The sequence below is a fragment of the Polynucleobacter sp. AM-7D1 genome (assembly GCF_018688455.1).
Classification (GTDB): domain Bacteria; phylum Pseudomonadota; class Gammaproteobacteria; order Burkholderiales; family Burkholderiaceae; genus Polynucleobacter.
The window spans coordinates 57,672-111,753 of the sequence record NZ_CP061319.1; the positions used below are offsets into that span (position 1 = coordinate 57,672).

Consider the following 54,082-nt stretch of genomic DNA (forward strand, 5'->3'; position numbering starts at 1 on the left):
TTTGCTGCTGGCCAAAAAGTGGACGTACAAGGTGTAACGATTGGTAAAGGCTATGCCGGTACTATCAAGCGCCATCACTTCGCTTCAGGTCGCGCGTCACACGGTAACTCACGTTCACATAACGTGCCAGGTTCTATCGGTATGGCGCAAGATCCAGGTCGTGTTTTCCCAGGTAAGCGCATGACAGGCCACCTTGGTGACGAAACACGCACAGTACAAAATTTAGTCATCGCACGCATTGATGCAGAACGCAATCTCATCATGGTTAAAGGCGCTATTCCAGGTGCCCCAGGCGGTAAAGTTATTGTTACTCCAGCGGTGAAGACACCGTTGAAGAAGAAATAAGGAGAGCGAATATGGAACTTAAGCTTCTCCAAGATAACGGTACTTTGGGCGCAGGCGTTCAAGCCTCACCTGAAGTATTCGAGCGCGAATATAACGAAGCATTGGTACACCAAGTTGTTGTGGCTTACCAAGCAAATGCACGTAGTGGTAATCGTGCACAAAAAGACCGTGAGCAAGTTAAGCACACAACCAAAAAACCTTGGCGTCAAAAAGGTACTGGTCGTGCACGTGCTGGTATGAGCTCTTCCCCGCTGTGGCGTGGAGGTGGTCGTATATTCCCGAATTCACCTGAAGAAAATTTCAGCCAAAAAGTAAACAAGAAAATGTACCGCGCTGGTATGAGATCAATTTTGTCTCAGTTAGCTCGCGAAGGTCGTTTGAATGTTGTTGACCAATTTAATCTTGATGCTCCAAAGACTAAAGTTTTAGCTGACAAAGTTAAAGCAATGGGCTTGGATTCAGTCTTGATCATCGTTGATCAGGTTAGCGAGAATTTGTACTTGGCATCACGCAACTTGCATAAGGTTGCTGTATGTGAGCCACAGCACGCTGATCCATTAGCTTTAGTTCAATACAAAAAAGTATTGGTAAGCAAAGCAGCGATCGCAAAAATTGAGGAGTTGCTGAAATGAGCCAAGTCCGTAAAAACGATCACAGCTTGATGAAGGTTCTGCTTGGACCGGTTATCTCTGAAAAAGCAACTATGGTTGCAGAGAAAAACGAACAAGTGGTATTCCAAGTTACACGCGACGCTAACAAGAGCGATGTGAAACAAGCGGTTGAATTGCTCTTTAAAGTGCAAGTTGACTCTGTTCAAATCGTGAATCAAAAAGGTAAGCCAAAGCGCTATGGCCGTTTTGAAGGTCGTCGTGACCACACTAAGAAGGCCTACGTTAGCTTGAAGCCAGGTCAAGAAATTAACTTTGAAGCGGAGGCGAATTAATCATGCCTTTGATGAAGACAAAACCGACCTCACCAGGTCGTCGCTCAATGGTCAAGGTGGTAAATCCTGACCTGCATAAAGGTAAACCTTTTGCAGCGTTGGTAGAGCCACAGTTCCAAAAAGCAGGACGTAACAATAATGGTCACATCACTACCCGTCATAAAGGTGGTGGTCATAAGCATCACTATCGTGTTGTTGATTTCAAACGTAACGACAAAGATGGTATTCCAGCAAAAGTTGAACGCTTGGAATACGATCCAAACCGCAGTGCAAATATTGCATTGATCGTGTTTGCTGATGGTGAGCGTCGCTATATTCTTGCTGCAAAAGGCATGACTGTTGGTCAGGCATTGATGACTGGTGCTGAAGCCCCAATCAAGTCTGGTAACAACTTGCCAATTCGTAACATTCCAGTTGGTAGCACGATTCACTGTGTAGAAATGTTGCCGGGCAAAGGTGCTCAAATCGCACGTTCTGCTGGTGGTTCTGCAGTGTTATTGGCTCGTGAAGGTGTATACGCTCAGGTGCGCTTGCGCTCTGGTGAAGTACGTCGCATTTTGATCGATTGCCGTGCCACTATTGGTGAAGTTGGTAATGAAGAGCATAGCTTGCGCGTTATCGGTAAAGCTGGTGCTAATCGCTGGCGTGGTATTCGCCCGACCGTTCGCGGTGTGGCAATGAACCCAGTAGATCACCCACACGGTGGTGGTGAAGGTAGAACTGGCGAAGGCCGTGTACCTGTCTCCCCATGGGGCACACCAACTAAAGGTTATCGTACACGTCGCAATAAGCGTACAACTTCGATGATCGTTCAACGTCGTCAAAAACGTTAAGCGATAAGGATAAATAGATATGACACGTTCAGCTAAAAAAGGCCCATTTTGCGACGCCAGCTTAGTAAAAAAAGTTGAAGTTGCACAAGCCAACAAGGACAAAAAGCCGATCAAAACTTGGTCACGCCGTTCAACAATCCTCCCAGACTTTATTGGTCTGACGATTGCTGTACATAACGGTCGTCAACACGTTCCGGTATATGTATCAGAAAACATGGTGGGTCATAAGTTAGGCGAATTTGCCTTGACCCGTACTTTCAAAGGTCACGCTGCTGACAAGAAAGTAACGAAGAAGTAAGGGGATGATGATGGAAGTTAAAGCTATTCACAAGGGCGCCCGCATTTCTGCGCAAAAGACACGTTTGGTCGCTGACCAAATCCGTGGTTTGCCAATTGCTCGCGCTATGAACATTTTGAATTTCAGCCCCAAGAAAGCTGCCTTCATTGTGAAGAAAGTTGTTGAGTCCGCAATGGCCAATGCTGAACACAATAAGGGTGCTGATATTGATGAGCTCAAGGTTTCAACAATTATTGTTGATAAGGGTACTTCCTTGAAGCGCTTCACAGCACGTGCTAAGGGTCGCGGTAATCAAATCGAAAAACAAACATGTCACATCACCGTGACCTTGAGTAACTAAGGGAAGATATGGGACAAAAGATAAACCCAACCGGATTCCGACTCTCGGTAACGAAGAACTGGACATCAAAGTGGTATGCAAACAATACTGATTTTGCGAAGATGCTCAAAGAGGACGTAGATGTCCGCATCTATCTCAAGAAGAAGTTGAAGAATGCATCAGTAAGTAAAGTCATTATTGAGCGTCCCGCAAAGAACGCACGCATCACAATTTACAGCTCACGCCCAGGTGTTGTGATCGGTAAAAAAGGTGAAGATATTGAAGTTCTCCGTCGTGAACTCCAGAAGCGTATGGGCGTTCCAGTCCATGTGAACATTGAAGAAATTCGTAAGCCTGAAGTTGATGCTCAATTGATCGCTGACTCTATTACTCAACAGTTAGAGAAGCGCATCATGTTCCGTCGTGCAATGAAGCGCGCAATGCAAAATGCAATGCGCCTTGGTGCACAAGGAATCAAGATCATGTCTTCTGGTCGTTTGAATGGTGCTGAAATTGCACGTCGCGAATGGTACCGTGAGGGTCGTGTTCCACTTCATACATTGAAGGCTGATATTGATTACGCAACTTCAGAAGCGGAAACAACATACGGCATCATCGGTGTAAAAGTTTGGGTATACAAAGGCGATACATTAGGTCGCGGTGCTGATGCTGTAGCAGTAACGGCAGAGCCAGCAGCTGAAGAGAAAAAGCCACGTCGCGCACCAGCTAAAACAACCGCACGCAAACCAGCAGCTGACAGCAAGCCTTTAGTTGCTGCTAAGCCAGCAGTAAAGCGTGCACCGAAAGCCGCTGAAGCCCCAAGTGCTGAAGCGCAGAAGTCAGGAGAGTAAGCATGCTACAACCAAAGCGTCGTAAGTATCGCAAGGAGCAAAAGGGACGTAACACTGGCGTGGCAACACGCGGTAGTTCAGTAGCCTTTGGTGACTTTGGATTGAAAGCTATTGGCCGTGGTCGTTTGACTGCACGTCAGATTGAATCTGCACGTCGCGCAATGACACGTCACATTAAGCGTGGTGGTCGTATCTGGATTCGTATTTTCCCAGACAAACCAATTTCACAAAAGCCAGCTGAAGTACGTATGGGTAACGGTAAAGGTAACCCAGAGTACTACGTAGCAGAAATTCAACCAGGCAAGATTTTGTACGAGATGGATGGTGTGGATGAAGGTTTGGCACGTGAGGCTTTCAAGCTTGCTGCTGCTAAGTTGCCATTGCAAACCACTTTCGTGATTCGCCACTTAGGTTGATCGGGATAGAGATTATGAAAAAGACAGAATTAGCATCCAAAGATCTGGTTGCCTTGAATGCAGAATTAACAGAGCTTTTGAAGACTAGCTTCAAACTCCGTATGCAAAAGGGTACTCAGCAACTCACCAACACCAGCCAATTGGGTAAAACTAAGCGTGAAATTGCTCGCGTGAAGACCTTTATTACTCAAAAAACTGCACAGAAATAAGGAAAAAGGGATATGACAGAATTATCTAAACCCTTGCGCCGCACCCTTGTGGGTCGTGTCGTTAGCGACAAAATGCAAAAAACTGTGACTGTGCTAGTTGAGCGCCAAGTAAAACATGCGCTTTATGGCAAATATGTTGGACAGTCCAAAAAATACCATGCTCATGACGAAGCTGGTCAATACAAGATGGGTGATACCGTTGAAATTGCTGAATCTAAGCCAATTTCACGTACTAAGTCTTGGGTTGTAACCCGTTTAGTTCAAGAATCAAAAGGTATTTAAAGAAATATTAGGGATTTTGGCGAACTTTCTTGCCAAATCCCTGTTTTGCGTAGTATGATAGAAGGCTTCTCTGGTTTTATTGGGAGAAGCAGTGTTTTTTCATTAATTCCGGGTTTTAACTTTCGTTAAAGCCCATAGACGGAACCAAGACTGTTTGCCTTTGGCTAACAAGTTGGGGATTAAAAAATGATTCAGACCGAAAGTAGATTACAGGTCGCCGACAACACAGGCGCCAGTGAAGTTTTGTGCATCAAGGTATTGGGCGGCTCTAAGCGTCGTTACGCCAGTATCGGTGATGTCATTAAAGTGACTGTAAAGTCCGCTGCTCCACGTGGCCGTGTAAAAAAAGGTGACATTTATAACGCCGTAGTAGTGAGAACTGCTAAGGGTGTTCGCCGTCCAGACGGCTCATTGATTAAGTTCGATGGAAACGCTGCGGTATTGCTCAACGCTAAGTTAGAGCCAATCGGCACACGTATCTTTGGACCAGTGACGCGTGAGTTGCGTACTGAGAAGTTCATGAAGATCGTTTCTCTCGCCCCCGAAGTTATTTAAGAGGCTGATATGAAAAAGATTCGTAAAGGTGATTCAGTAGTTCTGTTGACTGGCCGTGATAAGGGCAAGCAAGGAACAGTTACAGCCGTTCTCGAGAACAAACTAGTAATCGAAGGCGTAAACATTTACAAAAAGAGCGTTAAGCCAAATCCAGCAGCCGGTGTTACTGGCGGCATGATTGACAAGACGATGCCTGTTCACATTTCTAATGTGGCTGTGGTTGACGGTAACGGCAAACCATCACGTGTTGGTATCAAACTCGTGGACGGTAAAAAGCAACGTTTCCTCAAAACCACTGGCGCAACTTTAAGCGCATAAGGGGCACGGAGAAATTATGAGCACACGTTTTCAAGAACACTATCAAGCTAAAGTTGTTGCTGATTTAATCGCCAAATTTGGCTACAAGTCAGTAATGGAAGTTCCACGTATCACCAAGGTAACCCTGAATATGGGCTTGGGCGATGCAGTGAACGACAAGAAAATTATCGAAAATGCAGTTGGCGATTTGACAAAAGTAGCAGGTCAAAAGCCAGTTGTGACAAAAGCAAAAAAAGCGATTGCTGGTTTCAAAATTCGCCAAGGTTACCCAATCGGTGCCATGGTGACATTGCGTGGTGCACGCATGTATGAATTTTTAGACCGTTTCGTGACTGTTGCTTTGCCACGCGTACGTGACTTCCGCGGAATTTCCGGTAAGGCATTTGACGGTCGTGGTAACTACAACATCGGCGTTAAAGAGCAAATCATTTTCCCTGAAATCGAATACGACAAAATTGATGCCCTCCGTGGTCTCAATATCAGTATTACGACGACCGCTAAGACTGACGAAGAAGCAAAAGCTTTGTTAGCAGCGTTCAAATTCCCTTTCCGCAATTAAGAGGCTAACGTGGCAAAACTATCCCTAATTGAGCGCGAGAATAAGCGCACAAAAACTGTAGAGAAGTACGCTGTAAAGCGTGCTGAACTCAAGGCAATCATTGCTGATCAATCACGCAGCGATGAAGAGCGCTATGAAGCTCGCTTGAAGCTACAGGCACTTCCACGTAACGCAAGCCCGATTCGTCAAAGAAATCGTTGTTCATTAACCGGTCGTCCACGCGGTGTATTCAGCAAGTTTGGTTTAGCGCGTAGCAAGATTCGTGAAATCGCCTTCCGTGGCGAAATCCCCGGTTTAACCAAGGCCAGCTGGTAAGCGGCGAAAGAATTAGGAGAACTCATGAGTATCAGCGATCCAATCGCCGACATGTTGACAAGGATCCGCAATGCGCAAGCAGTGCAGAAACCCGTAGTCTTGATGCCGTCGTCAAAAGTTAAAGTAGCTATTGCAAAAGTCTTGCAGGATGAAGGTTATATCGATAGTTTTGAAATCAAAGGTGAAGCAGCTAAGCCAGTGCTACACATTGAACTCAAATACTACGCAGGCCGCCCTGTTATTGAGCGTATTGACCGTGTATCTACACCAAGTCTACGTATCTACAAAGGCCGTCACGACATTCCTGAAGTAATGAATGGCTTGGGCATTGCAATTATTTCAACCCCACAAGGCGTAATGACAGACCGCAAAGCACGTGCAAACGGCGTTGGTGGTGAAGTTATTTGCTACGTCGCGTAAGGAGAGAAATATGTCCCGCGTTGGTAAATCACCTATTCCAGTCCCTAAGGGCGCTGAAATCAGCATCAACGGTGCAAACATTACTGTTAAAGGCCCATTAGGTACTTTGACACACAACTTGCATCCTTCTGTTGGTTTGAAACAAGAAGATGGCGTATTGACAGTTGTTTTAAATAACGACACACCAGAAGCTGGTGCACAGTCAGGTACAGCACGTGCTTTAGTAAACAACATGGTTGTTGGCGTAACTACTGGCTTTGAGCGCAAGCTCAGTTTGGTAGGCGTTGGTTACCGTGCTGCTGCTCAAGGCGAATCATTGAAGTTGCAGTTAGGTTTCTCACACGACATTATTTACAACCTGCCAAAAGGTGTAAAAGCTGAGACTCCTACTCAAACTGAAATCATTATCAAAGGTTCCAACAAGCAGCAAGTTGGCCAGGTTGCAGCTGAAGTTCGCGCATACCGTTCACCAGAGCCATACAAAGGCAAAGGTGTTCGCTACGTGGATGAGGTTGTACATCTGAAAGAAACTAAGAAGAAGTAAGCGAGATTAGAAAATGAATAAAGACGAATCCAGACAAAGACGTGCTAGGCAGACTCGTATTCGCATTGCCGAAGCATTGGCAAATCGCTTAACAGTTATCCGTAGCAATTCACATATCTCTGCACAGGTATATAGCCCATGTGGAACCAAGGTTGTGGCAGCTGCCTCATCAATGGAAAAAGAATTGCGCCAAGCGATCAAAAACGGCGGCAACGCTGAAGCGGCTAAACAAATCGGCAAACTAGTTGCTGAGCGTGCTGTTAAAGCAGGCGTTGTTGATGTTGCTTTTGATCGTTCCGGTCATCGTTACCACGGCCGTATTAAGGCCTTAGCTGAAGCTGCGCGTGAAGCCGGCCTGAAGTTCTAATAGGGTTTAGGAAAAAACATGGCAAAAATGCAAACCAAGATGCAAAACGAAGAGCGTGATGATGGCCTTCGCGAGAAGATGATCGCTGTTAATCGTGTAACTAAAGTGGTTAAGGGTGGTCGTATTCTCGGCTTCGCTGCACTCACTGTAGTTGGCGATGGCGATGGTCGTATCGGCATGGGTAAAGGTAAATCAAAAGAAGTTCCAGTTGCTGTTCAAAAGGCAATGGACGAAGCACGTCGCAAGATGATCAAAGTTTCCTTACGTAAAGGTACTTTGCAACACACTGTGATTGGTAAGCATGGCGCATCACGCGTGATGATTTCTCCAGCTAAAGATGGTACTGGCGTTATTGCTGGTGGCCCAATGCGCGCAATTTTCGATGTAATGGGTGTAACTAACGTTGTTGCTAAGTCACTTGGCTCAACAAACCCTTACAACATGGTTCGTGCAACGATTGATGGTTTAAGCAAGATGAGCACTCCTTCTGAAATTGCTGCTAAGCGCGGTAAGTCAGTTGAAGAGATTCTCGGCTAAGACCAAAAGATTAGGAATCTATAAATGACAACATCTAACTCCAAAGTCAAACTGCAATTAGTGCGCAGCTTGATCGGTACACGCGAAAGCCACCGTGCAACAGTTCGTGGTTTAGGCCTCGGACGTATCAATTCTGTTTCAGAATTGGAAGACACTCCAGCTGTTCGCGGAATGATTAATAAAGTTTCTTATCTAGTTAAAGTCATTGGCTAATAACTAGCAAGTAAATAGGCGAAGAATATGCAACTCAATACACTCAAACCCGCAGAGGGATCCAAGAAAAACCGTCGTCGCGTAGGTCGCGGCATCGGCTCTGGTCTTGGTAAAACTGCTGGCCGCGGTCACAAAGGTCAAAAATCACGTTCAGGCGGATTCCACAAAGTTGGATTCGAGGGCGGACAGATGCCGATGTATCGTCGTTTGCCAAAACGTGGTTTCGTATCTTTGACACGTCGTCACGTTGGTCAAATTACTTTGAACGACTTAGCAAAAATTAACTTGCCAGAAGTTGACTTGTTAGTTTTGAGAGCGCATGGTTTTGCTGGTGAGCAAATCAATGCAGTCAAAGTAATTAAGACTGGTGAATTGTCGATTGCTGTGACCCTTAAAGGTATTACAGCAACAGCGGGTGCGAAAGCAGCTATTGAAGCAGCTGGCGGCAAATTGGTTGACTTGGTTTAATTAGTTCTTAGCAGCCGATGGCATTAGCACCTACCAACACAGCGAGTATTGCTCAATCAGGAGGCAAGTATGGCGAATTACGCCAACGCTTGATATTCCTGGTTTTGGCTTTGCTCGTCTTCCGTTTGGGAGCGCATATTCCTGTTCCAGGTATTGATCCTGACCAATTGGCTCAATTGTTCTCAGGCCAAAAAGACGGCATCTTGGGTATGTTTAACCTGTTCTCAGGTGGTGCTTTATCTCGCTTTACCGTATTTGCTTTGGGAATCATGCCGTACATTTCTGCATCGATCATCATGCAGTTAATGACGATTGTTGTACCTTCATTAGAGGCATTGAAAAAAGAAGGTCAAGCAGGTCAACGTAAGATTACTCAGTACACACGTTATGGCACTGTTGTTTTGGCAACATTCCAAGCTTTGGGAATCTCTGTTGCACTACAGGCTCAGCCAGGCTTAGTTATCAACCCAGGTTTGATGTTTGAATTGAATACCGTGGTAACTCTGGTTACTGGCACGATGTTCCTGATGTGGCTCGGTGAGCAGATCACGGAGCGCGGACTTGGTAATGGCATCTCTATTATTATTTTTGGCGGTATTGTTTCTGGCTTGCCATCTGCAATTGGTAGCTTGCTTGAATTAGTGCGTACCGGCTCCATGAATATCTTGTCAGCATTGCTGATCGTTGTGGTCTGTATTGCGGTGACTTATTTTGTAGTGTTTGTAGAGCGTGGTCAGCGCCGTATTTTGGTGAACTACGCTAAGCGTCAAGTTGGTAACAAGGTATATGGCGGTCAGTCTTCATACTTCCCATTGAAGTTGAACATGGCTGGCGTTATCCCCCCAATTTTTGCTTCATCTATTATTTTGTTCCCTGCAACGATTGCTGGCTGGTTTACTTCTGGCGAGCCAACCAATATGTTCAGCAGAGTGATTAAAGATTTGGCGGCTACATTGGCTCCAGGTCAGCCTGTTTATACAATTTTGTACGCAGCTGCAATTATTTTCTTCTGCTTTTTCTATACAGCCTTGGTATTCAATAGCCGTGAAACTGCAGATAACTTGAAGAAGAGTGGTGCCTTTGTTCCAGGTATTCGTCCTGGTGATCAGACTGGTCGTTATATCGACAAGATCTTGGTTCGTTTGACATTGGCTGGTGCAATTTATATGGTTTTGGTTTGCTTGTTACCAGAATTCTTGGTGTTGAAGTACAACGTGCCATTCTATTTTGGCGGTACTTCATTGTTGATTATTGTCGTTGTTGCAATGGATTTCATGGCTCAAGTTCAGTCATTCGTAATGCAACAACAATATGGTTCTTTGATGAAAAAAGCTAACTTTAAGATGGGCGCTTAACTGAATGTCTAAAGACGATGTAATTCAGATGGCGGGAGAAATTATTGAGAATTTGCCGAACGCAATGTTTCGCGTGAAGCTAGAGAACGGACATGTGGTTCTAGGGCACATTTCTGGAAAGATGAGGATGCATTACATCCGCATATTGCCAGGAGATAAGGTGACGGTGGAGATGACTCCTTACGACCTGACCCGCGCCAGAATCATTTTCCGAGCGAAGTAAAGATTAAGTAGTACCTATTTTTTTAGAGGTGAGTTATGAAAGTTTTAGCATCCGTTAAGTGTATTTGCAGAAATTGCAAGATCATTAAGCGCAAACGCGTTGTGCGCGTGATCTGTTCTTCAGACGCACGTCATAAGCAGCGTCAAGGCTGATCTGGTTAATTAAGAGGAAATCTCATGGCACGTATCGCTGGGGTAAACATCCCAAATCATCAACATACTGTTATCGGTTTAACAGCAATTTTTGGCATCGGCACAACTCGTGCTCGCAAAATTTGTGAAACCACAGGTGTTGCAATCGACAAAAAAGTTAAAGATCTTACTGACGGTGACTTGGAAAAGTTGCGTGATGAGGTAGGTAAATTCATCACTGAAGGTGACCTTCGTCGTGAAGTAACGATGAGCATCAAGCGTTTGATGGACTTAGGCTGCTATCGTGGCGTTCGTCATCGTAAGGGCTTGCCTGTACGTGGTCAACGTACTAAGACTAACGCGCGTACCCGCAAGGGCCCACGTAAGTCTGGCGTGCAACTCAAGAAATAATCAAGAAAGTTTATTGACATGGCAAAACAACAATCCGCTTCTGCAGCTTCACAGCGCGCACGTAAGAAGGTTAAAAAGAACGTTGCAGACGGTATTGCACACGTTCACGCTTCTTTTAATAACACCATTATTACGATCACTGATCGCCAAGGTAATGCGCTTTCATGGGCAACATCTGGTGGCCAGGGCTTCAAGGGCTCACGTAAATCAACACCTTTTGCTGCTCAGGTAGCCGCTGAAGTTGCTGGTAAGACAGCTATTGAATGCGGTATCAAGAATTTGGAAGTTCAGATCAAAGGCCCAGGCCCAGGTCGTGAATCAGCAGTGCGTGCATTGAACTCATTGGGAATCAAGATCACTGAGATTCAAGACGTAACTCCAGTTCCACACAATGGTTGCCGTCCTCCTAAGCGTCGTCGTATCTAAGCTTGGATCTTGGCATTACAACAGTTTTAGTAGTTTTTTATTAAAGCCCACCGTTCATCTGAATTAAAGGGTGAACTCACCGTCGGTCGTAAGACTGCGGCAAAGAAAGGAAAGCATCGTGGCACGTTACTTAGGGCCTAAGGCCAAATTAGCACGTCGGGAAGGTACCGACTTATTTTTAAAGAGCGCACGTCGCGCCCTGTCAGACAAGTGCAAGTTAGATACTAAGCCTGGTCAACATGGCCGTACATCTGGCTCAAGAACATCTGATTACGGTAATCAATTGCGTGAAAAGCAAAAGGTTAAGCGTATCTATGGCGTATTAGAGCGTCAATTCCGTCGTTACTTCGCAGAAGCTGAGCGTCGTAAGGGCAACACTGGTGAAACATTGCTCCAGTTGCTTGAGTCACGTTTAGACAACGTGGTGTATCGCATGGGCTTTGGTTCAACACGCGCTGAAGCACGTCAGTTAGTTTCTCATTGCGCAATTTTGCTCAATGGCAGCCCAGTAAACATTCCATCTATTCAGGTTAAGCCTGGTGATGTTGTTGCGATTCGTGAAAAAGCGAAGAAGCAAGCGCGTATTACAGAATCACTCAATTTAGTTGGGCAAATGGCAGCTGTTACTTGGGTTTCAGTTGATGCAGCCAAGCTCGAGGGAACATTTAAGCAAGTGCCTGACCGTGAAGACATTAGCGGCGAAATTAATGAAAGTTTGATCGTCGAATTGTATTCACGCTAATTAGCACTCTCAAGGAAAAAATATGCAAACAAATTTGCTCAAGCCAAAAATTATTTCTGTTGAAGCGCTTACCGCCAACCAAGCTAAGGTTGTTATGGAGCCGTTCGAGCGTGGCTATGGCCACACACTCGGAAATGCATTACGTCGTGTTTTGTTGTCCTCGATGGTTGGTTATGCACCAACTGAAGTAGCTATTGCAGGTGTGGTTCATGAGTACTCCACATTAGACGGAGTTCAAGAGGATGTAGTTAACCTTTTGTTGAACCTCAAAGGTATCGTATTTAAGTTGCAGTCGCGTGACGAAGTTACTATCAATTTGCGTAAAGAAGGTCCAGGCGTTGTTACAGCAAAAGATATCGACTTGCCACACGATGTAGAAATCATTAACCCTGATCACGTTATCGCTCACTTATCAGCTGGTGGTAAGTTGGATATGCAGATCAAGGTTGAAAAAGGTCGTGGCTATGTACCAGGCAATATGCGTCAATACCATGACGAAGCTACCAAAATCATTGGTCGCATCGTATTGGATGCCTCATTTAGCCCAGTAAGCCGTGTTAGCTATGCTGTTGAGTCTGCTCGTGTTGAGCAGCGTACCGACCTCGATCGTCTCGTTATGACTATCGAAACCAACGGTGTGTTGTCTCCTGAAGAGGCGATTCGTCAAGCCGCTACTATTTTGGTCGATCAGTTAGTTGTATTCGCAGCCCTCGAAAGCAGCGAAGTTTCTGGTGATCTCGCGCCAAGCCGCTCTTCAATGGTTGATCCAATGTTGATGCGTCCGGTTGATGATCTCGAACTCACAGTGCGCTCTGCAAACTGCTTGAAGGCTGAGAATATTTACTACATCGGTGACTTGATTCAACGTACAGAGAATGAATTGTTGAAGACGCCTAATCTAGGTCGTAAATCTTTGAATGAAATTAAAGATGTATTGGCGGCTCGTGGCTTAAGTCTTGGCATGAAACTCGAAAGCTGGCCTCCAGCTAACCTCGAGAAATAATTAGAAAGGAAGCATCATGCGTCACGGAAACGGCTTACGCAAACTAAACAGAACATCTTCACATCGCTTGGCGATGCTGCGCAACATGTCCAATTCACTCTTGGAGCACGAAGTCATTAAAACGACTTTGCCAAAAGCTAAGGAATTGCGCATGGTTGTTGAGCCTTTGATTACCTTGGGTAAAAAAGATAACTTAGCAAATCGTCGCTTAGCATTCAATCGCACACGCGATCGCGATATCGTGACCAAACTCTTCACAGAGCTTGGCCCACGTTACGCAACTCGTCCAGGTGGCTACCTTCGTATTTTGAAGTTTGGCTTCCGTCATGGTGATAATGCACCTATGGCTTTGGTTGAGTTAGTTGATCGCCCAGAAGTTGAAGAAATAGCAGTAGCTGAGGAGGCTTAAGCCTTTTAGTTAGATTAAAAGCCAGGCTCCGGTCTGGCTTTTTTCATTTATACGCTTATAAATACAGTATGACCCTAGATAAACCTACTGAATTGCTGATTGTTGTCACCACTTTTGTATCACTAGAGGATGCCAAGAAAATGGCTCACCAGTTAGTTGAAAGCCGCCTGGTTGCGTGCGTACAAATTCAAGAGGGGATCCATTCCATCTATCGATGGGAGGGCAAGATTTGCGAAGCAAATGAAATCATGCTATCAGCAAAAACAGTTACAAATAAATGGATAGATGTTTCTAATTTCATCAAAAGTCATCATCCTTATGATTTGCCCGAGGTAATAGCTTATGCCCCTGAGAAATACGAAGCCCACTATGGCAAGTGGGTAGAGTCCGAGGTAAAGTGACATTCATGAGATTGATTAGTAAATTCATTCCGGCAATAGCTGCATTCTTCTTCATTGTTGGTAATACTTTTGCAGCCCCTGAATTTCTTCCTCCTGAGAAAGCATTTCAAGCTGAGGCAACATGGGCGCTCAATACGAATGACATTGAGTTGGAAATTTTTCCAGCCAAGGGTTATTACATCTATCAAGAATCCCTGCATTTCAAGATAGGCTCCGAGCCCAATAAATTAGGGCTTGTAAAGGCATCACTGCCTGCTGGCATTGAGAAGTTTGATGAAACTTTTCAAAAGAAGATGCAGGTTTATAAGCAGGCATTTCTTCTGACATTGGACAAAAAAGCCGAAGTAGGAAAGCCTCTATATCTAGAGTTGGAATTGCAAGGATGTGCTGAAGCGGGTATTTGCTATCCGCCCATGACGCTCAAATTTTTGCTTGCAGGCCCCGGTGTAAAGGCTAGACCGATACCAGAGGTATTGGAGGGGGTAAGTAATTCGCCTAAAAAAGAATTTGGCTTGATGGATGTATGGCGTGAGCGAGATGATGTGAATGCCATTACGCGTTTTTTAGATAGCACTCCAACTGCCTATTTATTTTTGGCTTTCTTCATCCTGGGGCTGGCTTTGGCGTTTACTCCATGTGTGCTTCCAATGCTACCCATTCTGTCCAGTGTGGTGTTTGGAACTCAGGGCAAAAAATCGATTAGCAAAAGCCGGGCTAGTCTCTTGGCCGTGGCTTATGTACTTGGTATGGCCTGTGTCTACGCTTTAGCGGGAGTCTTGATGGCCGCTCTAGGCGGTAGCGTACAAAGAGCTCTGCAGAGCCCTATAGCGCTAATTGGGTTTGCATTGCTACTGCTGACACTGTCGGGGAGCTTATTTGGCCTGTATGAGCTCAGAATGCCCCAATCTTGGCAGGAAAAAGTCGACCAATTAGCAGGACGCCATAAAGGTGGGAGCTTTGTTGGTGCCTTCGCTTTGGGTGGAATTTCGACATTAGTTGCTAGCCCTTGTATTACTGCACCTTTAGCCGGAGTACTTGCTTTCATTGCCCAAACAGGATCAATGAGTCTGGGGGCCGGTTTACTGTTTGTGATGGCTTTGGGTATGGGCTTCCCACTTCTCTTTATTGCTATTGAGGCGCGCATTCTCATTCCATCAACTGGTATTTGGATGGTTTGGTTGCAAAGAACGCTCGGTGTTTTATTGGTGGCAACTGCAGCCTGGATTGCATCACCTTTGTTACAAAGCAGTAATGAAGCGGGTGGCAAGATGATGGCTAATGGCCAACGTCAACATCAGATTGGAAATGCAAGTTTTGCTGTAATTCAATCTAGTGCCCAGTTAGATCAATTCTTGGCCCAAGCAAAAGAGCAGAAGAAATTAGCGCTCCTAGATTTTTATGCAGACTGGTGCATCTCCTGCAAAGAGATGGAGGTCAATACTTTTGCTAATTCTGAAGTGAATCAAGAGTTACAGAAATTTGTTTTAGTTCAAGCTGATGTAACAAAGAACAGTCCTGAGAATCAGGAATTACTGAAGCGTTTTGGATTATTCGGGCCGCCTGGAATTTTGATATTTGATCTCAATTCAGAAGAGTTAAAAGATCAGCGTGTAATTGGCTATATGCCGCCACAACGTTTTGCTGAGCGCTTGAAAAAAGTACTAGCCAATTAACTTAACTGAGACTGAATAAGTGTTTACTTATTCAGTCTTCATCATCAAATTTATTTACTTGCTTTGAGAAGACGTGCAGCTTCGAGAGCGAAGTAAGTCAAGATACCATCTGCACCAGCACGTTTAAACGCGAGCAAAGACTCCATCATCACAGCGTCGTGATCAAGCCAGCCGTTTTGTGCAGCGGCTTTGAGCATGGCGTATTCACCGCTCACTTGATATGCGTAGGTTGGGTAATTAAATTCATCACGAACTCTGCGCACGATATCTAAGTAAGGCATACCAGGCTTGACCATCACCATATCAGCACCTTCGCTGATATCGAGAGCAACCTCCCGCAAAGCCTCATCAGTATTGGCGCAATCCATTTGATAGGTTTTTTTATCGGCTTTACCTAAATTTTTTGCTGAACCTACTGCATCACGGAACGGGCCATAAAAAGCCGAAGCGTATTTGGCTGAGTAAGCCATGATGCGAGTGTGAATGAGTTTATTTTGCTCTAGTGCTTCACGAATTTTTCCGATGCGGCCATCCATCATGTCTGATGGTGCCACGATATCAACACCAGCTTGAGCTTGAGCAATCGCTTGTTGTACCAAGATTGCCGTAGTCTCATCATTCAGAATGCGACCGTGCTCATCTAATACACCATCTTGACCATGACTTGTGTAAGGGTCAAGTGCGACATCGGTCATGATGCCTAAATTAGGAAAGCGTTGCTTGAGTTTACGTACTGTAGTCGGAATTAATCCATTGGGATTAAAAGCTTCTTTGCCATCAGGCGTTTTTAGAGATGCATCAATTACCGGAAAGAGCGCCATCACAGGAATGCCCAATGAAACGCATTCTTCGGCAACGCTATAAAGTAAATCGAGAGATACGCGATTGACTCCTGGCATGGAGCTAACAGCTTGAGACTGATTGCTACCCTCAAGCAAGAAGACGGGATAAATCAAATCGCTGGCGTGGAGATGGTTCTCTTGCATCAGGCGGCGGGACCAATCATCACGTCTCATACGGCGAGGGCGATGATTTGGAAAGTTCAATAAAGAGTTAGCTTGTGATTTCATCTTCTTGAGTCTCTGCTTCAAATAACCATTTAATAACTGTATTGTCGGCCTCTTCAAGGCCAATTCGCTTGGTGCTTGAGAATAATTGTGCCGTAAGTCGTTTTGAGTCGCCCGTTCCATCTGGAAGGGCAGGATCATACTGTTGTAATCTTTTACGTACGGCCTCTAAGGCATGCTTGCATTCACTTTTATTGAGCTTGTCGCACTTGCTGAGCAGGATATGAATTGGTTTGCCGGTTGGGACAAACCATTGGATCATTTGCTCGTCTAGATCGGTGATTCCACGCCTGGAGTCCACGATGAGAATCATCCCGACTAGCTGCTCCCGCTCCTGCAAATAATCGCTTAGAAGGCTATTCCAGTGGTATTTAGTCTCATGATTAACGGCAGCATAGCCGTATCCCGGTAAATCCACCAAATAGGCTAATAGGTCGTCCTTAGCAAAAAGGCCAAAATAGTTAATGTGCTGCGTACGTCCCGGCGTTTTACTGGCAAAAGCAAGCCGTTTTTGGTTGCAAAGTACATTAATTGCACTAGATTTACCCGCATTTGAGCGCCCAGCAAAGGCCACCTCCCGGAGTGGAGTGGCAGGCAGGCAATGGGTGTCATTGACTGTGGTCGCGAATCGGGCTTGAAAGAGTTTAGACATGTCCAGAAGCTATTGTAAAATCACGCAAAATCATGAAATATCTCATGGTGTTGGGTAAAAGGTTGTAAAAGTAGGGCCCAAACACTTTTAGGAATTTTTGCCAAGGTAAACATAATGCGTCAAACCTCTCAAATCTCCAAATTAACTAGCGTCAGCGCTAGCCTAGCCGCTGGCTTGGTTCTGGCAATGGCCAGCTTCTCCGGCGTAGTTAACGCTGCAGATGCTACCCCTGCGGCCGCCCCAATGGCCGAAGCTGCTGCTAAGCCGGTAGTTCCAGGTAAGCCAAAAGTCGATCCAGCAGCTGGCGAAGCGCTTTACTCTAACGGCGATGCTAGCCGTGGCGTGACAGCCTGCTTGACTTGCCATGGTCCTAAAGGTCAGAGTGCAACAGCTACTTGGCCTAAGTTGTCTGCTCAGCATGCCGCCTACACCACCAAGCAGTTGAAGAACTTTAAGGATGGCACACGCGCCAATCCAGTCATGATGGGAATGGTTGCCACCTTGACTGAGCAAGATATGAACAATATTTCTGCTTATTTGGCTAAACAGCCAGTATCACAGGGTGTTGCTCAAAATAAAGACACAATTGAATTAGGTCAAAGTATCTATCGTGGTGGCATCGCCGCTAAGGGCGTTCCAGCATGTGCAGCTTGCCATAGCCCAACTGGCGCCGGTATTCCAGCGCAGTATCCACGTATGGGTGGCCAATGGGCTGAGTACAACGCAGCTCAGTTGCTAGCATTCCGCGAAGGTACTCGTAAGAATAGTACGCAGATGACTACGATTGCTACTAAGCTTTCTGATCAAGAAATGAAGGCTGTTGCTGATTACATGGCGGGCTTGCATTAATTGAACATTCAGTAAAAAACAAAAACCCCGCGATTGCAGCGGGGTTTTTTATTGCCTAGAAATTTATCAGGCTCAACGAATTATTAATGAAATTTAGTTTGGCAAGATAGTTTCACCAGCAAAAAGATCAGCAACATTTTCACGCGCACGAATAAGGTATGCATTTTTTCCATCAATCATAATTTCTGCAGGCTTAGGTCTGGTGTTGTAATTTGATGCCATAACAAAGCCATATGCGCCTGCTGACAGAATAGCCAATAGATCACCTTCTTCAACAGCAAGTTCACGATCTCTTCCAAGCCAGTCACCAGATTCGCATACGGGTCCAACGATGTCATAAGTAGAGCTTGCAACTTGTTTAGTTTGCACTGGAACAATGCCGTGATACGCCTCGTAGAGAGCTGGGCGCATTAACTCTGTCATTGCTGCATCCACAATACAAAAGTTTTTCTCAGCACCTGGCTTGAGGTACTCCACTTTGGTTAAAAGCACGCCAGCATTGCCAACTAAGGATCTGCCCGGCTCCAAGACTACATCGAGATGAGCAAAGCCACGCTCTGCAACGCGATTGAGTAAGGTGTTGGTGAACTCAGTAATGTCGGGTGGGTTGTCGTCGCCGTAAGAGATGCCAAGACCGCCGCCTAAATCAAGATGATGAATTTCAATACCTTCTTTTTTCAATTGGGTTACTAACTCGAGAACCTTATCAAGCGCATCAAGGTAGGGCGCGGTTGTAGTGATTTGGGAGCCAATATGGCAGTCAATACCGACCACATCAATTTGTGAAAGCAAAGCAGCTTCATGATAAGTTTTTAGAACCTCGTGATAGGCGATACCAAATTTATTTCCTTTTAATCCAGTAGAAATATAAGGATGTGTCTGAGCATCCACATCGGGATTTACGCGTAAAGAAATTGGGGCGCGGCAATTCAGCTTAGTCGCAACACGATTAATTTGGTGGAGCTCTGCAATCGATTCCACATTGATGCATTTAACACCAGCCTCTAATGCCTGTGCAATTTCGGAGGCAGATTTGCCAACACCTGCAAATACCAAACTCTTTGGATCTGCGCCTACTGCAAGGGCACGAGCTAACTCACCGCCACTAACTAGGTCAAATCCAGAGCCTAATTTTTTAAAGCAATCAATCACTGCAAGATTGCTATTAGCCTTCATTGCATAGTGGACACGAGCACGTCTTTTGCCAGAGGAATCTAGGCACGCTTTGTCATAGGCTTGATACGCTTGGGTTAAAGCCTTCTTGCTATAGATATACAGGGGTGTACCAAACTCTTTTGCCAAATCTGACAAAGGAATTTCTTCCGCATACCAAGCGCCGTTTCGTTCTGTAAATCCAGTTAAGTCGGGGAGTGGAATCGCTTTACTTGTCATTGCTTGGCCGATGATGGGTTAGTAGCAGCAGGGCTTTGGGGTGGATATAGCTTGCCTTTGGGTTCTGGTTCAGAGGGAGGGCTAGGTGCCGGTGGCACATTTGGCAAATATAAGGGCCCTCTTACCCCACACCCAACAAGGGATATTAGAAGGCTAATGCCCAGAGTTCTTTTAAGAATCGCTATCATGAATGTCTCTAAAACGAATGATTGAATATAGCATGCAGGACTCTAATATGAAGCCAGGCAATTTAACGGTGGAAACTATCGATGACAAGCAATTTCATCAATTGGGCAGTAATTTATTGCAGTCAATAGAGGTGGCCCTAGAGGCCGCAGACGATGCGCTGGATTTAGATCTCGATGTAGAGCGCCAGGGCGGAAACGTCATCAATATTCGATTTAGGGATCGCAGCGTCATTGTGGTGAATACCCAACCTCCTTTGCACGAGATCTGGGTGGCTGCTAAATCTGGCGGTTATCACTATCGCTGGGCTGGCACCTTAGCTTCACCACAGTGGCTGGATACCAAAACTGGGCGCGAGCTATTGAGTGACTTATCAGAGTTTGCTAGCGCTCAAGCTGGGCAGGCGATCACTATTGGACTTCTCCGGAAATAAGCGGCGATAGCCCAGGAAATTAAACCGCCCCAGTTGCTGTGAGTGTCTCGATAACCTGAGCATCGGGAACGCTCTTAATTTGAGCTTTGCCGATCTTTTCTAAGACAACGTATCGGATCTGACCGCCCTCAGTCTTTTTATCTACTTGCATTAATTCCATATAACGTTGCGCACCAAACTTCGGAGGCGCAATCGGTAGATTCATAGATTGAATGATGCGAGTGAGACGATTGACCTCATCTTGAGTGATGAAGTTCAGGCGTCGTGAGAGGTCTGCTCCCATGACCATCCCGCAACCAACGGCTTCACCATGCAACCACTCGCCGTAACCCATACCGGCCTCAATCGCATGACCAAAGGTGTGTCCAAAATTGAGAGTAGCGCGAATGCCTCCTTCTCTTTCATCCGCCGAAACAACTGCCGATTTAATTTCACAAGAACGTAGGACTGCATGCGCCATTGCTGCGGTATCGCAAGATAGCAATGCTTTTGCATTTGCTTCAATCCAGCTTAAGAACTCCGCATCTGCAATAGCGCCATGCTTGACTACTTCAGCGAGGCCCGCAGAGAGCTCGCGGGCAGGCAATGTCTTCAATGTATTGAGATCGGCAATGACTGCTGCAGGCTGATGAAACGCCCCAATCATATTTTTCCCAAGTGGATGGTTAATGCCTGTCTTGCCGCCGACAGAGGAGTCCACCTGAGCTAGTAAGGTTGTTGGCACTTGAATGAAGCGGATACCTCGCATAAAGCTAGCAGCAGCAAAGCCAGTCATATCACCAATGACGCCGCCACCTAAAGCAACCAACATGGTTTGACGATCAGCGCCAAACTTCAGAAGGTCATCAAAAATTAACTGAAGATTTTTCCAGTCCTTATAAGACTCTCCATCAGGCAAGACAATGGTCCTGACTGACTTGCCGAGTTTCTCTAAGGTCTTGGTTAGACGCTCTGAATATAAAGGGGCTACCGTAGTATTGGTAACGATATAAATCGATGTCGCTTTTTCACAGGCGCTAAATAACTCTGGCTGATCTATTAAATTTGTACCGATATGAATGGGGTAGCTACGATTGCCTAGATCAACTTCTAATGTTTTCATGGGTAAATTTATGCGGAGAGTTCGAGTTGCATGATAAGAGTGTTGACTAGTTGATTGACGCTGGGCTTTCCAGTTTCAATGACATAGTCAGCGATTTCGCGATACAGGGGATCACGAATAGCGTATAGGTTTTCTAAAATCTTTTTTGCATCACCATTTTTAAGAAGTGGCCTACCTTCACCACCTTTGGTCCGATGCCATAACTCCATCGGATTGGCGTGCAGATAAATTACTGTTCCTCTTTCGCTGAGGAATTGACGATTCTCTGGCAGGAGGACGGCGCCGCCACCGGTTGCCAAAATGACATCATGTTCAGCTGTAATGTCTTTAATGGCCTGAGCCTCGCGTTTGCGAAATCCATCTTCACCTTCCATTTCAAAAATGACCGGAATTTTGACTCCACAACGATCTTCAATCACATGGTCAGCATCTAAAAAGCGGCGACCTAATTTCTTGGCCAGCAATTTACCAACAGTCGACTTCCCGGCGCCCATAAGGCCAATTAGGAAGATATTGTTTGATGAAGAGTTCACCCCTCGATTTTATTAGTGTTTGTCCAGCACAGTGGGGGTTAAGAAGACTAATAGTTCAGTTTTATCCGCTAATTTAGATTTGTGGCGAAATAAATGCCCAATCAAAGGAATATCACCTAGGAGCGGAACCTTGACCTCGTCATCGCGTTCGGTGGTTTGAAAAATGCCCCCAATGATGGCCGTGCCCCCATTTTCAACCGTGACCTCAGAGCTGAGGTTTTTGGTGTCAATGGCATAACCCTGTTCAGTTTTCATGCCAATAGTGTCTTTATTAATACCGACCAGCATGGAGATCTTTCCGTCTGGATGAATCTTGGGTAAGACCTCTAGGCGTAAATTCGCCTTGCGAAACTGCAATTTGCTCCCACTTTGAGAGCTGACTTGATAGGGAAGCTCAGTTCCTTGCTCAATTGTGGCTTTAACTTGGTCACCAGTCATGATGCGGGGGTTAGACAAAATCTTGCCTTGACCATCGGATTCCAGAGCTGAGAGCTCCATTTGCAGAAGACGGGCTGCATTCTTGGAAACCAGGGTTGCAGCCAAAGTGGCCGGGTTAAAGCCAGCTAAGCCAGTCCCTCCTAGATCGAGATTTGCGGTGGGGTTTTGGTCTGGTTGGTTGCCGACGCCATTAGCCTGATACCCCAACTTAACTCCAAGTTCGCGGGCAAAGCGCTGATCAGCCTCAACGATGCGAGCTTCAATGAGAATTTGACGGGGGCTATTAATGTGATCGCCTCCAAAAGGTAGGGCAGCATCTTCCCGTCGATACTTTTGGAAACTTTGAATTTCTGCATGAGGGCCAATCCAGTAAATATCTCCATTTCGAACAAGTCTCAAGCCTCGGCTTGCAAGAATGGAATGGAGGGCGGTTTGCCAAGGGGTGTCCTTAAGATCAACTGAAATCTTGCCCTGAATGGATTCGCTGAGTAGAAAGTTGGTATCTCCCATTTTGGCTAAAACCTCCAAAAGCTCAGTCACTTCAATTTGGCTAAATTGCAGGCTAATGCGACCATCTTTGCGGTTCCCCGATGAGGTTACTTCGGGGAGGCTTCCAAGGGCTGGATTGAAGTAAAAAGCCAGCAATAGGAGTAGCAAGTAGGCGAGGGTTTTTAGTGGGATTTTCAATAGAGTCACTCCGATTGGGTCGACTTAAAAGTGATGGATTTCCCTTTTGGGTGAGTCAAAACGGCTAGCTCTTTTTCAGCTTGGCTAAGGCGCCATTCCCCCAAGGCTGTATCCCCCTTGAGCACCATTTTTGTGGAATTCCCGGTATGGAAAAAGGCTTGTTCTGCTACCCCCATACGGGTAATGCCCAAATATCGCCAACGACGAAGATCGGCCTCATAAGGAATCACTGCAGGTTTACTTTGAAAGCTCTGAGTTGGCTGTTGTATATCTATTGAGTGAATGCTTACTTCTATTTCTTCTATTGCCTGGTATAGATCTTCTTTCTCAGATGCCCATTCGGTTTGCGAGAGTTCAAATTCTTCTTTGAGTGCCAATAGTTGGTTTTCTAGGGTTCTTATTTCAAGTTCGTTACCAGATTGATTGCCGTCAAAATAAAAAAAGAGGCATCCCCCACAGAGTAATAGGATGCCGCCAACGATCCACGGTGAAGTGAAAGTTAGGCCCTTTAGTTCAAAGGATTTAGCAGAAAAAGCAGACTTGGGAGTTTTGTTTTGGGGTGGTGTGTCGATTCTGGGAGGGGAGGGTGTTTTGCGAATGCCATGGGGGTCTGGAATGGCAGGGTCGTCTCCGAGCTCACTCAGAATATCGTCAAAAGATTGGGGGGAAATATGGCGTGGAGGCATGCCATATTGTTTGCCCTGAGAATAGTAAAAACGATCGGTATAAGCAGAATTGGCTGTCAGAAAAATCTGCTAAAAAATATTTCAAACAAGGGTTTTGGAGCTTTCGGGGAAAATGCGTAAGCACCCTATAATTTGATTCTATGGCTCTACCCCCAAAAGACAAGCCGCCCTTAAATGGGCGCTTCAACCGACAGCCTGATAGACGCCCTGGTCAGCCAAGAGCGGAGGGTTTCTCGAAGAGAAAATCTGGAAGTAATCCCCTGATTAAGGCCTTACTAATTATCACTATGCTCTTTGCGGTAGTGGTCACACTGCTACTGGGATACGCCTTCTTAATTGCGAAGCCGAATTTGCCGAAAATTTCTGCTTTAGTCGACTACAACCCTAAAACACCATTACGTATCTATACAGCTGACAAGGTCTTAATAGGTGAGTTTGGAGAGGAGCGCCGAAAGGTAATTCCTTTGGGCGAAATACCAATGACCATGCGTAATGCAGTCTTGGCTATTGAGGATGATCGCTTCTACTCTCATGGTGGCGTGGATTACGTGGGCATCTTAAGGGCTGCGCTCACTAATTTGCGCGGCAATCTTTCTCAGGGTGCATCAACCATCACGATGCAGGTTGCCCGGAATTTTTTTCTGAGTAACGAAAAAACCTTTAGTCGCAAGATTTATGAAGTTCTCCTCTCTTGGGAAATTGAGTCTCAATTAAGCAAAGATAAGATTCTTGAGATTTATATGAATCAGATTTTTTTGGGGCAAAGGGCGTATGGATTTTCTAGCGCAGCCCAGATTTATTTTGGGAAAGAATTAAGGGACATCACGATTGCAGAATCTGCGATGTTGGCAGGTTTGCCAAAAGCACCATCGGCATACAACCCAGTAAGCAATTTCCGTCGCGCAAAAATTCGCCAAGAATATATTTTGCAGCGTATGCGGGATTTGTCGTATATCACTCCCGAGCAATATCAAATTGCCATGGCCGAAGAGTTGCATATTCGGGGCCTGGGAAATGAGTTTAGTACCCGTGCTGATTTTGCTTCAGAGATGGTACGTCAATTATTGTTTACACAATACGGCGAGGCAATTTATTCCCAGGGAATAGATGTATACACCACGCTCTTGAAGGCGGATCAAGATGCCGCGTACAGAGCGGTACGGCGTGGAATTTTTGAATATGATTTACGCCATGCTTATCGTGGTCCGGAAGGTTTTATTGATTTACCAGAAGATGCGGTAAGACGTCAGCGAGCAATTGATGAGGCTTTGTTGGCATATCCCCAGTTAGATGATCTGCAGTCTGGTGTAGTGCTGGACGTCAAGCCAAAAGAAATGCAGGTCATGATTGCCACTGGGGATGTGATCACCTTAAAAGGTGAGGGTATGAAGCTGGCTACCGCTTCGCTCACTGATAGCACTCAACCAAAAAAACGTTTACGTCCCGGTGCCATTATTAGGTTGCTATCTGATGGCGGTATTTGGAAGTTGGCGCAACTACCCCAAGTTGAGGCCGCCTTTATTTCTATGAATGCTGATACGGGCGCAATCCTCTCATTAGTGGGAGGGTTTGACTTCCGTCGTAATCAATTTAATCACGTGACTCAGGCCCAACGCCAGCCAGGCTCATCATTTAAGCCATTTATTTATGCTGCCGCAATCGAAAAAGGTTTTTCTCCAAGCACCATGGTGAACGATGCGCCCTTATCTATTGGTAGCATGGAAACAGGTAGCCAAGCCTGGGAGCCAAAAAACTATGACGGTAAGTATGAGGGCATGATGCGCTTGCGCACTGCTTTAGCTAAATCAAAAAACTTGGTTTCTGTGCGCTTAATTCGTGCCATCGGCCCCTCTTATGCTCAAGAATATATTCAGCGCTTTGGGTTTGAGGCAGAGAAGCATCCGCCCTACTTAACAATGGCTTTAGGCGCAGGCTCCGTGGCACCTTTGCAAATGGCATCTGCTTATAGTGTGTTTGCTAATGGCGGCTATCGCGTAGATCCATATTTAATTAATAAGATGACGGATTCAAAGGGCACAGTTTTGTTTGAAGCTACACCTACTCATGCACACGAGAATGCCACTCGTGTACTGGATGCTCGCACAGCCTTTGTGATGGATAGCATGTTGCAAGAAGTCACGAAGACTGGAACAGCTGCAAGTGCAAGAGCAAAATTAGGTCGTAATGATATTGCTGGCAAAACAGGTACGACTAATGAGTCCCATGATGCTTGGTTTGCGGGATACAACCCAAAGGTAGTTGCAATTGCTTGGATTGGTTTTGATAAGCCAGCAAGCTTGGGTGATCGAGAGACTGGTGGCGGTCTTGCTCTGCCTATGTGGATCTCTTATATGAGTACCGCCCTAAAGGATCAGCCGCAACAAGGGCGCGAAGTGCCGGCAGGTGTGACTCAAGTTGATGGTGATTGGTTTATTCCCGAGTTCTCCAATAATGGTGGTGTGCGCGAACTGCAGTAGTTCGTTTTAGTAATGGCAAGGCAAGCGCGCACCATTATTCCTGGCCAAGCAATGCATGTCATGGTTCGTGGGAATAATCGGGAAACACTTTTCTTTAATGACGCGGATCGCCGTATCTATTTAGATTGGTTGCGAGAGGCAGCAAAGCAATTTGGTAGTGCAGTGCATGCATTCGCTTTGATGCCAAATCATGTGCATCTCTTAATGACTCCTCAAAATGAAGATTCGCTTGCAAAGACGATGCAGTCTCTAGGTAGGCGTTATGCCCAGTATTTCAATCAACAGCACCACCGTTCTGGAACAATTTGGGAGGGGCGCTATCGTTCTTCGCTAATAGACCCTGATTATTTTCTGCGCTGCCAACGTTACATTGAGCTCAATCCTGTGAGGGCTGGTTTTGAATCGAACCCTCAAGATTCAACTTGGACTAGTTTTGCCTCCCACATTGGAGGTAATGCTGAGCCTTGGTTGGTTGATCACCAGCACTTTTGGAAGCTGGGTAATACCCCGTTTGAGCGACAAATGACTTGGGCAGGGTTTGTAAAGGAAGGCGCGCCTCACTGGGAAGATCGCGAAATTACTGAGGCATTAGTGAGGTCCAAGCCTTGGGTCAGCGATACCTATGCAAAGAGCGTATTCAAAGATAATCCCGATCAAGTACTAATCCGACATCGTGGACGTCCCAAAAAATTAATACCAATAAATTCAATGACTTAAGTAATACTTAAGGTCTTTAGTATTTTACTGCTTGGCCATAAAGTTCTGACTCTGTCCCCTTTATATAAATGAATTTTACTTATTGCCTAATTTAAATGGGACAGACTCATTTTATTTCTATTGCATCAGCATGGGTATTCCCCTATATTTGATTCTCCAAAAGTAATCAGGCCCCCAGGGCAAACGGAAATACCATGACTACACAAATGAACACAGACCTTCGTCCAATCGCGCAGGGTCTTTACGATCCACAAAATGAGCATGATGCTTGCGGCGTAGGATTCGTTGCCCATATCAAAGGCAAGAAGTCACATGAGATCGTTACTCAGGGATTGAAAATTCTTGAGAACTTGGATCACCGGGGAGCCGTAGGTGCTGACCCTTTAATGGGTGATGGCGCAGGAATATTGATTCAGGTTCCCGATACTTTGTATCGCGAAGAAATGGCAAAGCAAGGTGTCGAGTTGCCGCCGTTCGGTGAGTACGGTGTTGGTATGATTTTCTTGCCTAAGGAACACGCCTCTCGTTTAGCTTGTGAGCAAGAATTAGAGCGCACTGTACGTTTAGAAGGTCAAGTCGTATTGGGTTGGAGAGATGTACCCATCGATGTGAAATTGCCGATGTCTCCAACCGTTCAAATGACAGAGCCATTTATCCGTCAAATTTTTATTGGGCGCGGACGTGACATCATGACAACGGATGCCCTGGAGCGTAAGTTGTATGTCATCCGCAAAACTGCGAGCCATGCTATTCAAGATTTACATTTAAAGCATGGCAAAGAATATTTTGTTGCATCGATGTCTGCTCGCACCATTGTTTATAAGGGTTTGTTGTTAGCAAACCAAGTGGGTGCGTACTATAAAGACTTACAAGATCCACGTACCGTATCTGCATTAGCTTTAGTGCATCAGCGCTTCTCAACCAATACTTTCCCAGCTTGGGAATTGGCTCACCCATACCGTATGATTGCGCACAACGGCGAGATTAATACTGTTAAAGGTAACGTCAACTGGGTGAACGCGCGAGAAGGTGCGATCAGCTCCCCAGTGTTGGGTGATGACCTCAAAAAATTATGGCCACTCATTTATCCAGGCCAATCTGACACAGCGTGTTTTGATAACTGCTTAGAGTTATTAGTGATGTCCGGTTATCCATTAGCACAAGCCATGATGATGATGATTCCCGAGGCATGGGAACAACATTCATTGATGGATGAAAACCGCCGTGCCTTCTATGAATATCATGCAGCAATGATGGAGCCATGGGATGGTCCAGCCGCTATGGCATTTACAGATGGCCGTCAGATTGGTGCGACCTTAGATCGCAATGGTTTGCGTCCAGCGCGTTATTACGTTACAGATGATGATTTAGTCATCATGGGTTCTGAGGCTGGCGTATTGCCAATTCCAGAGAGCAAGATTGTTCAAAAATGGCGCTTGCAACCAGGCAAGATGTTCATGATTGATATGGAGCAGGGCCGCATTATTGACGACGTTGAATTGAAAGATGCCGTCTCTAAAGCCAAGCCGTATAAGAGTTGGATTGACGCGGTGCGCGTGAAGCTAGATGAAGTTGATGCAAGCAAGGCTGACTTGGTGGATGAAAAGACCACTATTCGCCCAGCTGCAAAATTATTGGATCGTCAGCAAGCTTTTGGTTACACACAAGAAGATATCAAGTACCTCATGGCGCCTATGGCCATGAATGGTGAAGAGGCAATTGGGTCGATGGGTAACGATAGCCCGTTAGCTGTGCTATCGAACAAGAACAAACCACTCTATAACTACTTCAAGCAATTGTTTGCACAGGTGACCAATCCTCCGATTGACTCCATTCGTGAAAACATGGTGATGTCTTTGGTTTCATTCATTGGACCCAAGCCGAATTTGTTGGATACCAACAATATCAACCCACCAATGCGCTTGGAAGTGAGTCAGCCAATTTTAGATTTTGATGATATGACCAAGATTCGTCATATCGGTCATTACACCAACGGTAAGTTCCGCTCATATGAGCTAGATATTTGCTACCCAGCGTCTTGGGGTAAAGCAGGCATTGAGGCTCGCTTGGCATCTCTATGTGCTGAAGCTGCTGATGCCGTTCGTTCTGGTTACAACATCTTGATCGTGAGTGATCGTCAGGTTGATGAGCAGCATGTGGCCATTCCAGCATTGTTAGCAACTTCTGCAATTCATCAGCATCTAGTAGAAAAAGGTTTGCGTACTAGCGTTGGCCTCGTAGTGGAAACGGGTAGCGCGAGAGAAACGCATCACTTTGCTCTCCTAGCTGGTTATGGGGCTGAAGCAGTTCACCCTTACTTAGCGATGGAAACTTTGGCTGAAATGGCTAAAGGTTTATCTGGCGATTTGTCAGCTGAAAAAGCGGTAAAGAATTTTGTGAAAGCGGTTGGTAAGGGCTTGCAAAAAGTGATGTCCAAAATGGGTATCTCTACTTACATGTCTTATACCGGCTCACAGATTTTTGAAGCCATCGGTCTTAACAAGGAAGTGATTGACCATTACTTCAAAGGTACCCCATCTAACGTAGGTGGTATTGGCGTATTTGAAGTAGCTGAAGAAGCTTTGCGTATGCACCAGTCCGCATTTGGCAATGATCCAGTTTTAACTAATATGCTGGATGCTGGTGGCGAGTATGCATTCCGTATTCGTGGTGAGAACCATATGTGGACACCAGATACGATTGCCAAGTTACAGCACTCCACTCGTATTGGTATCGACAAGGGTTATCAAACTTATAAAGAGTATGCCAACATCATCAATGACCAAACCAAGCGTCAGATGACATTGCGTGGTTTGTTTGAGTTCAAGATTGATCCAGCCAAAGCAATTCCATTGGATGAAGTTGAGTCTGCAAAAGAAATCGTCAAGCGTTTTGCAACGGGCGCGATGTCCTTAGGTTCTATTTCTACTGAAGCGCATGCTACTTTGGCAATTGCTATGAATCGTATTGGTGGTAAGTCCAATACTGGTGAGGGTGGTGAAGATCCAAATCGTTATGTCAATGAGCTTAAAGGCATTCCTATTAAGAAGGGTGAAACCTTAGCCAGCATTTTGGGCGATGATGTGGTTGAAGCAAATATTCCTTTGCTCGATGGCGATTCGTTGCGCTCCAGAATCAAGCAGGTTGCCTCAGGCCGTTTCGGTGTTACTACTGAATATTTGCGTTCTGCTGATCAGATTCAGATTAAGATGGCCCAAGGTGCCAAGCCTGGAGAAGGTGGTCAATTGCCGGGCGGTAAAGTTTCTGATTACATCGGAAAATTGCGTTTCTCTGTGCCAGGGGTTGGTTTAATTTCTCCCCCTCCACACCACGATATTTACTCGATTGAAGATATTGCGCAGTTGATTCACGATCTGAAGAACGTGAACCCAGCAGCTGACGTATCTGTGAAGTTGGTTTCTGAGGTGGGTGTTGGTACGATTGCTGCCGGTGTTGCTAAAGCGAAAGCAGATCACGTCGTGATCGCTGGACATGACGGCGGTACAGGCGCATCCCCACTGTCTTCTATTAAGCATGCTGGTTCCCCATGGGAGTTGGGCTTGGCTGAAACCCAGCAAACATTAGTACTCAATGGTTTGCGTAGCCGTATTCGCGTGCAAGCTGACGGTCAAATGAAAACAGGTCGTGACGTTGTGATCGGCGCTTTATTGGGTGCTGATGAATTTGGTTTTGCGACAGCCCCATTGGTGGTTGAGGGTTGCATCATGATGCGTAAGTGTCATTTGAATACCTGCCCAGTGGGTGTTGCAACACAAGACCCTGAGTTGCGTAAGAAGTTCTCTGGTAAGCCAGAGCACGTTGTGAATTTCTTCTTCTTTATAGCAGAGGAAGTGCGCGAGATCATGGCGCAACTCGGTATTCGTAAGTTTGATGATTTGATTGGTCGCGTTGATTTCTTGGATACGCGCAAAGGTATTGAAAACTGGAAAGTACATGGGTTGGATTTCAGCAAGATTTTTGCTGAGCCTAATGTTGCTAAAGATTCTCCTCGTTATCAAATCTTGACTCAGGATCATGGTTTAGACAGCGCCTTAGATAACGTGCTTATCGAGAAGAGTGAGCCAGCTCTGCAACGTGGTGAAAAAGTTTCCTTCATTGTTCCAGTGAAGAACGTGAACCGTACTGTCGGCGCAATGCTCTCCGGAGAAATCGCTCAGCGTTATGGCCATGCTGGTTTGCCAGATGACACGATTCATATTCAATTGAATGGCACTGCTGGTCAAAGTTTCGCTGCCTTCTTGGCGCGCGGAATCACCTTGGACTTGGTTGGTGATGGTAATGACTACGTTGGTAAGGGCTTGTCTGGTGGACGTGTGATTGTGCGTGCCCCACATGAGTTCCGTGGCGATACAGCAAAAAATATCATTGTTGGAAATACTGTTCTCTACGGTGCCATTAGCGGTGAAGCATTCTTCAATGGTGTGGCTGGTGAGCGTTTTGCAGTTCGTAACTCTGGTGCCACAACGGTAGTTGAAGGAACCGGCGACCACGGTTGCGAATACATGACTGGCGGTACTGTTGTGGTCTTGGGTGCAACTGGTCGTAACTTTGCAGCAGGTATGAGCGGCGGTATTGCTTATGTTTATGACGAAGATGGCCTCTTTGACAAGCGTTGCAATACCAGCATGGCGACTTTGGAAAAAGTACTGCCGTCAGCCGAGCAGATTGCCAAGATGCCTCAATCAGAGTGGCATGCCCCTGTTGATGTGAAAGATGGTGGCGAGCGTATGACTGATGAGCAAATTCTGAAGGGCTTGATCGAGCGTCACTTCCGCCACACCGGTTCAGAGCGTGCAAAAGCACTATTAGCTGATTGGGAAAATGCTCGCGGTCGTTTTGTGAAAGTGCTGCCTACTGAGTACAAGCGTGCTTTAGGTGAGTTGTGGGAAAAAGCGCAAAACAAAACTGTTGCAGCTTAATCAATATAGATATTAAGAAAAGATACTAAGGATTCGATATGGGTAAGGTCACTGGATTTATGGAGTTTGAGCGCGTAGAGGAAACCTACGAAGCTCCCGTTAAACGCCTCCATCACTACAAAGAGTTCGTTGCCGCATTAACGGATGATGAGGCTAAAGTACAAGGCGCACGCTGTATGGATTGCGGCATTCCGTTTTGCAATAACGGATGCCCAGTAAACAACATCATCCCTGACTTCAATGATTTGGTATTTCATGATGACTGGAAGAATGCATTAGATGTATTGCAATCCACTAATAACTTCCCCGAGTTCACTGGTCGTATTTGCCCAGCACCTTGCGAAGCTGCATGCACCTTAGGTATTAATAGTGATGCGGTTGGTATTAAGTCTATTGAGCATGCCATTATTGATAAGGGCTGGGAAAATGGTTGGGTTAAGCCACAACCATCCAAAACCAAAACAGGTAAGAAGGTAGCCGTTGTTGGTGGTGGTCCTGCTGGCATGGCAACTGCACAACAATTGGCACGCGTGGGCCACGACGTTACTGTATTTGAAAAGAATGATCGTGTTGGCGGATTGTTGCGCTACGGTATTCCAGATTTCAAAATGGAAAAGTGGTTGATCGATCGTCGCGTTGAGCAAATGCAAGCTGAGGGTGTGAAGTTTGAGACAGGCGTATTTGTTGGCAAAGAGGCGATTGGTGCCGAAGTTAAAAATTACTCAACTAAAACCGTTTCACCCGATCAGCTGATGAAAGATTTTGACGCTGTTGTGATTAGCGGTGGATCTGAGCAGCCACGCGACCTGCCAGTTCCTGGTCGTGAGTTAAAGGGTGTTCATTACGCTTTGGAATTCTTGATTCCACAGAATAAAGAAAATGCAGGTGATTTCAAAAACGAGATTTCTGCAGCTGACAAGCATGTAGTAGTAATTGGTGGTGGTGATACCGGGTCTGATTGTGTTGGAACCTCTAATCGCCATGGCGCCGCCAAGATTACTCAGTTTGAATTGTTGCCACAGCCACCCGAAACTGAAAACAAACCCTTGGTATGGCCTTACTGGCCAACCAAGTTGCGCACCTCTTCATCACATGAAGAAGGCTGTGAGCGCGATTGGTCTGTTGCCACTAAGCGTTTTGAAGGCAAAGACGGCAAATTAGAGAAGCTAATCTGTGTGCGTTTGGAGTGGAAAGATGGAAAGATGGCAGAAATGCCAAACTCTGAATTTGAGATTAAGGCAGATTTAGTATTTTTAGCAATGGGCTTTGTATCACCTGCAGCCCAGGTTCTCAATGCATTTGGTGTCGAAAAAGATGCCCGCGGCAATGCAAAAGCCACAGTTGATGGTCAAAATGCTTATCAAACCAATGTTCCAAAGGTCTTTGCTGCTGGCGATATGCGTCGCGGACAATCCTTGGTGGTTTGGGCGATCCGTGAAGGTCGCCAAGCTGCTCAAGCAGTAGACGAGTATTTAATGGGGTCTTCTGTTCTGCCACGATAATATCGGGGATATGAACAGTAGCCACTCCAATTCGGTGGAAGTGAAGCAAAAAACCTCTAGCGGTGGCCAAGGCGAAGTTGTAGTTCAAATTAAGAACGTCAACTTTTCCTACGCCCCTGGTGAGCGGCAAATTTTATCTGGGCTTAATATGGAGTTCCGCCGTGGCCAAGTTGTTGCGGTGATGGGGGGCTCTGGTTGTGGCAAGACTACTATTCTGAGACTGATTGGCGGTCAATTTACAGCGCAGTCTGGTCAAGTCCTTTTTGAAGGCCATGACATTGGAAAAATGAACGGCACCGAGTTAATGGCTGCCCGTCGTCGCATGGGAATGCTCTTTCAGTTTGGCGCACTTTTTACCGATCTGAGTGTTTTTGAAAACGTCGCCTTTCCTTTGCGTGAACATACCGACTTAAGCGAAGAGTTATTGCGATCACTAGTACTCATGAAACTCAATGCGGTTGGCTTGCGTGGCGCACGCGATTTGATGCCTTCACAGATTTCTGGTGGCATGGCACGCCGCGTTGCTCTAGCAAGAGCGATTGCGCTTGATCCACCGTTGATCATGTACGACGAGCCTTTTGCAGGCTTGGATCCGATTTCCTTGGGTATTACTGCACGCTTGATTCGAGATTTGAATCAAGCGCTGGGCGCGACCAGCCTCTTGGTGACGCATGATGTTGAAGAAACATTTGAAATTGCCGATTACGTGTATTTCATTGCCAATGGTCGTATTGGTGCAGAAGGTACACCAGAAGAATTGAGTCGTTCAAACGATCCGTTTGTACGTCAATTTCTAGATGCTTCACCGGATGGTCCTGTGCCATTTCATTACCCAGGCCAAAGCCTTGCAGAAGATTTTGGAGTGAGTCTGAAATGAGCATCCTTCATAAGCCCTTAGATATTTTCGGTGACCTCGGTTTTTTTGTTCGTCGTAACTTAACGAGTCTTGGCCTTGCTGCTCGCATGTTTGCTGCAGTAATTTGGCGTTCCGGATTTTTATTAAAAAGACCTCGCTTAGTTTCCGATCAAATTCTGTTTGTGGGTAATCACTCATTTGTGATCATTGCGGTATCTGGTTTATTCGTTGGCTTCGTCTTAGGACTGCAGGGTTATTACACTCTTAATCGATATGGCTCAGAGCAGGCTTTGGGTTTATTGGTCGCACTGTCACTTACCCGTGAATTAGGCCCAGTGATTACGGCTCTTCTATTTGCTGGTCGTGCTGGCACATCTCTCACTGCAGAGATTGGCTTGATGAAAGCCGGCGAACAGCTCAGTGCAATGGAAATGATGGCAGTTGATCCATTGAGTCGTGTGATTGCTCCGCGTTTATGGGCTGGCATTATTGCGATGCCGATTTTGGCAACGATCTTTACGGCTGTTGGTGTGATGGGCGGCTACTTTGTTGGGGTGCCATTGATTGGCGTGGACTCTGGTGCCTTCTGGTCTCAGATGCAGGGCGGAGTAGATCTCTTCTCTGATATTGGTAATGGCCTGATTAAGAGTCTGGTGTTTGGTGTAGCAGTGACTTTTATTGCTCTGTATCAGGGTTACGAGGCAAAACCAACGCCTGAGGGCGTATCGCAAGCTACCACTAGAACGGTGGTGATTTCTTCTTTATCGGTTTTAGCGTTGGACTTCTTGCTAACTGCAATGATGTTCTCGAATTAGAAAGAATAAACTGGGACTCTTATGAGAAAAAGTGCAATTGATATTTGGGTTGGAATCTTTGTAGCCATTGGTTTGTTGGCTGCTTTGTTTCTTGCATTAAAGGTCGGCAATATGAACGCCGTCACTTTTGCGCCTACCTATAAAATCTCTGCTCGATTTGACAATATTGGCGGACTCAAACCACGTGCTCCCGTGAAAAGTGCTGGGGTAGTTGTTGGTCGTATTGCCAACATCTCCTTTGATGACAAGACCTATCAAGCAACCGTCACCATGACGATTGAAGATACTTATAAGTTCCCTAAAGACTCTTCTGCAAAGATTTTGACATCCGGTTTATTGGGTGAACAATACATTGGTCTTGAGGCTGGCGGCTCCGATGATATGTTGGCTGCAGGGGATAAGATCACTCAGACACAGTCTGCTGTAGTGCTAGAAAATCTGATTAGCCAGTTCTTGTACAACAAGGCAGCTGATAGTGGGCAAGATAAAGGTGCAGCAAAATAATGGCGCTGGCAAAGTTTAAACGTGTTGTGCTACTTGGTATAGCGACTGCTATGGTTGGTTGTGCATCTTTACCTGCAGGTGTTCAGCCATCTCCACAGGACCCTTGGGAGCCATTTAATCGCTCAGTATTTGAATTCAATGAAGGCTTAGATGCTTATGTTCTTAAGCCAGTGGTTGCCGGATATCGTTTTGTTTTGCCGGAGTTTGTGCGTGACGGTATTTACAACTTCTTTAGTAACTACAGCGATATCTATACAGCCCTCCAAAACCTATTGCAGGGCAAGCCAGACTATGCATTTAACGATCTTATGCGGGTAGTAGTCAATACCACTATGGGCCTGGGTGGTTTAATTGATTTGGCAACCCCAGGTGGCCTTGAAAAACATAAAGAAGACTGGGGTCAAACTTTTGGGGTGTGGGGCGTACCATCGGGACCATATGTTGTTTTGCCATTTTTTGGCCCAAGCAATGTGCGTGACACCTTTGGTACCGCAGCGGATTTAGAGTCAGATTACTTATTTAGATTATTGCCAGATGTTGCTCTAAGAAATAGCTTGACTGGTCTTAGGGTGGTCAATTCTCGAAATACGTATTACGAAGCTGGTGATTTATTGGATGGAGCAGCTATTGATAAGTACAGCTTTATGCGTGATGCGTACATCCAAAGACGTCAATATCAGATTAATGAGGGTCGGAATGATGAAGAGCCATTAATGCCCCCATATCAAAATCCTTATGAGTAATATTGGCTGATTACATCAGATTGATGAAAAGGCTAAAATGGCCCTCAACCATCAGCCTAGAGCGAGGAAATATGAAAAGCCAAAAACCCATTCAAAAATACTTTAGAGCCTTGCTCACAGGCTTGTTTTTGTTTGCCGGTAGCGTTTCTGCGCAAGTAGTTGACCAGTCAACGCCAGATGGTTTGATCAAGACGGTAGTTTCAGACGTAATGGCTTCTGTAAAGTCTGATCCAGAAATTCAAAAAGGCAATATCCCGCGCATCGTAGATTTGGTGGATAAGAAAATTGTTCCCTATACCGATATGCGCCGCACTACTGAAATGGCAATGGGCCCCAATTGGAAAAAAGCCACCCCAGAGCAGCAGGCTCAATTAATTTCTGAGTTTAAGAATTTACTGATTCGCACTTACTCTGGCGCTCTAAGCCAGCTACGCGATCAAACGATTCAATTTAAGCCTTTGCGTGCAGCTCCTGACGATAAAGAGGTTATTGTGAAGACTGTAGTGATTGGTCGTGGTGACCCCATACCACTCGACTATCGTCTAGAAAAAACAGCCAATGGATGGAAGGTCTATGACATGAATATCATGGGTGTTTGGCTAGTTGAGGCCTATCGCAACCAGTTTGCAAATCAAATTAGTCAAAATGGTGTGGAAGGTTTGGTGAAGTTCTTGCAGGACCGCAATAAGCAGCTTGCTGCTGCAAAGCCAGCAAACTAAAAAGCTTACAAGATCAATCAAAGATAAATATCAAATGCCATTTTTATTGCCCACCTCAGTGACGCAGAATAATGTTTTGCAGTTAGAAAAGGATGGCCTGTTAAATCTTGCGACATTAAGAAATATAGATTGCATCAATCTCAAGGATTTTGACTCTACTGTGCTAACAGTGTTGTTGGCGTGGCAGAAACAATTGCAAGCCGGTGGTCAGCAGATTTCTATACAAAATGCACCGAAAAAGTTAACCGTATTGGCTGGCGTATATGGCGTTGCTGAGTTGCTAGGTTTGTCATAGCATGCATGCAGCAATATCGATAAAGAACGTATCAAAAAATTATGGCGCCCTACAAGCGCTCGATGATGTTTCCTTATCAATAGATCAAGGTGAGTTCTTTGGCTTGCTTGGTCCCAATGGTGCTGGTAAGACAACGCTCATTTCCATTCTCGCTGGGTTGGTCACTGCTGATCGTGGTCATGCTGAAATCATGGGTGCGGATGTTCAGAGTCAGTTTCGTGATGCTCGCCGGATGCTAGGGGTTGTACCGCAAGAGTTAGTATTCGACCCCTTCTTTACTGTTAGAGAGACGCTGCAATTTCAGTCAGGTTATTTTGGGATTCGTCATAACGATGCCTGGATTGACGAGATCATGGCGAACTTGGATCTCACCAATAAGGCTGACAGCAATATGCGTTCTCTATCTGGTGGTATGAAGCGCCGAGTATTGGTTGCGCAGGCTTTGGTACACCGGCCGCCTGTGATTATTTTGGATGAACCAACAGCTGGTGTTGACGTAGAGCTACGCCAATCTCTCTGGCAATTTATTAGTCGCTTAAATCATGATGGCCACACGATTGTCTTAACAACCCATTACCTTGAAGAGGCTGAGGCACTTTGCCAGCGCATTGCTATGCTCAAGCAAGGAAAGATTGTTGCTTTGGACACCACTGCAAATTTATTGAGTCAGTATGGCTCTGTGAAGAAAGATGGCGAGGGTAAGACGGATCTTGAAGATGTGTTTGTCAACATCATGTCGGGAGGCGCTCGATGAAATCTATTGTAAATAAGCTGCCAATCTCCTATGGCAGTGGTTTCCCAACGCTCTTACGAAAAGAAATTAAGCGTTTTTATAAAGTAGCGTTTCAGACGGTTGCGGCACCAGTGCTTACCGCTGTTCTGTATTTGATGATTTTCGGACATGTGCTGGAAGGCAAAGAGGTTTATGGTCGCTTGAACTACACCGCCTTTTTAATCCCGGGCTTAGTCATGATGAGCGTGTTGCAGAATGCATTTGCGAATACTTCTTCATCGCTCATTCAATCAAAAGTGACTGGCAATCTAGTTTTTGTATTGCTAGCCCCATTTAGCCACTTAGAGTTTTATGCCGCTTATGTCTTGGCTGCGGTATTTCGCGGAATTGTTGTTGGCTCAGGCGTACTGATAATTACGGCATGGTTTGCAATACCATCCTTTGAATACCCGCTATGGATCCTGGCATTTGCTCTGTTAGGCGCTGCAATTTTGGGAAGCATGGGATTAATTGCCGGTATCTGGGCTGATAAATACGATCAATTGGCTGCTTTCCAGAATTTCATCATCATGCCGGCAACCATGTTGTCAGGTGTGTTTTATTCCATTCATTCTTTGCCGGCAGCATGGCAAGTGGTATCGCACTTCAATCCATTCTTCTACATGATTGATGGTTTCCGTTATGGCTTCTTTGGAGTGTCAGATATATCCCCTTGGAATAGTTTAGCGATTGTTGCTTGTTTCTTTGTCGCAGTGTCAGCGATTGCTTTGCGTTTACTGCAAAAAGGCTACAAGCTCAGGAACTAATTGTTACCCCCTTAAATTCGAATTAAAAAATTATTCAGAAATTAGAAATTAGGAGATTGTGATGTTGCCGACCCCAGAACAAATTGAAGGCTATATTCAGCAGGGCCTCGCATGTACTCATGTGAAAGTTGAGGGTGATGGACAGCATTTTTTTGCGACGATTGTGAGTCCAGAGTTTGAAGGCAAGCGTCTAATTCAGCGCCATCAGTTGGTATATGGCGCTATGGGTGACCGTATGAAAGCTGAAGTTCACGCTTTATCAATCAAAGCATTTACTCCTCAAGAATTCGCACAAAACACTCCAACTTAAAATACGACATTAGCCTTTTACTGGAATAGATTCATGGATAAATTACGAATGGTTGGAGGCACACCCCTAAAGGGTGAGGTGGTGATTGCGGGCGCCAAGAACGCAGCACTGCCCATTTTGTGTGCTTGTTTGCTGACTGATCAGCCCATTACTTTGCGTAATGTTCCTGATTTGCAAGATGTGCGTACTATGCTCAAGCTTCTCCAAGAGATTGGAGTAGTTGTTAGTTTTCCAGATGCAAATGACCGCAACCATGTAGTGCTCAACGCAGCAACCATCAAGAGTTCTGAAGCAACCTACGAGATGGTGAAAACCATGCGTGCCTCGATTTTGGTTCTGGGCCCATTGCTTGCCAGAATGCATAGCGCTAAGGTTTCGTTACCAGGTGGATGCGCCATTGGTGCACGTCCAGTGGATCAGCACATCAAAGGCTTAAAAGCCATGGGTGCCACCATCAAGATTAAGAGTGGTTACATTCAGGCGGAAACCAAATCTGCCACGGGGCGCTTGCAAGGCGCCTCGATTTTGACGGACATGATCACCGTAACTGGTACAGAGAATTTATTGATGGCTGCTACTTTGGCGTCAGGCACAACTATTTTGGAGAATGCTGCACGCGAACCTGAAGTAGGGGACTTGGCAGAGTTGCTCGTCAAAATGGGTGCGAAGATTACCGGTATTGGTACAGATCGCCTAGTCATTGAGGGTGTTGAGAAGCTCCATAGCGCAGAACATGCTGTGATTGCTGACCGGATTGAGGCTGGCACATTCTTGTGCGCAGTTGCTGCTGCTGGTGGTGAGGTGTTGGTAAAGCACTGTCGTCCGGATACATTGGATGCGGTGATTGTGAAACTCAAAGAGGCTGGCTTAGAAATGGAAGTGGGCCCTGATTGGATCAAAGCCTCCATGAAAAGTCGCCCCAAGGCTGTTAGCTTCCGCACTTCTGAGTACCCAGCTTTCCCGACAGATATGCAGGCTCAACTCATGGCGGTCAATGCGATTGCTGAGGGCAACGCCACCATTACTGAAACCATATTTGAAAACCGCTTTATGCACGTTCAAGAGATGAATCGTCTCGGTGCCGATATCGCCATTGAGGGTAATACCGCTATTGCACAGGGTGTTGAGAAGTTATCTGGCGCTATCGTGATGGCTACGGATTTACGTGCTTCAGCCAGTTTGGTAATCGCCGGTTTGGCTGCCCAAGGCGAAACACAGGTAGATCGGATTTATCACTTGGACCGTGGATATGACCGTATGGAGCAAAAGTTGACCCTCTTAGGTGCCAACATTCAGCGAATCAAGTAAGCCTGATGGATAATTAGTCCATGAAGTTAACATTAGCCCTCTCGAAGGGGCGCATCTTCGAAGAAACCGCTGAGATCTTATCTAAGATCGGCATTCGCCCGCTTGAGGATCCGGAAAAGTCACGCAAACTCATTATTGAGACCTCTAATCCTGACGTGCGCCTGATTATTGTGCGCGCATCGGATGTGCCTACTTACGTTCAGTTTGGTGGAGCTGATTTTGGAGTTGCCGGCCTGGATGTTTTAATGGAAAACGGCACCGATGGTTTGTATGTTCCTTTTGATTTGAATATCGCTAAATGCCGTATGTCCGTTGCCGTTAAAGAAGGCTTTGATTATGCGGCTGCGGTAAAGCAAGGATCTCGTTTAAAAGTTGCCACCAAGTATGTCAATTGTGCACGTGAACACTTTGCTAATAAAGGCGTGCACATTGATACGATTCATTTATACGGCTCGATGGAGCTGGCCCCATTGGTTGGCTTAGCGGATGCGATTGTGGATTTGGTGTCCACTGGCAATACCTTGCGCGCCAATGGTTTGGTTGAGGTTGAACCAATCGCCGATATCAGCGCACGCTTAGTAGTTAATCAAGCTTCGTATAAGCGCAAGCGTACACAGTTGCAGCCATTCTTTGAATTGTTGAAGTAAGTAAATATTCAAATGTCAGCGCAAGTTAAAGTCAAACGCCTTAATAGCAAAGATGCTGGGTTCAAAGAAACCCTGCTTTCAAGTCTATCTTTGCCGATGGCAGATGATGAGGCGATTGATGCTGCAGTAGTTAAAATTTTGGCGCAAGTAAAAGTCAGTGGCGATGCGGCGGTGCTTGATTTCACAAAGCAGTTTGATCGTTTAAATGTGGCTAGCGTTACTGGGTTAGAGATTTCTCAAGAAGAATTAAAAACAGCTTACGAAGGTTTATCGGCTGAACAAAAAAATGCTTTGGATATTGCTGCGCAAAGAGTGCGCGCGTATCACGAGAAACAAAAGATTGAAGCAGGTTGCCACTCTTGGGAGTATGAAGAGGTTGATGGCACACGCTTGGGTCAGAAAGTCACGGCCTTAGATCGTGTAGGTATTTATGTTCCTGGTGGTAAGGCGGCCTATCCCTCTTCAGTATTAATGAATGCTATTCCTGCCAAGGTTGCTGGTGTAAAAGAAGTCATCATGGTGGTGCCCACTCCTGATGGCGCTCGCAATCCTTTAGTCTTGGCTGCCGCCTACTTATCTGGGGTTGATCGTGTCTTTACGATTGGGGGAGCGCAAGCCATTGGCGCTTTAGCTTATGGCACACAGACTATCCCGTCGGTAGACAAAATTGTTGGCCCTGGCAATGCTTATGTAGCAGCTGCTAAGCGCAGAGTGTTTGGTACTGTTGGTATCGACATGATCGCCGGCCCTTCAGAAATTTTGGTTCTCTGTGATGGTTCTAGTAATCCCGATTGGATCGCGATGGATTTGTTTTCTCAAGCTGAGCATGATGAGTTAGCCCAATCTATTTTGCTTTGCCCGGATGAGAAATTTATTGAGCAAGTGCAAATAAGTATTAATGAGTTATTGCCCGAGATGCCGAGAAAGAAAGTGATTGAAGCATCGCTTACTAATCGCGCTTTATTGATCCAGGTAAGCGATATGGGCGAGGCTTGTGAGATCGCCAATGCGATCGCTGCTGAGCATTTAGAAATTTGTGCAACTGAGCCGCGTAAGTGGGCTGAGTTAATCCGTCATGCTGGCGCCATCTTTATGGGTAACTACACTAGCGAATCTCTAGGGGATTACTGTGCAGGCCCGAATCATGTTTTACCAACAGCACGCACTGCACGCTTCTCTTCGCCATTGGGTGTGTATGACTTTATCAAACGCTCCAGCATGATCGAAGTGAGTGAGGCAGGAGCTCAAACATTAGGCGCTGTTGCTAGTACGCTAGCGCATGGTGAGGGCTTAACAGCCCACGCGCGTGCTGCTGAGATGCGACTGAAAAAATAAACTTAAGCGCTAGCCAAAATTTCCTTCAGAGCAGTAATCAATTCATTTGTTTGATCATCAGTACCGATGGTGATGCGTAAAAACTCTTCAATACGTGGTGATTTAAAGTGACGCACAATAATTCCACGATCTCGTAAGGCTTGATATAACTTTGCCCCAGCATGCTTAGGATGCCGAGTAAAAATAAAGTTGGCTGCTGATGGCAATGTATCAAAACCTAGTGAGACTAGTTCACCCACTAAGCGCTCACGAGTGAGGATTACTTTTTTGCTAGTTAATTCCAAATGAGCTTGGTCCCGTATTGCAGCAATTGCTCCTGCTTGAGCCAAGCGACCAAGTGGATAGGAGTTAAAACTATTCTTCACTCGCTCTAAACCTTCAATGAGGTCTGGATGCCCCACCGCAAATCCAACGCGAAGCCCTGCTAGGGCTCGTGACTTGGAAAGGGTATGAACGACTAAGAGATTTTGAGGGCAGCTGTTTCCACGAAGCAGGGGAATGCAAGACTCGGTTCCGTAATCCACATAGGCTTCATCGATCACCACTACGGAATCGGTATTTCTGCTCAGCAGAGCTTCGATATCTGATCGCGGAATGGCTCGACCAGTTGGAGCATTGGGATTCGGGAAAATGATTCCACCATTGGGAGTTTTAAAGTCCCCCGTCTGAATCTCAAAATCAGGGCCTAGGGGGACTGCTTGATACTCAATCCCAAACAGCTTGCAATAAACCGGGTAGAAGCTATAGGTAATATCTGGAAACTGAACCGGTTTAGCTTGTTTGAGAAGACCTAAAAACACGTGCGCCAGGACTTCATCAGAGCCATTGCCTAAAAACACCTGTTTTGGGTCCAAGCCGTGTAAATCAGCAATGGCGCTCTTAAGAGCCGCACCTTCAGGGTCTGGATAGAGCCTTAAATCATCTGTGTTTTGTTGATTTATGGCGGCCAGGGCCTTGGGCGATGGGCCATAAGGACTCTCATTGGTGTTGAGCTTTACCAGTCGCTGCATTTGCGGCTGCTCCCCAGGGACATAAGGGGTGAGGGTCTGAACAACGGGGCTCCAAAAGCGGCTCATGAGGGACTCTAGTCAAAAATCAGCAAAAATGAATAAACGCCAGCAAATAAAATCGGCATTTATATCTGTATTAGGAATGATATTATGAGGCTTCAATCAACACTTCGCCTCGCGGCGCACTGAAGCATGCGGCAAGCCGACGTTACCCGAAACACTTCGGAAACCAAAATTCAAATTGCTATCAATTTAGATGGCACAGGTAAGGCTGAGCTGGCCTCTGGCGTACCTTTCCTAGACCACATGTTGGATCAAATTGCCCGTCACGGCATGATCGACCTCAAAGTGGTTGCTAAAGGAGATACCCATATTGATGATCACCATACCGTTGAGGATGTGGGCATCACCCTAGGTCAAGCATTTGCCAAGGCAGTTGGCGATAAAGCGGGCATTACTCGCTACGGCCATTCTTATGTGCCTTTGGATGAAACCCTTTCTCGCGTAGTGATCGATTTTTCTGGTCGCCCAGGTTTGGAGTTCAATGTCCCATTTACCCGCGCTCGTGTTGGCGACTTTGATGTTGATCTTAGTATTGAGTTCTTCCGTGGCTTTGTAAACCATGCTGGAGTAACTTTGCACATCGATAACTTGCGTGGCATTAACGCTCACCACCAGATTGAAACAGTGTTCAAGGCCTTTGGTCGTGCGTTGCGCATGGCTTTAGAGTTGGATCCACGCGCATCCGGTGTTGTGCCTTCTACTAAGGGCAGTCTCTAATCTAGAAAATTTCTAGCGTTGAGTAGAAGACTGTCAAAAAACTACAGAACATAGGCTAACAATTGGCGCAAACTATTGCGATCGTTGACTACGGAATGGGTAATCTTCGTTCCGTCTATCAGGCCTTTCATCATGTAGCCCCAGATGCGAATGTCCTGATTGCACACACCCCAGAAGAAATCCTCTCTGCAGAGCGAGTTGTGCTACCAGGCCAGGGCGCTATGCCCGATTGCATGAAACATCTCCAAGAGTCTGGTTTATTGGAGGCGCTATTAGACGCCGCTAAAAATAAACCCTTATTAGGTGTTTGTGTGGGCGAGCAAATGCTCTTTAACCAAAGTGCTGAAGTGCGCGCAAATTCCAATACAGCCTGGACGCCGTGCTTAGGATTGATCCCAGGTGAAGTACGACGTTTTGAATTGGCTGGCAAATTGCAGCCAGATGGATCTGCTTATAAGGTCCCCCATATGGGTTGGAATCAAGTACGCCAAGATCGCAAGCACCCACTTTGGGATGGCATACCTGACTTGACCAGCTTTTATTTTGTGCACAGTTACTATGTTGTGCCGCAACGCAAAGAAGATATTGCGGGCTCAACTGAATATGGCGATTGGTTTACTTCTGCCGTTGCAAGGGATAATATTTTTGCAACACAATTTCATCCGGAAAAAAGTGCAGAATACGGATTAAAGCTCTACAAAAATTTTGTTTCTTGGCAACCTTAATACTTCTCTAAGCTACCGCTATGCTGCTGATTCCCGCGATTGACCTAAAAGATGGCCACTGTGTTCGACTCGAACAAGGTGACATGGATAAAGCCACTGTGTTTTCTGAAGATCCAGGTGCGATGGCTGCGCATTGGATTAGTAAGGGAGCACGTCGTTTACATCTCGTGGATTTGAATGGCGCATTTGCTGGCAAGCTGAAGAATGAGTCTGCGATTAAATCCATTCTCAAAGCAGTAGGCGATGAGATACCAGTTCAGCTGGGTGGTGGTATTCGTGATCTCGAAACGATTGAACGATTATTGGATGACGGTATTAGTACAGTCATTATTGGTACTGCAGCAGTCAAGAGTCCTGGATTTGTACAAGATGCCTGCACTGCCTTTCCTGGCCACATCATGGTGGGACTGGATGCCCGTGATGGCAAAGTCGCAACAGATGGTTGGAGTAAGATCACCGGCCATGAAGTCATTGACCTTGCCAAAAAGTTTGAAGATTACGGTGTTGAAGCAATCATCTATACCGACATTGGCCGCGATGGCATGATGAAGGGCATCAATATGGATGCCACGATTAAATTAGCTCAAGCTATTCGGATCCCGGTGATTGCTAGTGGTGGTTTATCTAGCAATCAAGATATTGAAGCCTTGTGTGAAGCTGAAGCTGAAGGCGTCATGGGTGTCATTGCGGGTCGATCGATTTATGCTGGCGACTTAGATTTAACTGCGGCACAAAAATATGCTGATGAGTTAACTCTGAAGTTTGCCAAGAAAATTATTTAGATTGTCTAATAGTGCTCACTAAACGAATTATTCCCTGCCTTGATGTCACGGCAGGGCGCGTTGTGAAAGGCGTGAATTTTGTTGGGCTGCGTGATGCGGGTGATCCTGTGGAGATTGCAAAACGTTACGACACTCAAGGCGCTGATGAACTCACCTTCCTAGACATTACTGCTACCTCTGATGGTCGTGATCTCATATTACACATCATTGAAGATGTTGCATCTCAAGTATTTATTCCACTGACTGTTGGTGGTGGTGTGCGCGCTGTAGCTGATGTGCGCCGCTTACTCAATGCTGGCGCTGATAAGGTGAGCATGAACTCATCCGCAGTGGCGAATCCAGATTTGGTGTCGGATGCGGCTGCGTATTACGGTTCACAATGCATCGTCGTTGCCATTGATGCTAAAAAAACGGAAGCAGGTAATTGGGAAGTCTTTACCCATGGGGGTAGAACTGCGACTGGCATGGATGTCGTTACATGGGCTTCTGAAGTCGCTAAACGTGGTGCTGGAGAAATTCTTCTCACCAGCATGAATCGTGATGGTAGTAAAGATGGTTTTGATTTGGAGTTAACTGCCGCAGTAAGTGATGCGGTGAGCGTTCCAGTGATTGCGTCTGGCGGCGTGGGTAATTTGCAGCACTTGGTCGATGGCATTACCAAGGGTCATGCCGATGCAGTTCTTGCGGCAAGTATTTTTCATTATGGTGAATACACTGTTGGTCAAGCAAAAGAATATATGGCAAGCCAAGGCGTTCCTGTTCGCATTTAAGTGCAGACAGCTTTACTAAGAAAATAATTCGAAGATAACCATGAAAAATTCCTTCAATCCAGTTGACTCCTTAGAGCCCGGCGCATGGCTTGATGCCGTCACTTGGAATGAGCAGGGCTTAGTTCCGGTAATTGCCCAGGAAGTTGGCAGTAAAGATATTTTGATGATGGCTTGGATGAATCGCGATGCTTTATTGGCTACCTTACGCTTAGGCGAAGCGGTGTATTGGACACGTTCAAGGCAAAAGTTGTGGCATAAAGGCGAAGAGTCTGGTCATACTCAAAAAGTAAAAGAAATCCGCCTTGATTGCGATGGCGATACGATTTTGCTGATGGTTGAGCAAAAAGACGGTATAGCTTGTCACACTGGCGAGCATAGTTGCTTCTTCCAGAGGTGGGATTCAGCCCAATCCACCTGGGTTGATGAGTCTAAGGGCCTTAAATAACCCACCCCTCGTCTACCTGGTAATAAAAGACATAAAATCACTTGATGACTAGTTCAGCGAATACCCCCTCTAATTTAGATGCTGCTTTAGCCCACTTGGCTGACGTAGTTGATCAGCGCCGCGATGCATTTAAGGCTGGCCAGGCCGATCCCAAGACCTCTTACACTGCCTTACTCTTCTCTAAGGGTGATGATGGGATTTTGAAGAAGATTGGAGAAGAGGCTACCGAAGCAGTGATGGCTGCCAAGGATGCTCGAAATGCCAATTTGGCTCCTGAGCAACAAAAACTCTTGGTTGGGGAGATGGCTGACCTCTGGTTTCATTGCCTAATTGCCCTTTCTCAGTTTGGTTTGAGGCCAGAAGACGTGATTGCTGAGTTAGAGAGCCGTCTCGGCACCTCAGGCATCGAAGAAAAAGCCGCCAGAAAAGCTGCAAGCAAGGAGTAATTGATGCCCCATGACCCAAATTGCCTGTTTTGTAAGATTTCCAAAGGTGAAATCCCATCCCAAAAGGTCTACGAGGATGAGGAGATTTATGCCTTTAAAGATATTAATCCTGCCGCGCCTGTCCATTTTTTGATAATTCCTAAAAAACATATCCCTATGCTGGAATCTGCAGAAGTGGCTGATGCGCCATTGCTAGGTAGAATGATGGAATTAGCGCCGCGTCTTGCCAAGGAACAAGGTTGCCGTCCTGGAAAAGATGGCGGCTTTAGATTGGTAGTGAATAATGGTGCAGATGGTGGTCAAGAGGTTTATCACTTGCATTTGCATGTGATGGGCGGTCCGCGCCCCTGGAAAAAATAGTCCGAGGAGATTAAAAATGGGTTCATTTAGCATTTGGCATTGGTTAATTGTTTTGGTGATCGTGATGTTGGTATTCGGTACCAAAAAATTGCGCAATATCGGCACAGATTTAGGTGGTGCTGTTAAAGGTTTCAAAGATGGCATGAAAACGCCTGAGGGAGCTGAGGAGCCTAAGGAGCAAATTCAGAGCGCTGCTACATCAACAGAGAAAACTGTGGATGTTCAGGCAAAAGACCTCAATAAATAATTGTTGATAGAGATGATGCGCAACTGCAATGATTGATCTCGGAGTTTCAAAGCTTGCACTCATTGCAGTAGTTGCATTGGTAGTGGTCGGCCCGGAGCGACTTCCAAAAATTGCCCGTATGGCGGGTAACTTATTTGGAAGAGCACAGCGCTATATGGCTGATGTCAAATCTGAAGTCAGCAGGCAGATGGATGTTGAGGAGTTTAAGAAACTCCGTGAAGAAAGTGTCTCTGCCTTTAAGGATGTTGAGAGCTCTATTCAATCTGTTACTCAAGAGGCTGGTGCTAATCTTAGTGATCAAGCAGACATCTTTGAAAATTCTTTTACTAGAGCCCCCCTTGATGAAAAAGAGGTCCTACAAAAATCGATACGCCAAGGTCGCAAGAGTTGGGGTGTGAGGCGCGCTGCGAGACCAGTTTGGTTCAAGCGCTCTACGGGTATGCGCACAAGAGTTCAGTCTGGTGCTGCACGCATGAAGCGCTTTCACCATAGCGCGGGCAAATAAACTAGCCCAAAGAAAAGTAAATACAAATATCAATGACGCAAAATAATCCAACAGAAGATTCCGGATTACAAGAATCCTTCCTATCTCATTTATTTGAGTTGCGTGATCGCATCATTAAGTCAGCCCTAGCAATCATCGCGGTATTTGTCTGCCTGGTCTACTGGGCGCCAGATATTTTTCATTTGTTCTCACAACCACTTTTAAATGCTTTACCCTCCGGTGGCAAGATGATCGTGACTGATGTCACGGGATCTTTTTTTGTGCCGATGAAGGTCACCATGTTAGTGGCTTTCTTAATTGCGCTGCCCGTAGTGATGTATCAATTATGGGCTTTCATTGCGCCGGGGTTGTATCAGCACGAGCGCAAGCTGATCGTGCCTTTGGTCGTGAGTAGCTACAGCCTGTTTATATTTGGCATGGCATTTGCCTACTTTTTAGTGTTCCCCACCGTATTTGAATTCATGGCTAGCTATAACGCTCCCCTGGGTGCCGAGATGTCAACAGATATTGATAAGTACCTTGGCTTTGCCATGAACACCTTTTTAGCTTTTGGGCTTACTTTTGAAGTGCCTGTTGTGGTGGTGGTTTTAGTACGTATGGGTATGGTGCCACTAGCCAAGCTTAAAGAGATTCGTCCTTACGTGATCGTTGGCGCTTTTGTGATTTCAGCAATTGTGACGCCACCAGATGTGTTGTCTCAACTACTCTTAGCAGTGCCAATGTGCTTGCTCTATGAGCTTGGGCTTCTGATCGCTCGTTTTTATGTACCAAAATCTTCAGATGATGAGTCTGACGACAACAAAGATGGCGAATCTAAAAGCCCAGATACTCAAACTACCGTTTGATCTTGTGAGAAGGCGGCAGTCAGCCACTCACTTACTCGATCAAATCGATAACGTCTTTGTCTTAAACTACCCTCTAAGTCTGATTCGCTTCCAGCAAATACTTTTCCCGCTGCAAGCAAGGAGCGACGCTGCTGAGTGGTATCAATCTGAATTAATCTAGGCAGTATCTTTGGTAACTCGTGACGAATATCGACAACGACACAATGTTCGTGCTGCAACTGTCCAACCTCGCACAGTAATAGCTCAGCCTTACTCAAATTAAATTGATTGGCGATGATGAGTCGGTGACATAGCAAGATCCACTCTTTATCTAATTTATGTTCGGCGTGATGGTTTAATGCCTTTTCAGCATAAGCGGCTAATTCAAACCAATCATTGTTCTTTGGGCTGGGTACATTCTCTAGAATCTTTCCAAGCAATTCTTTGGCTTCGGGTACGCCTTGCTGATGTGCTTGCCAAATCCAATAAGAAGCTTGCAGGCCACGAACTTTCTCTTCAACTTTTTCGCGTTTACGCCATAGTTTCGCGCCTCTTTTGAATTGAGCAACCGGATGGCCTAAATCTGCCGCATGATCAAGACAGTGATCGCTCTCTGCCGCGTTGTATCCAGAAAATTGTGGGCGACGATAGATCTCCCCAAGAGCAAACCAAGCATCGCGATTACCATCTTTAGCAGCAAGCTCTAACCAGTAAGCAGCCTTCTTTAGCGAGGCGTTAGATTTTCCGCCCGAAGTACTCAAATCATTTTCACCAGGATCGAGCTCATTAAATTGCGCAAGACGTAAACCCAAGGTGAGTTTGGCGCTTGTTAGGCCAAGCTCTGCTGCTTGTATTAGTGCAGCTTCATTCTTTTCGGTCAGCCAGGTATTCCAAAGTGACGAGAGCGCTTCATCTTTTGGTTGAAGCTTAATCAGCAGTTCTTTGGCACAATTGGTGAATGGGGTTTCTGATTCCGCTAACTGAAAGAGAAATTCTTTTGCGGTTTTTTGAAGGGATGCAAAATCAATGCCGTCCTCTTGCCTTAAAAGCCAATGAGTAAGCTCGGTCTGCAGATCTTTCTTAATGGGATTCAAAAGTAACTCCGCAAGTTGCCATTGCACGGCATAACTTGCGGGCACATTTGTATTGGCTAATTCCCAAAATAAATCCCATCCAAATGAAAAGGCTGGGGAGTTGACGGTTGCAGCTAACGGTAGGGTTGAAACTTGCTCAAGCAACTCCGGGATCATTTGGGAAAGAAGTTCAGTGGGAAAAATTTCCGAGTCACTTAAACTTTTGTTTGCAAGTGCTTGATTTTTATAGGATAAATAAGATTTTTCAAGCCAAATCAATGCATTGGCAGGCTGAATCGGCGTCTTAAAGGCGCCAGTCAAATAAGCGGTGGCTAAATTTTGTTGCGCAGAAACATCACCAAGTCGAGCTGATTGGAGGATTTTTAAGAATTCGCGGCTTGCCATATGACAATTTTGGCATTCAGAGGCCTAAAAAGATAGAAATCACAGCCTTTGTTGCCCTGATACAACGAAGAAAGCCAAAAAACTGCCTTTTGACAAGCAAAAAGAACTCCTAAATACCCTTACCCCCAGTCTAGCAGGTCTAAACAAGCAAAATTCGTAAGTCCCAATTTTTATTTGGGCATCACTTTCAATTTATGGAGATTTAAAGAATGAAAAAATCGCTATTCGCAGTTGCAGCCGTAACAGCATTTGCTGGTGCAGCTCAAGCACAGTCAAGCGTGACCGTTTACGGTATCGTTGACATGGGTTATTCAAATACCTCAACAAGAGTTAATACCTCAAAAGTTAACAGTTCAGCTTTTACTACAAACGCTGAAACAGATAGCCGTTTAGGTTTCAAGGGCACAGAAGATTTGGGTGGGGGCACTTCTGCATTCTTTACTATTGAAGCTCAGCTTTCTGGAATGAATGGTGGTGCACCAGCTTATGGTACTGTTACAAATGCAACACCTAATTCAGCAAACGTTATTGGCGGCAATCGTCAAACATTTGTTGGTTTGAAAAAGAAGGGCATTGGCTCTGGAGCCATTGGTACACAGTACACACCAATGCATGACTCAGTTGCAGCAACAGATCCAGGTGGCTCTAATAACGTAATCGGTAGCATCATTCGCCCAATTGGTGTTGCTGCTGCTAACGGCGCTGCTACAACGGCATCAGGAAATCACTTGGTTCGCACAACCAACGCAATTAAATTCAACAGTGATAAATTTGCTGGCTTTGGTTTGAATGCACTTTACTCTTTGAACCAATCAAACTCTACTCAGACAGGGGCTCAAAGTACTACAGCTCCGGCAGCTGGTACGGCTCCAACAGCTATTGGTGGTAGCAATAACTACTCTGGTTATGGTATCTCGGCTGACTACACATGGAAGAAACTCTTTGCGACAGTAGCAATGAATTCATTCAGTCAAGAGCAATCACTTGTAGGTCAATCAGCAACAACAGCAGCGTTGCCTGGAACAGAATCATTGGGTACTCAGACTAACGTGAAAATTAACGACGTTTATGCTGCTGGTACTTATGACTTTGGTGTTCTCAAAGCTTTTGCTGGTTATACAAATCGTAAAATCACTGGTGCTCTCAATTCAAACCAGTACCTCAAGCGTTCTGGCCAACAGATTGGTGTTCGTAGCTTCATTACGCCAGCTATTGAAGGTTGGGCATCTATTGGTAATGGTAAGTATCAGGCATTTGGTACAAACGAGCCAACAGCTAACTTCAATGCTTGGCAGTTGGGTACAAACTACTACTTAAGCAAGCGCTCAAACTTGTACGCTATCTATGGTCAGTCTTTGACTTCGAGCACCTCCGCTCAAACTCAAGGCGCAGCAGGTAGCCAGTTCGCATTGGGCGTACGCCACTCATTCTAATATGACGCTAACCTATGTTAGCTTAGTGTTAGTTTTGTGCAAAATCAACCCACTGTGGAAACACAGTGGGTTTTTTACTGCTCCCGGCTGTTGGTAAAGCAAAACATATTTGGCGTATCAAAGCATGAATTCAATCATCAAATTCTTGGTAACAATTCTTTTAATTGGTAGTTTGGCCGGATGTCTTGCAAGTACATCCTCACCAGTTGGGGTTGCTTGTAACTATAGCGAGGGAAAACTGCTTTGGGAGTTGCCTCTTGTTTGTCAGGGCGGCCATTAATACAGTAAAGGACGTGTGCTAGCTTAGAATAAGAGTCAATATGGTCAACCGATTCAAACTAAGCTAATCTTTATTAAAAGAAAGCAATCCTTAAATGATAGAAGCCTCTAAATTTGAAGGCTGTGAAATGTGTAAGTACTCAATTAAATTAAGCTATGAATCCTTACCAGGTCAGTGAATTACTATCACTGGCGCAATATTATTTTTATAATAATAATCAAGCCTATTCGCAATCTCTTCTCAAAATAATTATTGAGGCAGTGCCATTTCACTCACAAGCCAATGAGATATTGGCCTATATTCATGATGCTAATTCAAATTATGACGAGTCATTTAGGCATCTCAATATAGCATGCAGTCAAGTTGATTGCTCAGGTGAGGCTCTATACTCGCTTGGTGTTGCTCAACTAAATAAAAATCTACACAGTGAGGCAATCGGGTCATTTCAAAAGGCGATTGATAAAAAGGGTGAATTTTTTGAGGTTCTTCATGATATGGGGACAACATTCGCCCAGTTAGGCAACTTAAATGCTGCACTTTTTTGGTATAAAAAATGTGTGGGACTCAAAAACGACTCCCATGTACTTTTTTTCAACATGGGTCGAGCTTTGGATGGCCTTGAGAAATATGATGACGCTCTAAGTTACTATGACAACGCTATCCAATTACAGCCACAATTTTTTGAGGCTTGGTTTAACAAAGGCGTAACCTTAGCGTTCTTGAAGCAATACGATAAAGCAATTGTTTGTTATGACAAAGCAATCATACTCGATTCTAAAAATGCTGAAGTCTGGTTTAACAAAGGCGTCTCTCTAAATGGTTTGGAAGCGAGCGATGAGGCTCTTAGTTGCTATGAAAATGCCATTCGGTTACAGTCGCAGTATTTCGAAGCCTGGTTTAACAAAGGCGTAACCTTAGCGTTCTTGAGGCAATACGATAAGGCAATTGTCTGTTATGACAAAGCAATTGAACTCAATCCTAAATATGCTGAAGCTTGGTCAAATAAGGCTATAGCCTTAAATGATCTTAAGCGTCACGAAGAGGCCTTAAGGCACTATGACAAAGCAATTGAACTCAATCCTAAATATGCTGAAGCTTGGTCAAATAAGGCTATAGCCTTAAATGATCTTAAGCGTCACGAAGAGGCCTTAAGGCACTATGACAAAGCAATTGAACTCAACTCTAACCTCAACTTTCTATGTGGGGATAGATTGCATACAAAAATGCAAATATGCGATTGGAATAATTTTGAAGAGGATATTGATGTTTGCATCAATAAAATAGAGTCAATGCAGTGTGCAGTCCAACCTTTTTCGCTTCTAGCTTTGGTGGATGACCCACAGCTCCATAAAAAGTGCTCTGAAATATTCGTCAATAAATATTGTTTAGGGGTAAAGGGGCTGGTAAAAGATGCCAAAGAGCCATTAAGGCATCCGGTCATAAAAATTGGATATTTTTCTGCAGACTTTCATAACCATGCAACCAGTCATCTTATGGTCGAGTTATTTGAAAAACACAATCACGACGATTTTGAATTTTATGGCTTTTCATTCGGCCCTGAAACTGATGATGAAATTCGAATGAGAATAAGAAAATCATTCAAAAACTTCTTCAGTGTTAATGGCTTAACTGATTTTCAAGTGGCTTCTCTTTCAAGGGATGTGGGAATAGATATCGCAGTAGACCTCAAGGGCTTTAC

69 protein-coding genes and 1 pseudogene (2 of these 70 only partly in view) are annotated in these 54,082 nt (G+C 45.5%); 60 read left to right on the forward strand and 10 right to left on the reverse strand.

The features are described from left to right. The 30 genes from rplC to dsbD form a co-directional block, all read left to right on the forward strand. On the forward strand, window positions 1-345 hold the 3' portion of the coding sequence (gene rplC, locus GQ359_RS00300) for a 50S ribosomal protein L3 (RefSeq protein ID WP_046329376.1). Its footprint begins 312 nt before the window's first position; 345 of the gene's 657 nt are visible here — the last part of the coding sequence; its start codon lies off the left edge, out of view; its stop codon occupies window positions 343-345. 11 nt (window positions 346-356) lie between these two features. Then, window positions 357-977 carry a 50S ribosomal protein L4 gene (gene rplD / locus GQ359_RS00305; protein WP_015420233.1) on the forward strand — a complete coding sequence of 207 codons (621 nt, stop codon included), beginning with the start codon at window positions 357-359 and terminating at the stop codon, window positions 975-977. After that, a complete protein-coding gene (gene rplW, locus GQ359_RS00310) occupies window positions 974-1,288 on the forward strand; it encodes a 50S ribosomal protein L23 (RefSeq protein ID WP_076024545.1) in 315 nt (104 codons plus the stop codon). The genes rplD and rplW overlap by 4 nt, the downstream gene beginning before the upstream one ends. A 2-nt stretch (window positions 1,289-1,290) precedes the next feature. Continuing rightward, window positions 1,291-2,121: a 50S ribosomal protein L2 gene (rplB, locus tag GQ359_RS00315; RefSeq protein WP_215302345.1), complete on the forward strand. Its 831-nt coding sequence runs from the start codon at window positions 1,291-1,293 to the stop codon at window positions 2,119-2,121. Between the two features lie 19 nt (window positions 2,122-2,140). Then, window positions 2,141-2,419, forward strand: coding sequence for a 30S ribosomal protein S19 (gene rpsS / locus GQ359_RS00320; RefSeq protein WP_011901904.1), 279 nt, complete (start codon window positions 2,141-2,143; stop codon window positions 2,417-2,419). A 7-nt stretch (window positions 2,420-2,426) separates the two neighbouring features. Next, window positions 2,427-2,759: a 50S ribosomal protein L22 gene (gene rplV, locus GQ359_RS00325; RefSeq protein WP_215300499.1), complete on the forward strand. Its 333-nt coding sequence runs from the start codon at window positions 2,427-2,429 to the stop codon at window positions 2,757-2,759. Between the two features lie 8 nt (window positions 2,760-2,767). After that, entirely contained in the window at window positions 2,768-3,589 is an 822-nt protein-coding gene (gene rpsC, locus GQ359_RS00330; RefSeq protein ID WP_215387033.1) for a 30S ribosomal protein S3, read from the forward strand. Between the two features lie 2 nt (window positions 3,590-3,591). Next, a complete protein-coding gene (gene rplP / locus GQ359_RS00335; protein WP_015420238.1) occupies window positions 3,592-4,005 on the forward strand; it encodes a 50S ribosomal protein L16 in 414 nt (137 codons plus the stop codon). A 14-nt stretch (window positions 4,006-4,019) separates the two neighbouring features. Next, window positions 4,020-4,214, forward strand: a complete 195-nt coding sequence (rpmC, locus tag GQ359_RS00340) for a 50S ribosomal protein L29 (RefSeq protein WP_015420239.1) — start codon at window positions 4,020-4,022, stop codon at window positions 4,212-4,214. Between the two features lie 12 nt (window positions 4,215-4,226). After that, complete coding sequence (gene rpsQ, locus GQ359_RS00345; protein ID WP_076024550.1) at window positions 4,227-4,496, forward strand: 30S ribosomal protein S17; 270 nt, start codon at window positions 4,227-4,229, stop codon at window positions 4,494-4,496. 186 nt (window positions 4,497-4,682) lie between these two features. Then, complete coding sequence (gene rplN / locus GQ359_RS00350) at window positions 4,683-5,051, forward strand: 50S ribosomal protein L14 (protein WP_015420241.1); 369 nt, start codon at window positions 4,683-4,685, stop codon at window positions 5,049-5,051. A gap of 9 nt (window positions 5,052-5,060) precedes the next feature. Beyond that, a complete protein-coding gene (gene rplX, locus GQ359_RS00355; protein WP_011901911.1) occupies window positions 5,061-5,369 on the forward strand; it encodes a 50S ribosomal protein L24 in 309 nt (102 codons plus the stop codon). 16 nt (window positions 5,370-5,385) lie between these two features. Then, complete coding sequence (gene rplE / locus GQ359_RS00360; protein WP_046329383.1) at window positions 5,386-5,928, forward strand: 50S ribosomal protein L5; 543 nt, start codon at window positions 5,386-5,388, stop codon at window positions 5,926-5,928. Window positions 5,929-5,937: 9 nt separating this feature from the next. Then, window positions 5,938-6,243: a 30S ribosomal protein S14 gene (rpsN, locus tag GQ359_RS00365; RefSeq protein ID WP_046329384.1), complete on the forward strand. Its 306-nt coding sequence runs from the start codon at window positions 5,938-5,940 to the stop codon at window positions 6,241-6,243. A gap of 24 nt (window positions 6,244-6,267) precedes the next feature. Continuing rightward, window positions 6,268-6,663 carry a 30S ribosomal protein S8 gene (gene rpsH / locus GQ359_RS00370; protein ID WP_015420245.1) on the forward strand — a complete coding sequence of 132 codons (396 nt, stop codon included), beginning with the start codon at window positions 6,268-6,270 and terminating at the stop codon, window positions 6,661-6,663. A 10-nt stretch (window positions 6,664-6,673) separates the two neighbouring features. Beyond that, window positions 6,674-7,207, forward strand: a complete 534-nt coding sequence (gene rplF, locus GQ359_RS00375; protein WP_215302347.1) for a 50S ribosomal protein L6 — start codon at window positions 6,674-6,676, stop codon at window positions 7,205-7,207. Between the two features lie 13 nt (window positions 7,208-7,220). Continuing rightward, window positions 7,221-7,574 carry a 50S ribosomal protein L18 gene (rplR, locus tag GQ359_RS00380; RefSeq protein WP_062307056.1) on the forward strand — a complete coding sequence of 118 codons (354 nt, stop codon included), beginning with the start codon at window positions 7,221-7,223 and terminating at the stop codon, window positions 7,572-7,574. An 18-nt stretch (window positions 7,575-7,592) separates the two neighbouring features. Next, window positions 7,593-8,111, forward strand: coding sequence for a 30S ribosomal protein S5 (rpsE, locus tag GQ359_RS00385; RefSeq protein ID WP_015420248.1), 519 nt, complete (start codon window positions 7,593-7,595; stop codon window positions 8,109-8,111). Window positions 8,112-8,135: 24 nt separating this feature from the next. Next, a complete protein-coding gene (rpmD, locus tag GQ359_RS00390) occupies window positions 8,136-8,324 on the forward strand; it encodes a 50S ribosomal protein L30 (RefSeq protein ID WP_015420249.1) in 189 nt (62 codons plus the stop codon). Window positions 8,325-8,351: 27 nt separating this feature from the next. Next, a complete protein-coding gene (gene rplO / locus GQ359_RS00395) occupies window positions 8,352-8,792 on the forward strand; it encodes a 50S ribosomal protein L15 (protein WP_015420250.1) in 441 nt (146 codons plus the stop codon). 17 nt (window positions 8,793-8,809) lie between these two features. Next, a complete protein-coding gene (gene secY / locus GQ359_RS00400) occupies window positions 8,810-10,147 on the forward strand; it encodes a preprotein translocase subunit SecY (protein WP_215387034.1) in 1,338 nt (445 codons plus the stop codon). A gap of 4 nt (window positions 10,148-10,151) precedes the next feature. Next, entirely contained in the window at window positions 10,152-10,370 is a 219-nt protein-coding gene (infA, locus tag GQ359_RS00405; protein WP_015420252.1) for a translation initiation factor IF-1, read from the forward strand. A 35-nt stretch (window positions 10,371-10,405) separates the two neighbouring features. After that, the gene (gene rpmJ / locus GQ359_RS00410; RefSeq protein WP_012357167.1) at window positions 10,406-10,522 is read left to right on the forward strand and encodes a 50S ribosomal protein L36; all 117 of its coding nucleotides are present in this window, start codon (window positions 10,406-10,408) and stop codon (window positions 10,520-10,522) included. Between the two features lie 24 nt (window positions 10,523-10,546). Beyond that, entirely contained in the window at window positions 10,547-10,912 is a 366-nt protein-coding gene (gene rpsM / locus GQ359_RS00415; protein WP_015420253.1) for a 30S ribosomal protein S13, read from the forward strand. Window positions 10,913-10,930: 18 nt separating this feature from the next. After that, complete coding sequence (gene rpsK, locus GQ359_RS00420) at window positions 10,931-11,338, forward strand: 30S ribosomal protein S11 (RefSeq protein ID WP_015420254.1); 408 nt, start codon at window positions 10,931-10,933, stop codon at window positions 11,336-11,338. A gap of 118 nt (window positions 11,339-11,456) precedes the next feature. After that, a complete protein-coding gene (rpsD, locus tag GQ359_RS00425; protein ID WP_011901924.1) occupies window positions 11,457-12,080 on the forward strand; it encodes a 30S ribosomal protein S4 in 624 nt (207 codons plus the stop codon). Between the two features lie 22 nt (window positions 12,081-12,102). After that, entirely contained in the window at window positions 12,103-13,083 is a 981-nt protein-coding gene (rpoA, locus tag GQ359_RS00430; protein ID WP_015420255.1) for a DNA-directed RNA polymerase subunit alpha, read from the forward strand. 16 nt (window positions 13,084-13,099) lie between these two features. Continuing rightward, window positions 13,100-13,492 carry a 50S ribosomal protein L17 gene (gene rplQ, locus GQ359_RS00435; protein WP_215387035.1) on the forward strand — a complete coding sequence of 131 codons (393 nt, stop codon included), beginning with the start codon at window positions 13,100-13,102 and terminating at the stop codon, window positions 13,490-13,492. A gap of 68 nt (window positions 13,493-13,560) precedes the next feature. Next, complete coding sequence (gene cutA, locus GQ359_RS00440; protein WP_215387036.1) at window positions 13,561-13,893, forward strand: divalent-cation tolerance protein CutA; 333 nt, start codon at window positions 13,561-13,563, stop codon at window positions 13,891-13,893. 5 nt (window positions 13,894-13,898) lie between these two features. Further along, window positions 13,899-15,566 (forward strand): protein-disulfide reductase DsbD, encoded by a 1,668-nt coding sequence (gene dsbD, locus GQ359_RS00445; RefSeq protein WP_215387037.1) that lies wholly within the window; start codon window positions 13,899-13,901, stop codon window positions 15,564-15,566. 50 nt (window positions 15,567-15,616) lie between these two features. Here dsbD and hemB read toward each other — a convergent pair whose 3' ends face one another. Together hemB and yihA are read right to left on the reverse strand one after the other, a co-directional pair. Beyond that, window positions 15,617-16,636 (reverse strand): porphobilinogen synthase, encoded by a 1,020-nt coding sequence (gene hemB, locus GQ359_RS00450; RefSeq protein WP_215387038.1) that lies wholly within the window; start codon window positions 16,634-16,636, stop codon window positions 15,617-15,619. After that, window positions 16,620-17,285: a ribosome biogenesis GTP-binding protein YihA/YsxC gene (yihA, locus tag GQ359_RS00455; RefSeq protein WP_215302352.1), complete on the reverse strand. Its 666-nt coding sequence runs from the start codon at window positions 17,283-17,285 to the stop codon at window positions 16,620-16,622. The genes hemB and yihA overlap by 17 nt, the downstream gene beginning before the upstream one ends. A 114-nt stretch (window positions 17,286-17,399) precedes the next feature. Between yihA and GQ359_RS00460 the strand changes: the two genes are divergently transcribed. Further along, on the forward strand, window positions 17,400-18,134 hold the full coding sequence (locus tag GQ359_RS00460) for a cytochrome c (protein ID WP_215387039.1): 735 nt from the start codon (window positions 17,400-17,402) through the stop codon (window positions 18,132-18,134). 93 nt (window positions 18,135-18,227) lie between these two features. On the opposite strand, the gene lysA is transcribed toward GQ359_RS00460, so the two are convergent. Beyond that, a complete protein-coding gene (gene lysA / locus GQ359_RS00465; RefSeq protein ID WP_215387040.1) occupies window positions 18,228-19,526 on the reverse strand; it encodes a diaminopimelate decarboxylase in 1,299 nt (432 codons plus the stop codon). Next, on the reverse strand, window positions 19,523-19,714 hold the full coding sequence (locus GQ359_RS10160; RefSeq protein ID WP_215302355.1) for a lipoprotein: 192 nt from the start codon (window positions 19,712-19,714) through the stop codon (window positions 19,523-19,525). Before GQ359_RS10160 ends, lysA begins: the two co-directional genes overlap by 4 nt. Window positions 19,715-19,716: 2 nt before the next feature. Between GQ359_RS10160 and cyaY the strand changes: the two genes are divergently transcribed. Next, entirely contained in the window at window positions 19,717-20,145 is a 429-nt protein-coding gene (gene cyaY / locus GQ359_RS00475) for an iron donor protein CyaY (RefSeq protein ID WP_251367882.1), read from the forward strand. Between the two features lie 19 nt (window positions 20,146-20,164). On the opposite strand, the gene aroB is transcribed toward cyaY, so the two are convergent. From aroB to GQ359_RS00495, 4 genes are read right to left on the reverse strand one after another with little or no spacing between them, the layout of a single operon-like run. After that, the gene (gene aroB, locus GQ359_RS00480; protein WP_215387041.1) at window positions 20,165-21,247 is read right to left on the reverse strand and encodes a 3-dehydroquinate synthase; all 1,083 of its coding nucleotides are present in this window, start codon (window positions 21,245-21,247) and stop codon (window positions 20,165-20,167) included. An 8-nt stretch (window positions 21,248-21,255) separates the two neighbouring features. After that, a complete protein-coding gene (locus tag GQ359_RS00485) occupies window positions 21,256-21,780 on the reverse strand; it encodes a shikimate kinase (protein WP_215302357.1) in 525 nt (174 codons plus the stop codon). Between the two features lie 12 nt (window positions 21,781-21,792). Further along, the gene (locus GQ359_RS00490; RefSeq protein ID WP_251367883.1) at window positions 21,793-22,914 is read right to left on the reverse strand and encodes a secretin and TonB N-terminal domain-containing protein; all 1,122 of its coding nucleotides are present in this window, start codon (window positions 22,912-22,914) and stop codon (window positions 21,793-21,795) included. Continuing rightward, window positions 22,911-23,591 (reverse strand): hypothetical protein, encoded by a 681-nt coding sequence (locus GQ359_RS00495; protein ID WP_215387042.1) that lies wholly within the window; start codon window positions 23,589-23,591, stop codon window positions 22,911-22,913. The genes GQ359_RS00490 and GQ359_RS00495 overlap by 4 nt, the downstream gene beginning before the upstream one ends. A gap of 140 nt (window positions 23,592-23,731) precedes the next feature. Here GQ359_RS00495 and GQ359_RS00500 point away from each other — a divergent pair, with 140 nt between their 5' ends. The 16 genes from GQ359_RS00500 (at window position 23,732) to hisD (ending at window position 42,298) form a co-directional block, all read left to right on the forward strand. Next, window positions 23,732-26,068 carry a penicillin-binding protein 1A gene (locus tag GQ359_RS00500; RefSeq protein ID WP_215387043.1) on the forward strand — a complete coding sequence of 779 codons (2,337 nt, stop codon included), beginning with the start codon at window positions 23,732-23,734 and terminating at the stop codon, window positions 26,066-26,068. A gap of 12 nt (window positions 26,069-26,080) precedes the next feature. Further along, window positions 26,081-26,785, forward strand: coding sequence for a transposase (locus GQ359_RS00505; RefSeq protein WP_215387044.1), 705 nt, complete (start codon window positions 26,081-26,083; stop codon window positions 26,783-26,785). A 194-nt stretch (window positions 26,786-26,979) separates the two neighbouring features. Further along, window positions 26,980-31,725, forward strand: coding sequence for a glutamate synthase-related protein (locus tag GQ359_RS00510; RefSeq protein WP_215387045.1), 4,746 nt, complete (start codon window positions 26,980-26,982; stop codon window positions 31,723-31,725). Between the two features lie 38 nt (window positions 31,726-31,763). Further along, window positions 31,764-33,227 (forward strand): glutamate synthase subunit beta, encoded by a 1,464-nt coding sequence (locus tag GQ359_RS00515; RefSeq protein ID WP_215387046.1) that lies wholly within the window; start codon window positions 31,764-31,766, stop codon window positions 33,225-33,227. A gap of 10 nt (window positions 33,228-33,237) precedes the next feature. Continuing rightward, window positions 33,238-34,104: an ABC transporter ATP-binding protein gene (locus GQ359_RS00520; RefSeq protein ID WP_251367884.1), complete on the forward strand. Its 867-nt coding sequence runs from the start codon at window positions 33,238-33,240 to the stop codon at window positions 34,102-34,104. Next, a complete protein-coding gene (gene mlaE, locus GQ359_RS00525; RefSeq protein ID WP_215387047.1) occupies window positions 34,101-34,898 on the forward strand; it encodes a lipid asymmetry maintenance ABC transporter permease subunit MlaE in 798 nt (265 codons plus the stop codon). Before GQ359_RS00520 ends, mlaE begins: the two co-directional genes overlap by 4 nt. A gap of 21 nt (window positions 34,899-34,919) precedes the next feature. Then, entirely contained in the window at window positions 34,920-35,402 is a 483-nt protein-coding gene (gene mlaD / locus GQ359_RS00530) for an outer membrane lipid asymmetry maintenance protein MlaD (protein WP_215387048.1), read from the forward strand. Beyond that, window positions 35,402-36,145 (forward strand): VacJ family lipoprotein, encoded by a 744-nt coding sequence (locus GQ359_RS00535; RefSeq protein ID WP_215387049.1) that lies wholly within the window; start codon window positions 35,402-35,404, stop codon window positions 36,143-36,145. The genes mlaD and GQ359_RS00535 overlap by 1 nt, the downstream gene beginning before the upstream one ends. Window positions 36,146-36,216: 71 nt before the next feature. Beyond that, window positions 36,217-36,864 (forward strand): phospholipid-binding protein MlaC, encoded by a 648-nt coding sequence (locus GQ359_RS00540; protein ID WP_215387050.1) that lies wholly within the window; start codon window positions 36,217-36,219, stop codon window positions 36,862-36,864. Between the two features lie 34 nt (window positions 36,865-36,898). After that, the gene (locus tag GQ359_RS00545; RefSeq protein WP_215387051.1) at window positions 36,899-37,159 is read left to right on the forward strand and encodes a lipid asymmetry maintenance protein MlaB; all 261 of its coding nucleotides are present in this window, start codon (window positions 36,899-36,901) and stop codon (window positions 37,157-37,159) included. A gap of 1 nt (window position 37,160) precedes the next feature. Next, window positions 37,161-37,913 carry an ABC transporter ATP-binding protein gene (locus GQ359_RS00550; RefSeq protein ID WP_215387052.1) on the forward strand — a complete coding sequence of 251 codons (753 nt, stop codon included), beginning with the start codon at window positions 37,161-37,163 and terminating at the stop codon, window positions 37,911-37,913. Continuing rightward, entirely contained in the window at window positions 37,910-38,698 is a 789-nt protein-coding gene (locus GQ359_RS00555; RefSeq protein ID WP_215387053.1) for an ABC transporter permease, read from the forward strand. The genes GQ359_RS00550 and GQ359_RS00555 overlap by 4 nt, the downstream gene beginning before the upstream one ends. 61 nt (window positions 38,699-38,759) lie before the next feature. Continuing rightward, window positions 38,760-39,008, forward strand: coding sequence for a BolA family protein (locus GQ359_RS00560; protein ID WP_215302370.1), 249 nt, complete (start codon window positions 38,760-38,762; stop codon window positions 39,006-39,008). A gap of 33 nt (window positions 39,009-39,041) precedes the next feature. Further along, window positions 39,042-40,316 (forward strand): UDP-N-acetylglucosamine 1-carboxyvinyltransferase, encoded by a 1,275-nt coding sequence (murA, locus tag GQ359_RS00565; RefSeq protein WP_215387054.1) that lies wholly within the window; start codon window positions 39,042-39,044, stop codon window positions 40,314-40,316. Between the two features lie 20 nt (window positions 40,317-40,336). Continuing rightward, the gene (gene hisG / locus GQ359_RS00570) at window positions 40,337-40,963 is read left to right on the forward strand and encodes an ATP phosphoribosyltransferase (RefSeq protein WP_088526716.1); all 627 of its coding nucleotides are present in this window, start codon (window positions 40,337-40,339) and stop codon (window positions 40,961-40,963) included. A 12-nt stretch (window positions 40,964-40,975) separates the two neighbouring features. After that, on the forward strand, window positions 40,976-42,298 hold the full coding sequence (hisD, locus tag GQ359_RS00575) for a histidinol dehydrogenase (RefSeq protein WP_215387055.1): 1,323 nt from the start codon (window positions 40,976-40,978) through the stop codon (window positions 42,296-42,298). A gap of 2 nt (window positions 42,299-42,300) precedes the next feature. On the opposite strand, the gene hisC is transcribed toward hisD, so the two are convergent. After that, on the reverse strand, window positions 42,301-43,374 hold the full coding sequence (gene hisC / locus GQ359_RS00580) for a histidinol-phosphate transaminase (RefSeq protein WP_215387056.1): 1,074 nt from the start codon (window positions 43,372-43,374) through the stop codon (window positions 42,301-42,303). A 126-nt stretch (window positions 43,375-43,500) separates the two neighbouring features. Between hisC and hisB the strand changes: the two genes are divergently transcribed. From hisB to tatC, 10 genes and pseudogenes are all read left to right on the forward strand, one after another. Continuing rightward, window positions 43,501-44,088, forward strand: coding sequence for an imidazoleglycerol-phosphate dehydratase HisB (gene hisB, locus GQ359_RS00585; protein ID WP_062307133.1), 588 nt, complete (start codon window positions 43,501-43,503; stop codon window positions 44,086-44,088). Between the two features lie 62 nt (window positions 44,089-44,150). Next, a complete protein-coding gene (gene hisH / locus GQ359_RS00590; RefSeq protein ID WP_215387057.1) occupies window positions 44,151-44,813 on the forward strand; it encodes an imidazole glycerol phosphate synthase subunit HisH in 663 nt (220 codons plus the stop codon). 20 nt (window positions 44,814-44,833) lie between these two features. Continuing rightward, on the forward strand, window positions 44,834-45,595 hold the full coding sequence (hisA, locus tag GQ359_RS00595) for a 1-(5-phosphoribosyl)-5-[(5-phosphoribosylamino)methylideneamino]imidazole-4-carboxamide isomerase (RefSeq protein ID WP_215387058.1): 762 nt from the start codon (window positions 44,834-44,836) through the stop codon (window positions 45,593-45,595). Between the two features lie 11 nt (window positions 45,596-45,606). After that, window positions 45,607-46,365, forward strand: coding sequence for an imidazole glycerol phosphate synthase subunit HisF (gene hisF / locus GQ359_RS00600; RefSeq protein ID WP_215387059.1), 759 nt, complete (start codon window positions 45,607-45,609; stop codon window positions 46,363-46,365). Between the two features lie 40 nt (window positions 46,366-46,405). Beyond that, window positions 46,406-46,862, forward strand: a pseudogene (gene hisI / locus GQ359_RS00605) (phosphoribosyl-AMP cyclohydrolase). Further along, window positions 46,855-47,256 (forward strand): phosphoribosyl-ATP diphosphatase, encoded by a 402-nt coding sequence (locus GQ359_RS00610; RefSeq protein ID WP_215387061.1) that lies wholly within the window; start codon window positions 46,855-46,857, stop codon window positions 47,254-47,256. Before hisI ends, GQ359_RS00610 begins: the two are co-directional and overlap by 8 nt. A 3-nt stretch (window positions 47,257-47,259) precedes the next feature. Continuing rightward, the gene (locus GQ359_RS00615) at window positions 47,260-47,616 is read left to right on the forward strand and encodes a histidine triad nucleotide-binding protein (RefSeq protein WP_215387062.1); all 357 of its coding nucleotides are present in this window, start codon (window positions 47,260-47,262) and stop codon (window positions 47,614-47,616) included. Window positions 47,617-47,632: 16 nt separating this feature from the next. Continuing rightward, window positions 47,633-47,863 carry a Sec-independent protein translocase subunit TatA gene (gene tatA, locus GQ359_RS00620; RefSeq protein ID WP_215387063.1) on the forward strand — a complete coding sequence of 77 codons (231 nt, stop codon included), beginning with the start codon at window positions 47,633-47,635 and terminating at the stop codon, window positions 47,861-47,863. A gap of 28 nt (window positions 47,864-47,891) precedes the next feature. After that, window positions 47,892-48,368 carry a Sec-independent protein translocase protein TatB gene (gene tatB, locus GQ359_RS00625; protein ID WP_215387064.1) on the forward strand — a complete coding sequence of 159 codons (477 nt, stop codon included), beginning with the start codon at window positions 47,892-47,894 and terminating at the stop codon, window positions 48,366-48,368. A 32-nt stretch (window positions 48,369-48,400) separates the two neighbouring features. Next, window positions 48,401-49,213, forward strand: coding sequence for a twin-arginine translocase subunit TatC (gene tatC / locus GQ359_RS00630; RefSeq protein ID WP_215387065.1), 813 nt, complete (start codon window positions 48,401-48,403; stop codon window positions 49,211-49,213). On the opposite strand, the gene GQ359_RS00635 is transcribed toward tatC, so the two are convergent. Next, window positions 49,198-50,670: a tetratricopeptide repeat protein gene (locus GQ359_RS00635; RefSeq protein WP_215387066.1), complete on the reverse strand. Its 1,473-nt coding sequence runs from the start codon at window positions 50,668-50,670 to the stop codon at window positions 49,198-49,200. The two genes, tatC and GQ359_RS00635, sit on opposite strands and share 16 nt — an antisense overlap. A gap of 209 nt (window positions 50,671-50,879) precedes the next feature. Here GQ359_RS00635 and GQ359_RS00640 point away from each other — a divergent pair, with 209 nt between their 5' ends. Continuing rightward, on the forward strand, window positions 50,880-52,103 hold the full coding sequence (locus GQ359_RS00640; protein ID WP_215387067.1) for a porin: 1,224 nt from the start codon (window positions 50,880-50,882) through the stop codon (window positions 52,101-52,103). A 435-nt stretch (window positions 52,104-52,538) separates the two neighbouring features. After that, window positions 52,539-54,082, forward strand: the 5' portion of a protein-coding gene (locus tag GQ359_RS00645; protein WP_215387068.1) for a glycosyltransferase family 41 protein. It continues 853 nt past the right edge of the window; the window shows 1,544 of its 2,397 coding nt (coding positions 1-1,544); the start codon lies at window positions 52,539-52,541; the stop codon falls past the right edge of the window.

What these genes read in the sequence shown, in the direction of transcription:
- rplD (WP_015420233.1), top strand. Translation starts at nt 357, where the DNA reads ATGGAACTTAAGCTTCTCCAAGATAACGGTACTTTGGGCGCAGGCGTT.
- rplW (WP_076024545.1), top strand. Translation starts at nt 974, where the DNA reads ATGAGCCAAGTCCGTAAAAACGATCACAGCTTGATGAAGGTTCTGCTT.
- rplB (WP_215302345.1), top strand. Translation starts at nt 1,291, where the DNA reads ATGCCTTTGATGAAGACAAAACCGACCTCACCAGGTCGTCGCTCAATG.
- rpsS (WP_011901904.1), top strand. Translation starts at nt 2,141, where the DNA reads ATGACACGTTCAGCTAAAAAAGGCCCATTTTGCGACGCCAGCTTAGTA.
- rplV (WP_215300499.1), top strand. Translation starts at nt 2,427, where the DNA reads ATGATGGAAGTTAAAGCTATTCACAAGGGCGCCCGCATTTCTGCGCAA.
- rpsC (WP_215387033.1), top strand. Translation starts at nt 2,768, where the DNA reads ATGGGACAAAAGATAAACCCAACCGGATTCCGACTCTCGGTAACGAAG.
- rplP (WP_015420238.1), top strand. Translation starts at nt 3,592, where the DNA reads ATGCTACAACCAAAGCGTCGTAAGTATCGCAAGGAGCAAAAGGGACGT.
- rpmC (WP_015420239.1), top strand. Translation starts at nt 4,020, where the DNA reads ATGAAAAAGACAGAATTAGCATCCAAAGATCTGGTTGCCTTGAATGCA.
- rpsQ (WP_076024550.1), top strand. Translation starts at nt 4,227, where the DNA reads ATGACAGAATTATCTAAACCCTTGCGCCGCACCCTTGTGGGTCGTGTC.
- rplN (WP_015420241.1), top strand. Translation starts at nt 4,683, where the DNA reads ATGATTCAGACCGAAAGTAGATTACAGGTCGCCGACAACACAGGCGCC.
- rplX (WP_011901911.1), top strand. Translation starts at nt 5,061, where the DNA reads ATGAAAAAGATTCGTAAAGGTGATTCAGTAGTTCTGTTGACTGGCCGT.
- rplE (WP_046329383.1), top strand. Translation starts at nt 5,386, where the DNA reads ATGAGCACACGTTTTCAAGAACACTATCAAGCTAAAGTTGTTGCTGAT.
- rpsH (WP_015420245.1), top strand. Translation starts at nt 6,268, where the DNA reads ATGAGTATCAGCGATCCAATCGCCGACATGTTGACAAGGATCCGCAAT.
- rplF (WP_215302347.1), top strand. Translation starts at nt 6,674, where the DNA reads ATGTCCCGCGTTGGTAAATCACCTATTCCAGTCCCTAAGGGCGCTGAA.
- rplR (WP_062307056.1), top strand. Translation starts at nt 7,221, where the DNA reads ATGAATAAAGACGAATCCAGACAAAGACGTGCTAGGCAGACTCGTATT.
- rpsE (WP_015420248.1), top strand. Translation starts at nt 7,593, where the DNA reads ATGGCAAAAATGCAAACCAAGATGCAAAACGAAGAGCGTGATGATGGC.
- rpmD (WP_015420249.1), top strand. Translation starts at nt 8,136, where the DNA reads ATGACAACATCTAACTCCAAAGTCAAACTGCAATTAGTGCGCAGCTTG.
- rplO (WP_015420250.1), top strand. Translation starts at nt 8,352, where the DNA reads ATGCAACTCAATACACTCAAACCCGCAGAGGGATCCAAGAAAAACCGT.
- secY (WP_215387034.1), top strand. Translation starts at nt 8,810, where the DNA reads ATGGCATTAGCACCTACCAACACAGCGAGTATTGCTCAATCAGGAGGC.
- infA (WP_015420252.1), top strand. Translation starts at nt 10,152, where the DNA reads ATGTCTAAAGACGATGTAATTCAGATGGCGGGAGAAATTATTGAGAAT.
- rpmJ (WP_012357167.1), top strand. Translation starts at nt 10,406, where the DNA reads ATGAAAGTTTTAGCATCCGTTAAGTGTATTTGCAGAAATTGCAAGATC.
- rpsM (WP_015420253.1), top strand. Translation starts at nt 10,547, where the DNA reads ATGGCACGTATCGCTGGGGTAAACATCCCAAATCATCAACATACTGTT.
- rpsK (WP_015420254.1), top strand. Translation starts at nt 10,931, where the DNA reads ATGGCAAAACAACAATCCGCTTCTGCAGCTTCACAGCGCGCACGTAAG.
- rpoA (WP_015420255.1), top strand. Translation starts at nt 12,103, where the DNA reads ATGCAAACAAATTTGCTCAAGCCAAAAATTATTTCTGTTGAAGCGCTT.
- rplQ (WP_215387035.1), top strand. Translation starts at nt 13,100, where the DNA reads ATGCGTCACGGAAACGGCTTACGCAAACTAAACAGAACATCTTCACAT.
- cutA (WP_215387036.1), top strand. Translation starts at nt 13,561, where the DNA reads ATGACCCTAGATAAACCTACTGAATTGCTGATTGTTGTCACCACTTTT.
- dsbD (WP_215387037.1), top strand. Translation starts at nt 13,899, where the DNA reads ATGAGATTGATTAGTAAATTCATTCCGGCAATAGCTGCATTCTTCTTC.
- hemB (WP_215387038.1), bottom strand. Translation starts at nt 16,636, where the DNA reads ATGAAATCACAAGCTAACTCTTTATTGAACTTTCCAAATCATCGCCCT.
- yihA (WP_215302352.1), bottom strand. Translation starts at nt 17,285, where the DNA reads ATGTCTAAACTCTTTCAAGCCCGATTCGCGACCACAGTCAATGACACC.
- GQ359_RS00460 (WP_215387039.1), top strand. Translation starts at nt 17,400, where the DNA reads ATGCGTCAAACCTCTCAAATCTCCAAATTAACTAGCGTCAGCGCTAGC.
- lysA (WP_215387040.1), bottom strand. Translation starts at nt 19,526, where the DNA reads ATGACAAGTAAAGCGATTCCACTCCCCGACTTAACTGGATTTACAGAA.
- GQ359_RS10160 (WP_215302355.1), bottom strand. Translation starts at nt 19,714, where the DNA reads ATGATAGCGATTCTTAAAAGAACTCTGGGCATTAGCCTTCTAATATCC.
- cyaY (WP_251367882.1), top strand. Translation starts at nt 19,717, where the DNA reads ATGTCTCTAAAACGAATGATTGAATATAGCATGCAGGACTCTAATATG.
- aroB (WP_215387041.1), bottom strand. Translation starts at nt 21,247, where the DNA reads ATGAAAACATTAGAAGTTGATCTAGGCAATCGTAGCTACCCCATTCAT.
- GQ359_RS00495 (WP_215387042.1), bottom strand. Translation starts at nt 23,591, where the DNA reads ATGCCTCCACGCCATATTTCCCCCCAATCTTTTGACGATATTCTGAGT.
- GQ359_RS00500 (WP_215387043.1), top strand. Translation starts at nt 23,732, where the DNA reads ATGGCTCTACCCCCAAAAGACAAGCCGCCCTTAAATGGGCGCTTCAAC.
- GQ359_RS00505 (WP_215387044.1), top strand. Translation starts at nt 26,081, where the DNA reads ATGGCAAGGCAAGCGCGCACCATTATTCCTGGCCAAGCAATGCATGTC.
- GQ359_RS00510 (WP_215387045.1), top strand. Translation starts at nt 26,980, where the DNA reads ATGACTACACAAATGAACACAGACCTTCGTCCAATCGCGCAGGGTCTT.
- GQ359_RS00515 (WP_215387046.1), top strand. Translation starts at nt 31,764, where the DNA reads ATGGGTAAGGTCACTGGATTTATGGAGTTTGAGCGCGTAGAGGAAACC.
- GQ359_RS00520 (WP_251367884.1), top strand. Translation starts at nt 33,238, where the DNA reads ATGAACAGTAGCCACTCCAATTCGGTGGAAGTGAAGCAAAAAACCTCT.
- mlaE (WP_215387047.1), top strand. Translation starts at nt 34,101, where the DNA reads ATGAGCATCCTTCATAAGCCCTTAGATATTTTCGGTGACCTCGGTTTT.
- mlaD (WP_215387048.1), top strand. Translation starts at nt 34,920, where the DNA reads ATGAGAAAAAGTGCAATTGATATTTGGGTTGGAATCTTTGTAGCCATT.
- GQ359_RS00535 (WP_215387049.1), top strand. Translation starts at nt 35,402, where the DNA reads ATGGCGCTGGCAAAGTTTAAACGTGTTGTGCTACTTGGTATAGCGACT.
- GQ359_RS00540 (WP_215387050.1), top strand. Translation starts at nt 36,217, where the DNA reads ATGAAAAGCCAAAAACCCATTCAAAAATACTTTAGAGCCTTGCTCACA.
- GQ359_RS00545 (WP_215387051.1), top strand. Translation starts at nt 36,899, where the DNA reads ATGCCATTTTTATTGCCCACCTCAGTGACGCAGAATAATGTTTTGCAG.
- GQ359_RS00550 (WP_215387052.1), top strand. Translation starts at nt 37,161, where the DNA reads ATGCATGCAGCAATATCGATAAAGAACGTATCAAAAAATTATGGCGCC.
- GQ359_RS00555 (WP_215387053.1), top strand. Translation starts at nt 37,910, where the DNA reads ATGAAATCTATTGTAAATAAGCTGCCAATCTCCTATGGCAGTGGTTTC.
- GQ359_RS00560 (WP_215302370.1), top strand. Translation starts at nt 38,760, where the DNA reads ATGTTGCCGACCCCAGAACAAATTGAAGGCTATATTCAGCAGGGCCTC.
- murA (WP_215387054.1), top strand. Translation starts at nt 39,042, where the DNA reads ATGGATAAATTACGAATGGTTGGAGGCACACCCCTAAAGGGTGAGGTG.
- hisG (WP_088526716.1), top strand. Translation starts at nt 40,337, where the DNA reads ATGAAGTTAACATTAGCCCTCTCGAAGGGGCGCATCTTCGAAGAAACC.
- hisD (WP_215387055.1), top strand. Translation starts at nt 40,976, where the DNA reads ATGTCAGCGCAAGTTAAAGTCAAACGCCTTAATAGCAAAGATGCTGGG.
- hisC (WP_215387056.1), bottom strand. Translation starts at nt 43,374, where the DNA reads ATGAGCCGCTTTTGGAGCCCCGTTGTTCAGACCCTCACCCCTTATGTC.
- hisB (WP_062307133.1), top strand. Translation starts at nt 43,501, where the DNA reads ATGCGGCAAGCCGACGTTACCCGAAACACTTCGGAAACCAAAATTCAA.
- hisA (WP_215387058.1), top strand. Translation starts at nt 44,834, where the DNA reads ATGCTGCTGATTCCCGCGATTGACCTAAAAGATGGCCACTGTGTTCGA.
- GQ359_RS00610 (WP_215387061.1), top strand. Translation starts at nt 46,855, where the DNA reads ATGACTAGTTCAGCGAATACCCCCTCTAATTTAGATGCTGCTTTAGCC.
- GQ359_RS00615 (WP_215387062.1), top strand. Translation starts at nt 47,260, where the DNA reads ATGCCCCATGACCCAAATTGCCTGTTTTGTAAGATTTCCAAAGGTGAA.
- tatA (WP_215387063.1), top strand. Translation starts at nt 47,633, where the DNA reads ATGGGTTCATTTAGCATTTGGCATTGGTTAATTGTTTTGGTGATCGTG.
- tatB (WP_215387064.1), top strand. Translation starts at nt 47,892, where the DNA reads ATGATTGATCTCGGAGTTTCAAAGCTTGCACTCATTGCAGTAGTTGCA.
- tatC (WP_215387065.1), top strand. Translation starts at nt 48,401, where the DNA reads ATGACGCAAAATAATCCAACAGAAGATTCCGGATTACAAGAATCCTTC.
- GQ359_RS00635 (WP_215387066.1), bottom strand. Translation starts at nt 50,670, where the DNA reads ATGGCAAGCCGCGAATTCTTAAAAATCCTCCAATCAGCTCGACTTGGT.
- GQ359_RS00640 (WP_215387067.1), top strand. Translation starts at nt 50,880, where the DNA reads ATGAAAAAATCGCTATTCGCAGTTGCAGCCGTAACAGCATTTGCTGGT.